The organism is Pelosinus fermentans DSM 17108, assembly GCF_000271485.2.
Lineage (GTDB): Bacteria > Bacillota > Negativicutes > DSM-13327 > DSM-13327 > Pelosinus > Pelosinus fermentans.
Genome location: NZ_AKVN02000001.1, coordinates 4,160,658 through 4,217,500 on the forward strand (window position 1 = coordinate 4,160,658; position 56,843 = coordinate 4,217,500).

Sequence of the window (56,843 nt, forward strand, 5' to 3'; positions counted from 1 at the left end):
TTTGAACGTAGATCAGTTACATAACCGAACATTTCAGCCAGTGGTACAAACGCTTTAATGGATTGAGAGCCGTTAGCGGCATCCATACCTTCAATGCGTCCACGACGTGAGTTCAAATCGCCAATTACATCACCCATATATTCTTCTGGAACAATAACTTCCACTTTCATATATGGTTCTAAAATTACAGCGCCTGCTTTCGCACAACCAGCTTTAAAGCCCATTGAACCAGCAATTTTAAACGCCATTTCCGAGGAGTCAACATCATGGTAAGAACCTTCAAGAACGGTTACTTTAATGTCTACCATAGGGTAGCCAGCTAAAACACCATTATCCATAGCTTCTTTACAACCAGCACCAATTGGAGCGATGTATTCTCTTGGAATGGAACCACCAACAACTTTACTTTCGAAAATAAAGCCTTGACCTGGCTCCAAAGGTTCAATTTCCAGCCAGCAATGACCGTATTGACCACGACCACCAGACTGACGAACAAATTTTCCTTCAGATTTCACTTTTTTGCGGATGGTTTCACGATAAGCAACCTGAGGTTTACCTACGCTGCAATCCACTTTAAATTCTCTAAGCATCCGGTCAACGATAATTTCTAAATGCAATTCACCAACACCAGCAATAATGGTTTGACCGGTTTCCTGGTCTGTATTCACGCGGAATGTTGGATCTTCTTCTGCTAACCGTTGTAGTGCAATACCCATTTTTTCTTGGTCAGCCTTGGTTTTAGGTTCCACTGCTACAGAAATAACTGGCTCAGGGAAAACCATGGATTCAAGAATAATTTGGTTTTTATCGTCACACAGAGTATCCCCAGTAGTTGTATCTTTCAATCCAACTGCAGCAGCAATATCGCCTGTGTATACTCTTTCAATTTCTTCACGATGATTTGCATGCATTTGCAGGATACGTCCGATACGTTCTTTCTTACCTTTAGTGGAATTATATACATAAGACCCGGAAGAAAGCTCCCCGGAGTATACCCGGAAAAATGCCAGTTTACCTACATAAGGATCAGCCATAATCTTGAAAGCTAAAGCTGAAAATGGCAAACTGTCATCTGCTGCGCGTTCATCTTCTGCTTCTGTATCAGGGTTGATTCCTTTAATAGCAGGGACATCAGTAGGCGCCGGCATGTATGCGATAACCGCATCCAATAATGGCTGCACGCCTTTATTTTTGTAAGAAGAACCACATAATACAGGAGTCATTTTGCAAGCAATCGTTGCTTTACGAATACCAGTATTGATTTCTTCTAATGTAAATTCTTCACCCTCAAGATATTTCATCATGAGTTCATCGTCGCTTTCTGCCACAGCATCTAAAAGACCCTGACGGTACTCAGCAACATGATCTTGCATATCTTCTGGAATCTCAGCAGCTTCACTGAATTTACCAAGGTCATCAGTGTAAACAACAGCTTTCATTTGCACCAAGTCTACATATCCTTTGAAACCATGTTCCAAACCGATAGGCAGTTGAACCGGCACAGCATTTGCACCTAAACGAGTTTTCATCATATCGACAACCCGGTAAAAATCAGCACCAAGAATATCCATTTTATTTACGTATGCCATACGAGGCACACCATATTTATCAGCTTGACGCCAAACAGTTTCTGATTGCGGTTCTACGCCACCTTTAGCGCAAAATACAGCTACAGCTCCGTCTAACACTCTGAGCGAGCGTTCTACCTCTACGGTAAAGTCCACGTGTCCTGGTGTGTCAATGATATTAATACGATGTCCAGACCATTCACAAGTTGTAGCTGCAGAAGTAATTGTAATACCCCGCTCTTGTTCTTGTACCATCCAGTCCATTGTCGCAGCGCCTTCATGCACTTCCCCAATTTTGTGTACTTTGCCAGTATAAAACAGTATACGTTCAGTCGTAGTGGTTTTGCCAGCGTCAATATGTGCCATAATACCGATATTTCTAGTATTATTAAGCGAGAATTTTCTGGCCACTATCATCACTCCTTACTGTTTAAGAAACCTTAAAATCTTACCAACGATAATGCGCAAAAGCTTTATTGGCTTCAGCCATTTTATGTGTATCTTCTTTTTTCTTAATTGTTGCACCAGTATTATTGGATGCATCAATTAATTCAGCCGCTAATCTTTCACGCATGGTTTTTTCACCGCGCAGTCTTGAGTAATTCACCAACCAGCGAATCCCAAGTGACAAACGACGATCCGCACGCACTTCGATCGGTACTTGGTAGTTTGCGCCACCAACACGGCGAGCACGCACTTCCAAAACTGGCATAACATTCTTCATTGCTGTTTCAAAAACCTCTAAAGGATCTTTGCCGGTTTTAGCCCGGATAATATCAAATGCATCATATACAATATTTTCAGCAACACTTTTCTTACCATCTAGCATTACTTTATTTACAAATCGAGTAACAATTTTAGAATTGTATACTGGATCTTGCAATACATCGCGTTTTGTAACAGGTCCTTTTCTTGGCATATTGTCCCCTCCTTTTCCAGGGTTATCTAATTAATTTTTACTTTTTCGCACGTTTGGTACCATATTTCGATCTTCCTTGGCTACGTTTTTGCACGCCAGCAGTGTCTAATGCACCACGAACAATGTGATAACGTACGCCCGGTAAATCCTTGATTCTACCACCTCTGATAAGCACAACACTATGTTCTTGCAAGTTATGACCGATACCAGGGATATAGGCAGTAACTTCAATACCATTTGTTAAACGTACCCTCGCTACTTTACGAAGTGCAGAGTTTGGTTTTTTAGGAGTAGTTGTATATACTCTTGTACATACACCACGCTTTTGCGGAGATTCCTTCAAAGCAGGCGCAGTAGATTTTTCTATAAGCGACTCTCTACCTTTACGTACTAATTGATTAATTGTTGGCATTCAATACACCCCCTTCCAAATTATCTTAGAATGATTATATAAAAATTTCACCTCAAATTTATGAGTTTAAGGCAAAACATTTAACATGGTTGCGTTTATTTCAAAACCGCTACTGCTGCCGCACCAACTTCAATGCCACAGGCACTTCCTAATTCAGCCATAGTAAGTGTCACTTCTACTGCCACATTTTTGTGTTCACACAATGTTCGCAGAGTTTCTACAAATCGTTGTTCAGCATCTTGTGCAATATATACAACTTGCACCAGCTCTTTTTCAACCGCTTTGGTGACTTGTTTAACACCGACTATTTTTTTAGCAATCTTCAGCTTCTCGAGCGACATACTGTTCACTCCCTTACTTAGCAAACCAGTCATTTCTCACTGGCCCTCTAATATATTATCATTACCCAAAGGCAATGTCAACAAACATATCTCAATAAATTCATATTTTCTCTATATTTGCAGGCTTTTTTTATGACCACGCTGCCAGGCGTATCATTTTTTCCGTATTCTGTAATTTTTTAAAGAAAAATATTAATTTTATTGCTAGCCGAAGGTAATTATATCACTTTCCAAACTTTTGTCAAAGAAATTTCATAGACTAAAATAATACTTTTAAACACGAAGATGCGAAGAATTAGAAAATAAACATATCCCTTCGTGTTCTTTGCATTTCTTCGTATCTTCGCGTTTCAGTGTTTTTACACTCTAAAATATATATTTTCTCCATAAAAAAGAGGAACTTGATTAAGTACCAAGTTCCTCTTTTCATTACATTACTCTACTTTTACACTTTTTGTATAAGTCAGCTTAATGTTTCGATAACGACTCATGCCAGTACCTGCTGGTATGAGCTTACCGATAATAACATTTTCTTTAAGACCAAGCAACGGATCAATTTTACCTTTGATCGCAGCCTCGGTAAGTACACGAGTTGTTTCCTGGAAGGATGCTGCTGATAAGAAGGAGTCTGTCGCCAATGATGCTTTTGTAATACCAAGCAGGATAGGACGTGCCACAGATGGCTCACCGCCTGCTTCAATTGCCTTGGCATTTTCTTCTTCGAAGGTATTGGTATCAATATATTCACCCGGTAAAAGCTCAGTATCACCAGATTCCTCCGTTTTCACTTTATGGAGCATCTGCCTTACAATTACTTCGATGTGTTTATCATTAATTTCAACACCCTGAGATTTGTATACTTTTTGCACTTCATATACTAAATATCGTTGCGTAGCTTGAATACCGCATACACGTAAAATATCATGTGGATTTACGGAACCTTCTGTTAGACGGTCACCTGCAATAATTTGCTGTCCATCACGAACAATAATACGTGCACCATAAGGAATAGGATATACACGTTCCTCACCTGCGGCAGGTACGACTGTAATCTTACGCATACCTTTTACTTCTTTTGTATCAACAGTAGCTACACCATCGATTTCTGTAATAATGGCTTGACGTTTTGGTTTACGAGCTTCAAACAGCTCTTCAACCCTTGGCAGACCTTGTGTAATATCATCGCCGGCAACACCGCCTGTATGGAAAGTACGCATAGTAAGCTGTGTCCCAGGTTCTCCGATGGATTGAGCTGCAATGATACCTACAGCTTCCCCTACATCTACAGCATGACCTGTTGCTAGATTACGGCCATAACATTTAATACATACACCATATTGTGATTTACAAGTAAGTACAGAACGAATTGATACTTTCTCACGTACGGCAACAATACGGTCACCTAATGCTTCATCGATAGTATCATTTGTTTTAATAATGAGCTCACCAGTTTTAGGGTCAACAATATCTTCCGCTATAAAACGTCCAACGATACGATCTTTCAGGGTTTCAATAACACCTGTACCTTCGGTAATCGCTTCCACTTCAATGCCTTTAATATTATTGTTACGCACTTTAACTTCCCGGACATCACTCACCAATACAGCCTCAATAGCTTCTTCCGTAAGCGGTGTTTCTGCAGCCACAATTTCCTGACCATGGCTATCTGTAATAGCGTTGGTAGTGTTTTTTCCTAACATTTCGCGAATCATTGCATTTTTAAGCAATTCGCGCATTTTTTCTTCTGGTGCACCTAAAACAATAGCTTCATTGGAAGCTGCAGCATTAATATCTTCTTCCGTTGTTGTTGATAAACCGCGTAAGATAATTTCTGGCACGCCATGTTCACCAATAACACGTAAGTTTTCATCGTCCAGCACAGTAGTACGAGAAATGAGTATATCTGCTGTCTTGGGATCCAAAACATCTTCTGCAAGAACTCTGCCTAATAGAGTATCCCGCAATACTTCAATAGCACCGGCACTGGATTTTGCCAATCGGGCTCTTTCACGAATCAAATTAATCCCCACGACATCGCAGTCTTCTTCGCGAACAATAACGTCTTGGGAGACGTCAACCAAACGACGTGTCAAATATCCAGAATCGGCAGTTCTAAGTGCAGTATCGGCCAAACCTTTACGAGCACCGTGAGTAGAAATAAAATACTCAAGAACCGTCAAACCTTCACGGAAGTTTGCTTTAATCGGACGGTCAATAATCCGGCCTGATGGATCAGCCATGAGCCCACGCATACCTGCCAACTGACGAATCTGTTGGATGTTACCACGAGCACCAGAGTTAGCCATCATATAAATCGGGTTAAAGCGATCCAGATTATTCATCATGGCCAAAGTAACATCATCTGTTGCTTTTGTCCATAATTCAATGGTTTTCTTATATCGTTCATCTTCCGTAATCAAACCACGGCGATATTGTTTGTCAACAGTATCAACTCGACCCTCAGTAGTCGCTAAGATTTCCTTCTTTTCAGGCGGTATATTGATATCAGCAATGGCTACAGTCATACCTGCACGACAAGCAAAGGAATAACCTAGCTTTTTAACGCTGTCAATTACCAACGCTGTTTTCGAATTACCAAATTGACGATAGGTTTCAGCAACTAATTTACCAAGCTCTTTTTTATCCATCATAATACCTAAATGCCACTCACCATTTTTCTGATGAAAATAACGAATTTCTTCAGGTAAAATTTCATTGAAAATCATACGACCTAATGTTGTCGTGACTAGGCCATAACCGCCAAGGCGTACTTTAATTACTGCATGCAATGACAATTCTTTGTGATGATAAGCTAATAGAGCTTCGTTAATATCGCACATCAGTTTACCTTCACCAATAACTCCTGGTCTTTCCATGGTTAAGTAGTAGGCCCCCAGAACCATATCTTGTGTAGGAGTTACTACAGGTTTACCATCCTTGGTGGACAATATGTTATGCGCAGACAGCATTAACATACGTGCTTCTGATTGAGCTTCCGCTGATAACGGCACATGAACAGCCATTTGGTCACCATCAAAATCTGCGTTATAAGCAGTACACACCAATGGATGAATTTTAATAGCGCGACCTTCAGACAGCACTGGTTCAAAAGCCTGAATACCTAATCTATGTAAGGTAGGAGCACGATTTAAAAGCACTGGATGCTCTTTAATAACTTCTTCCAATACATCCCAAACTTCCGGGCGGACTCGCTCAACCATACGTTTAGCACTCTTAATGTTATGGGCATGACCAGCATTCACTAGTTTTTTCATAACAAAAGGTTTAAACAATTCTAATGCCATTTCTTTTGGTAAACCGCATTGATGCAGTTTCAGTTCAGGTCCAACAACGATAACTGAACGACCAGAGTAATCGACACGCTTACCTAAGAGATTCTGACGGAAACGACCTTGTTTACCTTTGAGCATATCACTTAATGATTTAAGAGGGCGGTTACCAGGACCAGTTACCGGACGTCCACGACGGCCATTGTCAATCAGAGCATCTACAGCTTCTTGCAGCATACGTTTTTCATTACGCACAATAATATCGGGAGCACCAAGATCTAATAAACGCTTCAAACGATTATTACGGTTAATGACTCTGCGATACAAATCATTTAAATCAGAAGTAGCAAAACGACCACCATCAAGTTGTACCATTGGTCTGAGTTCAGGCGGAATCACTGGTACAACATCCATAATCATCCAGTCAGGACGATTACCTGATTTACGGAAAGCTTCTGTTACTTCTAAGCGGCGAATCGCCCTAATTTTGCGCTGACCGCTGACTTCCTTAAGTTCTTGTTTTAGTTCTTTAGATATTTTTTCTAAATCAAGCTCTTCCAAAAGTTTTTTAACAGCTTCTGCACCCATGCCGACTTTAAAGGAACTGCCATATTTATCACGATAATCCCGATACTCATTCTCCGTCAGCAATTGACGTTTCATCAGCGGTGTTTCACCAGGATCCAGTACGATATAGGAAGCAAAGTACAATACTTTTTCCAAGGAACGAGGCGATATATCTAATATCAGCCCCATACGGCTTGGAATACCTTTGAAATACCAAATATGAGATACAGGTGCGGCTAATTGTATATGCCCCATTCGATCTCGACGTACCTTCGAGCGGGTTACTTCCACGCCACAACGATCACAAACAATCCCTTTATAACGAATTCGTTTGTATTTACCGCAATGACACTCCCAGTCACGAGTTGGTCCAAATATTTTTTCACAAAATAGACCATCACGTTCAGGCTTTAGAGTACGATAATTGATTGTCTCCGGTTTTTTTACTTCACCAAATGACCATTTGCGGATTTGCTCCGGAGAAGCCAATCCAATCCTCATAGAATCAAAATTGTTTACATCTAACAAAGGGTTATCACTCCCTTACCCCATTACTCAATTTCCTCGTCGTCTAACTCTTCCAAGAAGTCACGCTGTGTTGGTTTCTTATCTTTACTTTTTACCTTCTTGACGGATTTCCGTCCAGGTATTTCGATTTCATCTGCTATATCGTCATCCATCTCGCCGATTTCCGCTATAATATCTAATTCTTCTTCTAATGGTTCTATTTCATCAGGATTATCAAAATCATCCACCAGCTCTGGCTCAATCTCACTAGCAGTGCGAGTATGAGTTTCAGGTGCAGTATTCACTGGAACACCGATATTAAGTTCAAGTTCTTTAGCCACTTGATTAATATCTTCATCCGTGTCATCAATCATAATTTCTTGCGCATCTTCATTTAAAATTTTAACATCAAGCCCAATACTTTGCAGCTCTTTAATTAAAACCTTAAAGGATTCAGGCACTCCAGGTTCAGGGATGTTTTCCCCCTTAACAATCGCTTCATAGGTTTTTACACGCCCTACTACATCATCGGATTTTACCGTTAAGAGTTCCTGTAAGGTATAAGCGGCACCATATGCCTCTAATGCCCAAACTTCCATTTCCCCAAAACGCTGACCGCCAAATTGCGCTTTACCACCCAATGGCTGTTGTGTAACCAAAGAGTAAGGACCAGTAGATCGTGCATGAATTTTGTCATCAACCAAATGGGCCAATTTCAACATGTATACCCAACCTACGGTAACGCGGTTATCAAAAGCTTCCCCTGTACGTCCATCATATAAGACAGTTTTACCATCTTCCGGCAATCCAGCTGCTTTTAATGTTTTAAAGACCTCTTCTTCATGAGCCCCATCAAATACTGGAGTTGCTAAGTTAATCCCAGCAATCCCCGGTTTGGGAAGACCATGTTTATCAGAATCATAGCCAACTTCTTTCAAACGTTCGGCAACACCAGGAGCATTGGTTCTGATTTGCATACCAAAAGCAGCAGCGGCCATTCCTAAATGGGTTTCCAGTACCTGTCCGATATTCATACGTGATGGTACACCCAATGGATTTAACACAATCTGTACTGGCGTGCCATCAGGCAAGAACGGCATATCTTCCTCACGCATAATGCGAGAAACAACACCCTTATTACCATGACGCCCTGCCATTTTATCCCCTTCGGAAATTTTCCGTTTCTGGGCAATATATACACGTACTAAGAAATTCACACCTGGCGGTAATTCATCACCATTTTCCCGGCTGAATACCTTTACATCAACAATTTTACCAGCTTCACCATGTGGCACTCTCAATGATGTATCACGAACCTCACGGGCTTTCTCACCAAAAATGGCACGAAGCAGGCGTTCTTCTGCTGTTAATTCAGTCTCGCCTTTTGGAGTTACTTTACCCACTAGAATATCCCCTGGTCGTACTTCAGCGCCAATGCGTATAATACCGCGATCATCAAGATCCTTTAGCACTTCTTCAGCCACATTCGGGATATCACGAGTAATTTCTTCCGGTCCTAACTTCGTATCTCTGGCATCGCATTCATATTCTTCAATATGTATGGAAGTGTAGATATCATCTTTTACAATTTTTTCACTTAGTAAAATAGCATCTTCATAATTGTAACCTTCCCATGGCATGAAGGCTACAAGTACATTAAAGCCTAATGCTAATTCACCTTGATCAGTAGCAGGTCCATCAACCAATACCTGCCCTTTTTCTACTTGTTCGCCTTTATAAACAATCGGCTTTTGATTAATGCACGTTCCTTGATTAGAACGCAAATATTTCAGCAGCTTATAGTTATCTAACGTACCACGTTCCGTGCGTACTTTAATTTCAGTAGCTGTAACCTTTTCAACTACACCGGCATTTCTAGCTAGAATCAAAACACCAGAATCTCTGGCAGCTTTATATTCCATTCCAGTTCCAATGAGCGGAGCCTGTGTTCTAAGTAAAGGCACGGCTTGACGTTGCATATTCGCGCCCATCAAGGCACGATTTGCATCATCGTTTTCCAAGAATGGAATCATAGCCGTAGCAATTGAAACAACCTGCTTTGGCGATACATCCATATAGTCAACTTTTTCAGCAGGAATAACTAAAATTTCATGTCTATGACGTACGGTAACTCGAGGCTCAACAAACCAGCTATTTTCATTTAACGGTTCATTCGCTTGCGCACAAACGACTTCATCCTCTTCATCAGCTGTCAAATATCGTACATCTTCTGTTACAATACGATTTTCCTTATCAATTTTACGGTAAGGGGTTTCAATAAAACCAAACTCATTAATACGTCCAAAGGTTGACAATGAACCAATAAGACCGATATTTGGACCTTCTGGTGTCTCAATTGGACACATACGACCATAGTGAGAGTGATGTACGTCACGCACTTCAAAACCAGCGCGTTCACGACTTAGTCCACCAGGCCCCAAGGCACTTAAACGGCGTTTATGCGTAAGTTCTGCCAAAGGATTCGTCTGATCCATAAACTGCGACAGCTGGCTGGAGCCAAAGAATTCTTTGATAGCAGCCACAACAGGTCGGATGTTAATCAATGCTTGGGGAGTAATGACATCAACATCTTGAATGGTCATACGTTCTTTTACTACCCGTTCCATACGAGACAAACCAATACGGAATTGGTTTTGCAGCAATTCACCGACTGAACGAAGGCGGCGATTACCTAAATGGTCAATATCATCCACATTACCAAACCCATCCATCAAATTGAGAAGATAGTTAACAGAAGCTAAAATGTCTTCTCTGGTAATTGTCCGGTGATTGTAAGGCAATTCAGGATTACATAGCATTTTAACTGGTGATCCATCTTTCAGTTTGACTTTTACTTCAATCAAAGCTGCTGTTGCAAAAACACCACTTTGATCAATCTGATCAAGAACTTTTTCGTCCACAATTGTATCTGCAGGAACAATAATTTCTCCTGTTTCTGCATTTGCAATTGCCTGATAAAGAGTCTTGCCCATCAAACGACGGCGCCAGCCTAGTTTTTTGGTTAATTTATAACGCCCTACAGTTGCTAAATCATAACGCTTAGAGTCAAAAAATAGTGATTCCAATAACTGAGTAGCATTATCTACGGTAGGAGGTTCACCCGGACGTAATCTTTTATAAATTTCGACTAGAGCTTCTTCTCTGGAATTGGTATTATCCCGTTCCAAAGTAGCGCGAACCCGCACATCATCATGAAACAATTCTGCAATAGCAGCATTTGACGCGTAGCCTAAAGCACGAATCAATACGGTCGCTGGTAATTTTCGTGTGCGATCCACCCGAACAGACATTACATCATTGGCATCCGTTTCGAGTTCCAGCCATGCACCACGATTTGGAATGACTGTAGAGTTATACAGTTTTTTACCTGTTGCATCAATTGTTTCATTGTAATACGCACCTGGAGAGCGTACCAACTGACTGACAATAACCCGCTCTGCACCATTAATGATAAAAGTACCATTTTCTGTCATGAGTGGGAAATCGCCCATAAATACTTCTTGTTCTTTAATTTCGCCAGTCTCACGATTAATCAATCGAACATTGACGCGTAAAGGAGCTGAATACGTAACATCGCGTTCTTTACATTCTTCAACGTGATACTTGGCTTCGCCTAATGTAAATTTTTCAAATGTCAGAACCAAATTGCCTGTAAAGTCCTGAATAGGCGAAATGTCATGGAAAATTTCTTGCAGCCCTTCCTTTAGAAACCAGTTATAGGAATTCTTCTGAATTTCAATCAGATTGGGCATGTCCAGTACTTCTTTGATCTTGGCATAACTATATCTGATCTTTTTGCCAACCGGAACAGGATTAAACATTAAATCCTTCACCCCTTAGCCCAAATTAAACTTTATACCTTGGCAGCACATTTTCATTAGCGATATGTATACCGATATTGCAAGTCGCTTCGCAACTCACAATATTTTGCCGCAGGTATAAAACCTTTTACATAATACAATATTGTGCAGTACATAATATAATATCATCCATTAGCACTAAATATGAAATATATAATAAAAGACAAATTACAGTGGTACTTTAGCACCTAGCAAATGAAGGGTTAGGCACTACAATACAAAAAAAGCAAGGTTTTTCCAGTCAAGTAACAGACCTTGCATTTGTCTTCATGATGAAATATGATTCCATCCTCCATATATTACTATTTCCTGCCAATCTAGATTTTATACATTGCACAATAAAAAAACATTACCCTAAAATAAACATTCTTTGCATTGAACAATAATATCACAATAAGACCCGTTAGTCAATACCCCAATAATTTAATTCAGGAAAAAATATAAAGAGCACCACATGGGTACTCTTTATATTTTTCATTCTATAATTTAGAAAGAATAGAGAGTTATAATTACTTAACTTCTACAGCTGCGCCAGCTTCTTCAAGTTTAGCTTTGATTGCGTCAGCATCAGCTTTAGCAATTTTTTCTTTAACTGCTTTAGGAGCACCATCAACTACTTCTTTAGCTTCTTTCAAGCCAAGACCAGTGATTTCGCGAACAACTTTGATAACGTTGATTTTACTAGCGCCAGCGCTAGTAAGAATAACATCAAATTCAGTTTTTTCTTCAGCGGCAGCAGCAGCAGCTGGAGCGGCAGCAGCAGCTGCTACAGGAGCAGCTGCAGAAACACCAAATTTTTCTTCTAGAGCTTTCACCAATTCAGATAATTCAAGAACACTCATGTTCTCAATTGCTTGCATAATTTCTTGTTGAGTCATTTTAAAAAACCTCCATTAATTTTAATTTTTTATGCTGATTCTTTTTGTTTGCGCACAGCATCAAGCGCATATACGAATTTGCGGATAGAACCTTGAAGTACATTGACAAATCCAACAATTGGAGTTTGCATACCAGCCAAAACTTGAGCAATAAGCACTTCGCGAGTTGGTAGGCTTGCCAAAGCTTTTACACCTTCTGCATCAATAACCTTACCATCTAACAAACCAGCTTTTACTTCCAATGTTTTTAATTTATGCTCTTTTACAAAGTCAGAAATTACACGTGCTGGAGCAACGGGGTCTGTTTCAGAAATCGCAATTGCAGTTGGACCTTCAAGATAAACGTCCAACCCTTCAATTCCGATTTCCTTAGCAGCAATCCGTGTCATCGTATTTTTTACTACACGGTATTCCACGCCAGCTTCACGTAATTTACGACGAAGTTGAGTGTCTTGTGCCACAGTAAGACCACGGTAGTTTGTCAATACCGCACCTTTTGTTACAGAAAGTTTACCTTTCAGTTCGGAAACGACTGATATTTTTTCTGATGTTACAGCCACTAAAATCCACCTCCTTTACAAGATTACAAAACAAAACGACCTCTCGGCATAATAAGCCGGAGGTCGCTAATAGCAAAAGCTATAGTATAATCCCCGACCTCGGCAGGCGAACATGAGAAAGATTCACATCTCACTTAGTTCATTACGGATACCTGCTGTCTACAGCCAAATTTATTATTCAGTTGCATTAGATCAAAGATTATACTGTCACTTCTTACTTACAATTAATTATTTCTTGCCAGAAACTTTAAGTGGATTTACTTTTACACCAGGACCCATTGTAGTACTTATAGTAACACTACGCATGTATTGTCCTTTAGCAGCAGCTGGTTTTACCTTATTCAAGATGTCAACCAACGCTTGAAAATTTTCGATAATTTTTTCATTGTCAAATGATATTTTACCGATTGGTGCATGAATATTACCAGCTTTATCAGTACGATACTCGATTTTACCTGCTTTTATTTCACTAATCGCACGAGCAACATCTAAAGTAACTGTACCAACTTTAGGATTCGGCATTAAACCTTTAGGGCCTAATACTTTACCTAAACGACCAACAGTACCCATCATATCAGGAGTAGCAACTGCTACATCAAACTCAGTCCATCCACCCTGAATTTTTGCTACGATATCTTCAGCGCCAACAAAGTCAGCACCAGCAGCTTCTGCTTCTTTTGCTTTCTCACCTTTAGCAAAAACCAAAACAGTTTTGGTTTTACCAGTACCGTGAGGCAATACTACCGCTCCACGTACTTGCTGATCAGCATGTTTAGGGTCAACCCCTAATTTAATCGCAACTTCGATTGTTTCATCAAATTTAGCGCTAGCTGTTTTTTTAGCAAGTTCTATGGCTTCTTCAGTTTCATATAACTTATTTGCTTCAATCAGTTTCGCAGCTTCTTCGTATTTCTTACCATGTTTTGGCATATTAAAAAACTCCTTTACGATTGTGGTTTAACGGAAAATCCTCCCACACTAACATCCGACTGTCTTAAACCTACCATCTGCGTCGTTGCTCCTGTGGGCGTTCCCTACGACGTACGTCAGTACGTCGTAGGTCACGTCCTCGTCGTGCCTAGCATCTGGCAGCTTTAAACCAGTCTTTGGCAATTTAGAAAAGCCAAAGACTAATCAATGATGTCAATACCCATGCTACGGGCAGTACCTTCGATCATACGCATAGCAGCTTCTACAGAAGCAGCGTTAAGATCTTTCATTTTTGCTTCAGCAATTTCGCGAACTTTGTCACGAGATACTTTAGCAACTTTTTTCTTGTTTGGTTCGCCTGATGCAGTCTCAATACCAGCAGCTTTCTTAAGAAGAATAGGAGCTGGAGGAGTTTTGGTAATGAAAGTAAAGGATCTATCTTCGAACACGGTAATTTCTACCGGAATAATCAAACCAGCTTGCGCAGCGGTTCTTTCGTTAAAGTCCTTAACAAACGCCATAATATTCACGCCAGCTTGACCGAGCGCAGGGCCGACTGGAGGCGCCGGAGTTGCTTTACCAGCAGGAACTTGCAACTTTACAAGTTTTATAACTTTCTTAGCCATTTTACTTACACCTCCTTATATGCATAATGTGGTTTTGCGGGTATAGTACCCTCCCACTTAAGTTCATAAAGTTTCAAATTAAACTTTATTTAAACTTTCTCAACTTGAGAAAAATCTAATTCCACCGGTGTCTCCCGTCCAAACATATCAACAAGCACTTTCAGTTTGCTACGGTCTTGGTAAATTTCAAGCACCTTGGCTGTCCAATTCTCGAAGGCTCCAGAAGTAATACGAATTACTTGAGCAACTTCAATATTTAACTTCGGCTTAAGCTCTTCAATGCCCATGGATTTTAAAATGTTTTTCACTTCGGCATCAGTAAGCGGGATAGGTTTAGTACCAGAGCCAACAAAACCTGTAACACCTGGCGTGTTGCGCACAACATACCATGATTTGTCATTGACAATCATTTCTACCAGAACATATCCAGGGAAAACTTTTTTCTTGGTAATTTTTTTCTTGCCATCTTTCATTTCAACTTCATCTTCCATCGGTACTACAATTCGAAAGATTTCATCTTCCATACCCATAGAATGGACTTTGCGTTCCAGATTAGCCTTTACTTTGTTTTCATAGCCAGAATATGTATGGATTACATACCAATTTTTTTCAGATTCCATTGCTTCAGGGACGCCTATACGCCCCCACCCCCTTAGCCTACTTGATAATCAAATGTAATATTTGAGCAAACACAGCATCAATTGCCCATATCAAACCCGCAATCACTAATACAGCAACAAATACCACTCCTGTATTAGAGATAAGCTCTTGTTTGGTAGGCCAAGATACTTTTTTTAATTCAGCTTTCACTTCACGAAAAAACTTTTTCCAACGAGAAGGACTCGTTTGAACTGTTGTTTCTTGGGCAACCATTTTTTCACATCCCTGTCTTGTACTGCTAATTCAAGCATTAAAGACCAACTGGCAGGGGCGGCAGGAATCGAACCCGCAACCAACGGTTTTGGAGACCGCTACTCTACCAATTGAGCTACACCCCTACTTACGAAATTACAATTATTTCGTTTCTTTGTGTAAAGTATGTTTTTTGCAAAACTTGCAATACTTATTGAATTCTAATCTATCTGGGTCATTTTTCTTGTTTTTATTGGTTTGATAATTACGTTGCTTGCAATCAGTACAAGCTAACGTTACCGCATTGCGCATCCTGTACACCTCTCTTACCTGTAAATATGACATCATCTCGTAATGCCACTAATATAATCTAGCACACTTACATCAGCCTGTCAATACCAGATACTTACCATACTCATGGAAAATATTATGATATCAAGACAATAAAATAAAACAGGGAAAGCCCCTGTCTTATAGCTATATCCATTTATAGAAATTTTATACGTTTATTTGTAATCTGTCAAGGTAAAGAATTTTTCATCTTTCAATCGCTAAGAAAAATATTTGAACCACAAAGACGCAAAGGACACAAAGGAATTTATTTATAATTTCTTTTGTGTGTTCTCCTTTGTGTGCCGCACGGCGGCATTGCGCCTTTGTGGTTCATAAAATTTTATATTTTCTCACCTAAAAAAATTTGCAATTATGCTTCAATCGCAGTTACTACGCCAGCGCCAACAGTACGGCCACCTTCGCGAATCGCGAAACGAAGTCCTTCTTCAAGTGCAATTGGAGTGATAAGCTCAATTGACATTTGAATGTTGTCACCAGGCATAACCATTTCTACACCTTCTGGCAGACTTACTACACCAGTAACGTCTGTTGTACGGAAGTAGAATTGTGGACGATAGTTGGTAAAGAACGGAGTATGACGACCGCCTTCTTCTTTAGACAGTACATATACTTCTGCTTTGTACTTCGTATGTTGAATGATAGAACCTGGTTTAGCCAATACTTGACCGCGTTCGATATCTTTACGTTCAACACCACGAAGAAGTGCACCAATGTTATCTCCTGCTACTGCAGAATCTAAGAGTTTACGGAACATTTCTACCCCAGTTACTACTACAGTTCTAGGTTTTTCAGTCATACCAACGATTTCAATGTTGTCACCAACTTTGATTTCACCACGTTCCACACGACCAGTCGCAACTGTACCACGACCAGTAATCGTGAACACGTCTTCAACAGGCATCAAGAAAGGTTTGTCTGTTGCACGTACTGGAGTTGGAATGTACTCATCTACTTTATCCATCAGATCAAATATTTTTCCGCACCATTTGCATTCGCGACTTGCACAACCGCAGTTAAGCGCCTGTACAGCGGAACCACAAACTACAGGAATATCATCACCAGGGAATTCATAGCTGGACAGAAGTTCACGAACTTCCATTTCAACCAATTCGATTAATTCATCATCATCAACCAAGTCTGCTTTGTTCAAGAACACTACCATGGAAGGTACGCCTACTTGACGAGACAATAGAATATGTTCACGAGTTTGCGGCATAGGGCCATCAGCAGCACTTACTACTAGAATCGCTCCATCCATTTGAGCAGCACCAGTGATCATGTTTTTTACATAATCAGCATGGCCCGGGCAGTCAACGTGAGCATAGTGACGTTTTTCAGTTTCATACTCTACGTGAGCTGTATTAATCGTAATACCGCGTTCTCTTTCTTCTGGAGCTTTATCAATCATGTCATATGCCATGAATTCTCCGCCACCATGTTTCGAAAGAGTCATGGTAATTGCAGCTGTTAAGGAAGTCTTACCATGATCCACGTGACCAATTGTTCCAATGTTAATATGTGGTTTATTTCTTTCAAACTTTTTCTTTGCCATTATAATTCCCCCTTAAATTATTACAGAGCTATGAAATAGGGCCTGTCTTAATTCTAAACCCAAACCACTAGTCTTTTGTCTGCGTCTTTTATGTAGTGCAAACAAAATCTCTTGTTTAAGAAACCTTACTGCATCATTTATTTTACCAAGCTACAATATTCTATTATTTTATCAAAATTCCTGCTAAATAACAAAAAAACTTCGCACTAAAGCGAAGTTTTATATTCTTTGTTTGGTGGCGGCGCAGGGATTTGAACCCCGGACCCTGCGGGTATGAACCGCATGCTCTAGCCAGCTGAGCTACACCGCCATATTTTTTTAGCCACTTTTCCATTTTGCATATCTACTATTAGACCAGCACTATAAATGGAGCTAGTGACCGGGATTGAACCGGTGGCCTTATCCTTACCAAGGATACGCTCTACCGACTGAGCTACACCAGCATATAAACGCTTTACATCTTTCAATCTAAAGCAGTAATAAACATTGGTTGCGGGGACAGGACTCGAACCTGTGACCTTCGGGTTATGAGCCCGACGAGCTACCAACTGCTCCACCCCGCGATATTCAGTAATATACATTATTTAATAATCTTGTATTTAATTTAAATGGTGGATGGGGCTGGATTCGAACCAGCGAAGGCGGAGCCGGCAGATTTACAGTCTGCTCCCTTTAGCCACTCGGGAACCCATCCATTTTGATGAAAGAAATAAAATGGAGCTGGAAACAGGACTTGAACCCGCAACATCCTCATTACAAGTGAGGTGCTCTACCAGTTGAGCTATTCCAGCATCTTTCATGTCACACAGTTTCCCTTAGCGACATTTATAATTATACAACAATCAAATTGTTATGTCAATAACTTTTTTGGTGGCGGCGCAGGGATTTGAACCCCGGACCCTGCGGGTATGAACCGCATGCTCTAGCCAGCTGAGCTACACCGCCATGTTAAAAATACTGCACTTCGAGCAAATGGAGCTAGTGACCGGGATTGAACCGGTGGCCTTATCCTTACCAAGGATACGCTCTACCGACTGAGCTACACCAGCATATAAATCTGCTTTACATCTTTCGATTTAAAGCAGTAATAAACATTGGTTGCGGGGACAGGACTCGAACCTGTGACCTTCGGGTTATGAGCCCGACGAGCTACCAACTGCTCCACCCCGCGATATAAAAACAAAGATTTTTGATGTTAGCACTGCGGTGCTAACTAAGCGACTCACACAAAGTTTTCACTCACTCTGCTCATGAACCTTTGGTTCGCTGCTTAAATTGGTTGCGGGAACAGGACTCGAACCTGTGACCTTCGGGTTATGAGCCCGACGAGCTACCAACTGCTCCATCCCGCGATATTCAATACAACGACTGTCACTAAACATTAATGATAAATTGGTGGATGGAGCTGGATTCGAACCAGCGAAGGCGGAGCCGGCAGATTTACAGTCTGCTCCCTTTAGCCACTCGGGAACCCATCCATTTTTAAGGTATCGGTTGTCGCTAAACGCCCATCTACTTCGTTGCTCCTCTGTTCACTCGTTCAACGTACTTCAGTACGCCTTCACTCGTGCCCCTCGTCGCGCCTTGCATCTGAACATCTATCAACACCCTATCTTAAATGAAGTTAAATAAAATGGAGCTGGAAACAGGACTTGAACCCGCAACATCCTCATTACAAGTGAGGTGCTCTACCAGTTGAGCTATTCCAGCATTTCCTTTGACAAGATTAAATTATATCACACTTTTTCTCTTTTGTAAATAGTGTTTTTCTTTGTTATTTCCACCTGTCAACTACTGCTTAAATAATATATTACATTTCTACTCTCTTGTCAATGTTTTTCCTTATAAGAAAGGCAATCCAATTCTCACCATTGCCACTTTACAAGAAAAAATAATAATAGGATATGGCAGCTACCACAAAGCGATAGTAAGCAAAAGAAGCCAAGGTAGACTTATTTAGAAATTTAATAAACCAAACAATTGATATGTAGGCTACAACAAAAGCAACTGCAAATCCAATGGAAAACATTTGTATATCAGCTATGTTCAACGTATCCCAAACTTTTAATAAATCATATATACAGGCTACCGCCATTAGAGGGACAGCGATAATAAAGGAAAATTCAGCAGCAGCACCACGGCTTAGCCCCAGAAGAAGTCCTCCAGAAATAGTAGAACCCGAACGAGAAAAACCAGGCCATAACGCCAGCACTTGAAACAGCCCTACAAAGAAAGCTTGCTGCATTGTTATTTTATCAACATCCGTAGTTACAGGGCGCTTTGCGACTTTCTCAGCAAATAACATAAAGATGCCTCCTACAACTAAGCCAATAATAACTGTATAAGGAGAAAATAAATATTCTTTAATTGGCTTGTGCAATAAATATGCAATGCCCATAACTGGAACAACGCCAGCCAAAACATGTTTAATGGACAATCCATTGCCATAAACGTTTAACTGCTGCGGTTTTAACATACGAGAAAATTTCTCTTGATATAAGAAAAGCACCGATAAAATAGCACCTAGCTGAATAAATACTTCAAAAACACTAGCCTTTTCTCCCTCAAACCCCAACATACTTCCTGCTAAAATCATATGTCCAGTAGAAGAAACGGGCAGATACTCTGTCACACCTTCCACAATACCAATTATCACAGCAATTAAATTTTCATTCATTCCACCACATCCTCATTTATTAAAATAACCATAAATTTTATTATATCGCATAATTAATGCAAAACACACCCTTTTTGTTAAAAAAGGTTTCTAAAAGCACAAGAAATACTTCATATCCTTTAAAAATAAGACCTTTTGAACCGCGAAGACGCGAAGAATAGGAAGAACACGAAGTAAACATATTCTCTCGACCTATTATCTTCGCGCCTTCGCGGTTCCGGGCTTTTGCTCCAAAAAACTTATTCTGATACTACAAAAAAAGAAAGGGATCTACAAATCCCTTCCCTATTTATCCTCATTCTTTACAATTAATCTAACAAATATGCAAATCGCTTCACAAAATCATCAGGATCTACATTAATTGTTAATGCCATTTTTTTCAAGTCTGCTTGAGAATATAAGTCATCCTTTTCCAAGCGAATCATATATTCTCGAGCAATTCGATATTGAACAGATTGTACATTTACCATACGAACCTGCGTTTTCTTTGTTCTCATATCCAGTATTCCCTCAAAAGGAATCGGTACAATTTCATTATTTTGAATGGTAATCAGAGCGTCTGTCCCATTATTCTTTAAGAATTCAAAGGCAGCAAATCCTAAATCACGCGTATATTCGATATCAAATGCATTAGGAGAAGCACAACGCAATTCATATCCGATTTCTTTACCAACAATAGTCATTTTCAACCCTAAATCGGCAAGATTTTTCACGACTGCCTGCTTTAGCAGTTCAGGAAAATTCAACTCCGTATAGCGAATATGTCCATGATCATCAAAACATGTACAATCCAGCTCCTTTAGATCTTCCACTGCTATTTTCTCCACCAATCCTTCAGCAATAACAGCCACACCATAATTGCGTTTCCCTGCTAGTCGTTTAATAATGGAGCCAACTAAAATATCAACCAGCATCTGTAATCGAATGGTTTTATCCCCAAATTCTTCTGGAATAATCGTCAGTGTAGCACCCGAACTCTTTCCTATGCCTAAGGATAAATGTCCGGCTGTACGCCCCATGGCTATAGCAAAATACCAGCGGTTTGTAGTTTTCGCATCTTCCATTAAATTTGTAACCAGCTGACTCCCTAACGCCCGGGCTGTTTCAAAACCAAAAGTAGGAATCCCCTCTGGCAGCGGTAAATCATTGTCAATCGTTTTTGGTACATGCACTACCAGAAGGTCAATCTCCAGCACCCTTCTGGCATATTCCGCTACCTTGCAAGCTGAATATGCAGTATCATCCCCTCCAATGGTTACTAAATGGGTAACACCCATTTCAATTAATGTATTTACTACATTTCGCAAATGAGCTTCACTCTTAGTCGGATTGACTCTGGCTGTTCCTAATATGCTGCCGCCATCAAGATGTATCCGGCTAACCATGTCGATGGTTAAGGACACTACATGTTTCTCCCCATTACACAAATGAGTGTAACCTTCATAGATTCCCATCACATTCCATCCATTTTTTATGGCTTCAATGGTGACTGCACTAATTACACTATTCATGCCAGGCGCCGGGCCACCACCACACAAAATTGCTATCGTTTTTTTTGTTTCTAACATACTGTCCCTCCGTAAATTCATAATTATTATTTTTACCTTTAGAACTTTATGTCTAGATTAAGTAAAGTATTCATCCTATTCATGCATTCATAGGATTCCTCCTATCTCTACAAAATTCACCGGTTTTTGTTTTCTTAATTTTCTCACTTTTTAGATTTCTACGTCTGTAATAAAATTCCTTTTTAAAAAGTAAAACAATTTAAATCGCAATCTTTGCAGTTCACTATATTTTTTGCACATAAAAAAGATTTGGCCTAGGCCAAATCTATCAGGTCACAATATTTCATTTTTATATGCAGAATGAAACAAGCTTAGGTATTCCATAAATAGAAAAAACAAAGCTTTAGGCTACGTTTTTCTTATAGATTTTAATCATTGTTTTTGTCCCCATAACCAGTCAATCCTTGGGTTTCTTTACCAAATCCCGCAAGACCTTTGTACATATCTTGAATATCACTGTCATCTCCACGGTTGTCCAAGTATCTCTCCAATTTACGTTTTACGCGTTGAAGAGCATTATCAATTGACTTGACATGGCGATCCAATTCTACAGCTATTTCCTGATAGGACTTTCCATCAAGATAAGCCATAAGTACCTTCCACTCAAGATCGCTTAAGATTTCTCCCATTTTCTCTTCAATATCAATAAATTCTTCTCTACTAATGACCAATTCCTCAGGATCGGATATTTTAGAACCTGATAATACATCTAACAACGTTCTATCTGAATCTTCATCGTAAATCGGTTTATTTAAAGATACATATGAATTCAAAGGTATGTGCTTTTGTCTGGTAGCTGTTTTTATCGCCGTAATGATCTGGCGCGTCACACAGAGTTCAGCAAAAGCGCGAAAAGAAGAAAGCTTATCAGTACGAAAATCACGAATAGCCTTATATAATCCAATCATTCCTTCTTGGATAATATCTTCGCGGTCAGCGCCAATCAAAAAATATGACCTAGCTTTCGCCCGAACGAAATTGCGATACTTGTTAATCAAGTAGTCGAGTGCGATTGTATTATCACTTTCTTTTGCATCAAGCACAATTTCTTCGTCACTCATATTTTCAAATGAGCCATACAAATCGCATTGAGTATTAAAACGCATCGCATCGCCCCCACTTTCAATTTGCCACACATTCACAAAAAGAAAATGCACTAAAGGATTAGTGCTCTAAGTTATGTGTACATGCCACTTCAAAGCAAATTATACCTCACAGCTCTCTATTTCGTCAAGCTTAACTTGTCCAACTACACCCGTTTACGCAGTTCATGTAAACGTTGAACCACATCACTATTTAAACGACTCTCTAATTCATGCCGTCTGTAGGTAAGCTGCGACTCACTAAAACCGTCTTTGATTAGCTTATTCACTTTCTTCACATCTTGTAAAAGTTCCCTGGCGGAAATGCGATATGCTCCAGCTCCTAATATAACCATTTGTTCCACCCAATCGGAGGTAACCACATACACCAGCTTTCGCTGCCGCACCATATCATATGCCATTCTTTCAATATGACTATCGGCAGTTTCACCCTCTTGCGTATAGATGACAGATACGTGTCCAATAAGATTCTCAAATACTGCAGCGCCGCTTACTGCATTTGCATCAAAAATAATCGTAACTGCCAAATCTTGAAAGGCACCATAACTGGCCATCATATCAATTAATTTATCCCGAGCATCTTCCAAATTATCTTTGCGAGCACTTAATTCCGGCCAAGCATGAATTACATTATACCCATCAACCAATAGAATATTTTTCATAAAAATCTCCCATAGCCTTTGCCTAAACTGCATTTTAACTGTATTTACTAGTCCATATGGCAGTGTCTTACCAAAGTTAAATCTTCTTAGTTTATCCAACGTATCTTTCTAATTCACAACTTTGGCAAGACACTAATTTGCTTCTTATCAGCTTTATCTGCGGTAGGAGGCTTCTTCTTGCCTACTTTGACTATCGTATCCTCTCCCAAATATACATCTTTTGACAATACTTCTTTGGAAATCTGCCGTCCCTTTGACCATACGACTCTGAGAGTTGTTAATGAATAACCCGGTCTTCCTTCTTGCTCTACCAGTGTTTCTCCCAAATATAAATTATCATCATCTTTCTTGACAATGATCGGCGGAATTGTTTTCTGACTCTCATGTTGAATTTCTACCTTCTCCACTAAAGGATGCGGCCCCAAAATTCCAACTACCAATTTATTATCCTCTACTTCTGCCAGAATCAGTAAGGGTTCTTTAGTATTATTCATAAACTGAAAATCCAGTGCACCATATGCAACTGTAGCATCCCGACCTAAGGGTACATAGCTAAGAGGCTTCGAATGATTGGATCTTTCAACAATTTTCAAATTTGCTAAAAGAACAGCATTATACAGCGTAGAAGAAACTTGGCATATTCCTCCGCCAATGCCTGGAACAAATTCACCATCAACAATTTCTAGCGCTTCTTTAAATCCATTCTCTTTTTCTCGTGGCCCTACTATTTCATTAAAAGAAAAAATCTTTCCAGGATATACAATGGTTCCATTGGTATTCAAAGCAGCTAATTTGATATTGTCTGTACGGTTGGCATCTCCACTATTAAAAGTTGTCGTATAACTGCTTAAGATTTCCTTCATACCTGCATTTGTAATATCTTCCATGGTTACTTTCGGTTGGATTACTTTCACAGGCAAGGTTATCTCAGAGCGATTCGCTGTTTTGAATGCATCTAGAATCAGTGGACGCAAAGCATCACAATCCAAAGCATATCCTAGTTCATGAGGAACAAGTGTCCCGGTCCATAAATTGATAACCGCATTGCGAGGCGGACGATCAATCGCATCTTTCCATTGCTGGATTAGACTCTCTAGCTTGTCTTCATTATACTTGATGGTCAGAGATATAGGATAGCCCTTTTCCCAGCCAGTCTTAATATTTTGTATTCTTTCCCACCAAGACCCACGCCGTCCATAATTCCAAACTTGATCCAATGTAGCATTCGCATCAATGCCCAAGTCAATATTTTCAGCATCCACATTTGATTTTATATCACCATACTGCACTACAATTGATTTCTTATGATACTGAGTTTGCCATGAAGACAATAATTGAACTACCTCTTCCCGACTATATCCGCCAATATCCACGCCTTCTAGTATTACACCTTTATATACCTTAGGATACCAAGAAAAAAGGATAATAACTACGACCAAAATCCCCAGCGCGGTCATTCCTAACCACGTTTTCTTCACTTATTTTTCATCTCCCGCTGTCTGACAACCTCATATAAAAGTAAGGAACAGGCAACGGAGGCGTTTAAAGAACTAATTTTACCAAGCATGGGAATTCGAACTACAAAATCACAATGTTCTTTTGTCAAACGTCCCATCCCCTTGCCCTCATTGCCAACAACTACAACAATAGGTCCTGTCAAGTCTGTTTCATAGTAATTTTTTTCTCCATCCATATCAGCCCCGACGATCCACATTCCTGCTTTTTTTAATTCTTCCAAGGTTTGCGAAACATTGCCAATTCTTGCTACTGGTACATATTCTACTGCACCAGCCGAGGTTTTAGCTACCGTACTTGATAAAGGACAGCTGCGCCTTTTCGGCATCAGTACGCCATGTACTCCCGCCGCATCCGATGTACGTAAAATAGCTCCTACATTATGAGGATCTTCTAACTCATCCAAAAGAACAAGAAAAGGAGTTTGGTCAGGTGCTGTTGCTTTGGCTAAGATATCATCCAGTTCCGCATAAGCTACAGGTGGTATACTCGCTACGATACCCTGATGCTTTTGTCCGTCTGTCATCCCGTCTAACTTATTCATTTCTACCTCTTGTATGATAAGCCGTCTCTCACGAGCCAAGGCAATCACTTCACGAATCGATCCCTGTCTTTCTCCTTTTGCCACGAATATTTTATTGATCGGACGACCACTTTTTAAGGCCTCCATCACACTATTACGTCCCATAATAAACTCTTCTAATTCGGCCATTATATATCCCCTTTCATTTATTCATTTTACGACATCTATTTTTCCCTTATTTGCTGCCAGGTATGTGTAACGATCATTTTCTCATAGACTAAATTACACCATGGAAGCAAAAAATCCTGCTTCTATACACCCACCTATATGGCAACGGTCTGGCTGGATACAAAATAAACCACAAAGACGCAAAAAGAACACAAAGGGATGTACATCTGTTAGTTCCTTTGTGTACCGCGACAGCGGTATTGTGTCTTTGTGGTTCATTTCCATTTTAAAAATTATTTTTTAGCACTACCTTTCATAGCTGCTAAGCGACCACAAGTTAGCTCACCTTCACCACAGTAATTGCTTGTTATACAAGTTGGGCCTGCTTTTTTAAAAAGCAGCGGAGCAATTTTTTTTACTTCCCTGAGCATAAGTTCTGCTAAACTTCTAATTTCCCACTGTGCTCTTGCGCAGCAGCGCAATTCAAAAAAATGCAGTAAGGTTCTAGCATTCATCGTTACTACAATTTTAGTTTCCGCAGCATTCGCTAAACAATATCTTGCATCTTCCTTATGAACACCTAATTCTACCAATTCATTATATGTACTTTGAATCGTCCCCATCAGCTCTTCAAACTTTGCTTTAGCAAGTTCATTCGCCGCTACAGCAGGAGGCATAATGTATTCAAAATCATGTTCACTAACATACCGCTGAGATTGCTGCGAATAAGAGGCAATACGATGACGAACCAGCTGATGAGTTAATACCCGGGATACGCCTTCAATTGCAAAGGTAAAACTTACATGTTCCAATGTGGATAAATGTTCCATTTCGACAATCTTACTTACCAATTTCTCTACCTGGGCACTAGACATATTTTCCACTAATTCCTCTGCCCCAACTGGTGAATAGCAAAGTCTTGCCGACATTGCTACCATTCGCTCTGGTTCAGGAGTATGAGATATCAATTTTACTTTCATTTCTTTTCCCCACTATTCTTAGCAGTCTTTGTCATTTCCCGGGCAATAACAGCAAATGCTTTTTCCACAAGTTCTGACAAACGCTCGTAATTTTTTCCTAAATATAAATAACCTAACAACGCTTCAAAGCCTGTACTATTACGATATTCGGCAACAGTAGCACTTTTGGGAACAGTTGATTTCGCATTCCGTCCTCGTTTGACAATACTCATTTCCTGCTCAGTTAGCTGATTTTCCAAGGACTGATACGCTACCGCCTGCATGGTGGCTGATACAATTTTAGAGTCGAGGGTATGTAACACCCGTACTTTATTTTGCTCATAAGCCAGCAATGTTGTACGCACATAGAGTGTAAAATATGCATCACCCACATAAGCAAGAACCAACGGATGTAAACGTTCCACAGGTACATTTTGATATTTTATAGGGGGAGGTCCCTCCCCCTCGTTTTCTTGAAATGCATTATTCAGCAAAAATTGGAACTGATCAAATTTCATCGTTTTTTCCACCTAACGCCTTGAGGAGAATCTTCTAAAACAATTCCCACTGCCCCTAGGCTATCACGAACTTTATCGGCTGTCGCCCAATCCTTATTCTGCCTAGCATGCTGCCGAATCTCGATGATAATATCCATTAATTGTTCTACCAGTTCTTGACTGTCATCCACTTTACCCGTCTGCTCCTGTACAAATATTCCTATAATATTTGCCATCATAAAATAAGTTTCGCGAAGAGCAGTATAGCCTTTAGCAGTGTGCTGTACTTTTCCAGCAATCACACCATTATAATATACATTAATTTCCTTAGCTAAACCAAACATTACACTAATGGCTAGCGCCGTATTAAAATCATCATCCATAGCTTTACAGAAATCTTCTTCTGCCTGCCTTGCCACTTTTACCAATTCATCAGCTTTATTTTCATTCGCAGCATCTGGCATTTTTCCCAATTGCAGCACATTTTCCACAGCAGTACGTAACCGCTCTAAACTACGCTGTGCTTCTGATAAACGCTCATCACTAAAATCAAGAGGGCTGCGATAATGTGTGGACAGAACAAAAAAGCGTAATACTTCCGGAGAGTAATGCTCTAAAATATCTTTTACTAAAAAGAAATTTCCTAACGACTTACTCATCTTTTCTTCATTTACGGTAATAAAACCATTATGAAGCCAATAGCGGACGAAAGGCTGGCTTTCTTCCACAAAGGCTTCTGACTGGGCAATCTCATTCTCATGGTGAGGAAAAATCAAATCACTGCCACCGCCATGAAAATCAAAACTATTTCCCAAATATTTTAGAGACATTGCCGTACATTCAATGTGCCAGCCTGGTCGTCCCTTTCCCCAAGGGCTCTCCCAGGCTGGCTCACCAGGCTTAGCACTTTTCCATAAGGCAAAGTCCATAGGATGGTGTTTGCGCTCATCTACATCCACTCTGGCACCAGCTTTCATATCTTCAATGTCTCGACCGCTCAATTTCCCATAGTCATTAAATTTTTCAACACTGTAATATACGTCACCGTCAACAATATAAGCATAGCCTTTTGCCACTAAACCTTCAACAATGTTAATAATTTCTGTCATATGATCGGATACCGTTGGATAGATATCAGCCCGTCGAATGTTTAATTTATCCATTACTTCAAAATAAGAGGCAATATAACGGTTAGCAATCACATCCCAAGTCACACCTTCGGTATTGGCTGCTTTAATGATTTTATCATCAACATCTGTAAAGTTTTGCACATGAAAGACTTCGTATCTACAGTGCTCAAGATAGCGTTTAATTACATCCCAAGTAATAAAAGGTCTGGCATTCCCAATATGCGGATGATTATAAGGCGTTACCCCACAGACGTACATCTTAACTTTGCCAGCCTCATGAGGTATGAACTCTTCTTTTTGCCTAGTCATCGTATTATATACTTTTAATGCCATTTTTCCTTAGCTCCTCTTCTAAAAGATTGATTCGTTCTTCCATTTTAAACATATGATGCTGCAAACACTGCAGCATTTCCTGCACTGGATCTGGTAAATCATCATGTTCTAAGTCAATAACCTCAACACCATTTATCTTTTTACCATTATGCCACACAATTTGCCCTGGAATACCTACCACGGTGGAATTAGGAGGTACTGTCTTTAAAACAACGGAACCTGCACCAATTTTAGAATTATCTCCTACCGTAAAGGATCCTAATACTTTTGCACCACTGGCAACTACCACATTGTTCCCAATTGTAGGATGGCGTTTGCCTTTTTCTTTCCCGGTCCCCCCCAAAGTTACTCCCTGGTATAATGTTACATTCTCCCCCACTTCTGCCGTTTCCCCAATAACAATACCCGTACCATGATCAATAAATAACCCTTCTCCAATGGTAGCGCCAGGGTGAATTTCGATCCCTGTTATAAATCGCGCTATGTTAGAGATCATGCGAGGAACAACAATCCACCCTCGTTTATAAAAATAATGCCCAATGCGATGCAGCCAAATTGCATGAAGTCCAGGATAACACAATAGTACCTCCCACACACTTCTTGCAGCCGGATCACGTTCAAATACCACCCTAATATCCTTTTGTAACCGTGCAAACATAGGATGTTTTCCCCCTCTAAATGTAAATATCAACAAAAAAAGACCACTATCTCGTACAGAGACAGTGGTCCGTGGTTCCACTCTGCTTAGGCATCAACCAATGCCTCTTAGGCGCACAATAACGGTTGCTACCGAATTGACCTACTATACATTCAGCCAACTTGTTCATGGGTGCATTTTGGGCGTCTCTTTCCTAGTACCGCTCTCAGCCGGTGGCGTTACTTCTCTGGAAGGCAGATTTACACTTACTTTTCCCAATCATTACATTTTTCTTATATATGTATGCAGTATCACCCGACTTGGTTACCCCATAAAACGATAACTACTCAAGCTGTGCTTACTCTTCATTTTATCTTATTATGAAATTATACTAAGAGAGGGTAGGTGTGTCAATTAGATTTTAGCTAATGTACTAGTTATTCTGTTCAAGATTTTGTCTCTGCCAATTAAAGCAATAATTTTATCTAAATCCGGACCATGCATTTTACCTGTTACTACAACCCGCAGAGGCATAAAGACCTTTTTACCGCCTAATTTTAATTCTTTTGTGATACTTTTTAAAATTGCCTTAACACTAGGAGCGTCTACAACGTCTAGACCTTGTAATTTTTCACAAAAGCTCTTGATAACAGCAGGAACATCTTCGTCGCGTAAAACCTCAGCAGCTTCCTCATTTTCAAATTCAACTTTTTCTGTAAAGAAAAGATCGATATGATTCACAATTTCTGCTGCATAACTAATATACTCTTGCAACAAAGCCACAACTTGCGTCAGCCATTCTCGATCTTTGGCTGACAACTCCTCACCAATATATCCAGCTTGTCTTAAATGAGGCAAAGCAAGTTCTGTAATTACTTCTGGAGTGGCTTTCTTAATATATTGAGCACTAATAAAATTTAATTTATCCACATCAAAAACTGCAGGATTTTTTGCTACTCGTTCCATAGAAAACTCTTCAATTAATTCTTCTAATGAGAAAAATTCTTTTTCGCCACCAGGAGACCAGCCTAAGAGAGCCAAAAAGTTTACAATCGCTTCTGGTAAATAACCTAAATTACGATATTTCTCAACCGAGGTCGCACCATGACGTTTACTCATTTTCGTGCGATCCGCACCTAAGATCAAGGAAATATGACCAAATGTCGGCGGTGTAAAGCCAAGTGCTTCGTATAATACGATTTGCCTAGGTGTATTCGATAAATGTTCTTCTCCACGAATTACATGAGTAATTTTCATTAACGCATCATCAATCACAACGGCATAATTATATACGGGAATGCCATCTGATTTCACAATCACAAAGTCACCCACACCATTTGAATCAAAGCTCACCGTATCCCGCACCATATCTTTAAAGATAATCTGCTTATTTTCTTGTACATGAAAACGTACTGTAGGTTTACGACCTTGAGCGATGAAATTTTCCTTCTCTTCTTGTGTAAGATGCAGGCATTTGCCGCCATAATGAGGAGTTTCTCCCTTATCTGATTGCAGCTGACGTTCCTCATCCAGCTCTGCCTCACTACAATAACAATGATACGCTCTACCCTCATTTAATAATTGTTTTGTATAAGTGCGATATATATCCAAACGTTCAGTTTGACGATAAGGTCCATATTCTCCGCCGACATCAGTGCCTTCATCCCAGGTGATTCCCAACCATTGCAGTGCATCTTTAATATTTTCTTCTGATTCTTTTGTAGAACGCTCTAAATCCGTATCTTCAATCCGCATAATAAATTTGCCATTATACTTTTTTGCCAATAACCAATTAAATAACGCCGAACGAGCCCCTCCGATATGAAAAGGACCCGTTGGGCTTGGTGCAAACCGCACTCGAATATCCTGCTGTAACATGCAAATTCCCCTCCAAAACGTCTTTCTAGCCATCATGTATATAGTTAGTTCCATATAATTCTAGCAGATTCTCTATATTTATGCAAAAAAAGCTTTTGGCACTCGTGGTTTTATACCCCAAGTGCCAACACTGCTGTTACTCCACTTTTATCACAAATAATCCATCGATCAAATCCGGGGCTATAAATGTTGTCCTTGCATTAGGAAATGCCGATACCGGCTTAGCACCATCACCTAAAATAGCCAGCCGCCAGACAATCTGGTTGTTATACCAGAGTTCACCGCAGGTAGTGCCATCTTCTTGACGTACAACATTTATATTCACCATATAATCTGCAGCCAGTGCTGCACTCGGCCAGACTAATGCTGTTATCATAAGCAACATACATATTCTTCTGCGCATATATACTCCTCCTAGATTTATACCCTCGCTACATAAAATCCAGATTATTTATAATATGTATCAATTCACAAATTTTATACAATTACCCCTTATTTCTACTTTATTTTTGAAAAAATACAGGAAAATAAAAATGAATCATGAATTATTTATATTTAGGGAAACTTTAGCATTTTAAGAGCATTAATTAGGAGGTAGTAACATGAAAACTTATGTCCGATGTAAAGCCTGCGGATTTATTATGGACGAAAACCATGTAGAAGACCTATGTCCAGCTTGTGGCTTGCCAAAGACGGTCTTTGAACCGTATACGAAGAAAATTTCTCCTCGCCGCACATTTATTATTGATCAGCATCTTCATCCAATCAGTGTGCATTTTCCTCAAGTCTTTATTGCCGTCATTCTTTTCATGCTAAGTCTTTCCTTCTGGATAGAAGATCCATTGCGGGGAGAATTTCTGATCGCTGCTAAACTTTCCATTATCGCTTTCCCCTTCTCTGTACTACTAGGCTTTATTACAGGCTTAATTGATGGAAAAATTCGCTTTAAAAAATTAAAAACACCGCTTCTAGTTCGTAAAGCAATTGTCGGTGCACTCCTCCAGGTCTTATCCATTGCGATCCTGGTTTTATATCTCGCTAATGGCTTTACTACCAACAGCATGTTGATCATTATTGTGTTGAGCATTGCATCTACTATTTGTGGTATTTACCTAGGCCGAGCAGGTTCTACCATGTTTAACTCCATGATGCCCGGTTAAATGACAATACGTAAGTGGAAAAAAGCACAACGCGTCTAAAAAGATTTTGAACCGCGAAGACGCGAAGACTACAAAGACTATGAAGAATAAGACTCCTTCGTGTTCTTTGCATTTCTTCGCGAACTTCGCGGTTGATTACTTTTTTTTACATAGCTCCATACATTTTAGGTATCAATAAAACTTATACATTCTCTACCTGAACTAAAACTGCCAGCCTTTTCATCAGGCTGGCAGTTATTTGTTTATTACACCTGCAGGATCGATGCTACAGCATAAGCAGCGATGCCTTCTCCCTTACCTGCAAACCCTAATCCTTCTGTTGTAGTGGCTTTTACATTGATTTGCCCGATCTTAAGCCCAAGAGCAGCAGCAATATTACAATTCATTTCTGGAATATACATTGCCACTTTAGGTCTTTGGGCCACAATGGTCGCATCCAAATTATGCACCAGATAACCATGTTCAGCAATAATTTCTCCCACCCTCTTTAGCAAGAAGAGACTAGATACTCCCTTATATTGCATATCTGTATCCGGGAAATGCCTGCCAATGTCACCTAATGCTGCCGCTCCTAAAAGAGCATCTTTTATCGCATGCAGCAATACATCTGCATCAGAATGTCCATCTAATCCTAATTCATAGGGCACCTCTACACCACCGAGTATTAGCTTGCGGTTCTCTACCAATTTGTGAACATCATATCCCATACCAACGCGCATCATTTCGTTGTTGTCACAACCTTTACTATCCAGAATACTCTTTCTTTCCTTTAGCAATGCCTCAGCTATTGTTAAATCCTCGGGAGTTGTAACCTTGAGATTATCGTAACAGCCGCATACAATCTTAACCCTTACGCCCAGTCTCTCAACAAGAGAAGCATCATCTGTACCAACAAAGTTATCCTGCTCAGCTTGCTCATATGCTTTACGTAATAAACGAGCATCAAACCCCTGTGGTGTTTGTACTGACCACAACTTGTGACGCTCTAGCGTACCCGTAACCCAGCCATCTTCATCTACCGTTTTAATTGTATTTTTTACAGCTACAGCAACTACAGCCGCCTTATGAACAACAGAAGCTTGAATGACGTTAGTAATACATTCTTCTGTTATAAGAGGTCTGGCACCATCATGCACTAGAATTGTTTTTGTTGTGTTAGGAACTACCTTAATTGCATTTGCAATAGAATGCTGCCGTTCTCTACCACCTGCCACGACTTTCCAAGGCTTAATCCCGATTAAATTACATAGCATCTTTTGCACTTGATCCACTTCATCAGGGGCAACGACTATTACTAAATTATCCACCTCAGAACAGGCTGAAAAAGTTAGCACACTATGTAATAATACAGGCATATCAACGAGCGGCAAAAATACTTTATTGCCTCCCCTCATCATCCTTTTTCCCTGCCCTGCAGCTGGTATAATCACTGTAACCACTATATTATCCTGCCTTTCCCATAAATACATCATCACTTATTATATCTTATTGTTCGATTATTGTTGCCAAATAACCTCTTTATAAAGCAATAAATTACTTCTCCTTATTCTATTAGAAATTCCCCATCTTGCCAAGTCATAATACTTCCATTAGCCTAGCAATAAGAAAAATGCTGCGAATTCTTTTAAAAATATAAAACGAATTGAACCACAAAGACGCGAAGGACACAAAGGGGGTTGTTCATATTTTTTTGTGCATTCCTTTGTGTGCCGCGTCAGCGGCATTGTGCCTTTGTGGTTCATAATTTTTTTATCATTAAAGAAAGTCAGAGAACCTTGTTTTACAAAAAAATGTCTTCGAGACTGTTCATCAACAGATCTCGAAGACATTTTTCCCGTTATTATACATGATTGCTTTAAGCGCCTTTTTCAATGCCTTTAGGCTTTGCGAAAATCATTCGTCCAGCAGCTGTTTGCAATACAGACGTTACTAATACTCCAATGGTATCTCCCATATGTTTCTTACCACTATCAACGACAATCATTGTGCCATCATCAAGATAGCCAACTCCTTGCCCAAGTTCCTTACCGTCTTTTACAACATGTACAACCATTTCTTCTCCTGGCAATACTACTGGCTTAACCGAATTGGATAATTCGTTAATATTCAAAACAGTTACACCTTGCAATTCAGCAACCTTATTTAAATTATAATCGTTAGTAACCAGCTTACCTTTCATCAATTGAGCCAACTTAACAAGTTTTGCGTCCACTTCCGCAGTATCTTCAAAATCTTGTTCACTGATTTCTACATGCAACCCTAGCTCTTTTTGCATACGATTTAGAATGTCTAAACCTCGGCGCCCGCGATTCCGTTTTAACGAATCAGAGGAATCAGATATATGCTGCAATTCTTCTAATACAAACATAGGAACCACAAGAACACCTTCAACAAAACCACTTTTACAAATATCAGCAATTCGCCCATCAATAATAACACTAGTATCTAAGATTTTGTAGCTTGGCTTCGTAATAATCTTTTCTTTCTGCCGCTCTTTTGTCCTCCAAGGAAAAACTGCCATTAACCCAATCATTTCTTCTCTTTTATGAATAGCAATATTCACTCCCAGATATCCCAAGATAATACTAATAATTCCAGGAACATAGCTACCAATAAGCGGAATATGCATAAATGCAGAACCAATTAAATTCGAAATGATCAAACCAACAGCCAGTCCTATAGAACCGGCAATGACATCAGATACTGGCATTTTATTAAGCCTGGCTTCTACCCAATAGGTAAACTGCCATAAATATTTAATAAAAAAGGGTGCCAATACATAACCAATAATCCCACCTGCTACTCCACCAAAAACAGCTACCAAGATGGTAACGATTGTATCATCACTGCTAACAAATCCTACTTTTAAAAATTCGCCACTCACCATAGATGATAAAAAGGAACTGGTGCCTAGCCATTTTGCTGTCATCAAACCTGAAACAGCTGCTAATAACGTAATGACAAATCGCAAAATTTTGTCCAACAAACTTACACCTCCCTTACTATTTATTTATTATATAAGACTTTCTCCATTCCCACAAGTCTAGCATCACAACTAAGATCTCCTGGAAACATTATCTATTATATCCTAACATTAACAAAAAAATACGTCAGTTGCCTGGCGTATTTTCTTGCATTAACTCATCTATCCATTCTTCTATACTGCCCAAATCCTTACCACAAGCTAATACCAACTCACTTACCATGATTTTCCTAGCAGTTTCCAGCAGCCTTCGTTCACCTGCTGAAAGCTTTTTTGCATTGTCCTGAAGAATAAGATTCCGCACTACTTCAGCCACTTCATAGATGCTGCCAGTTTTTATCTTTGTTAAATTTAAATTAAATCTTTTATTCCAACTAGCCGTTTCTTGTACCGAAGTAGCCCTTAATATATCCACAACTTTGCTAATTCCGACTTCGTCAATTACTTCTCTAAGTCCAATATTTTCTACATTCTTCATAGGAATCATCACTCTCATGCCACCGTAAGGCATAGTGAGAATATAATAATCTTGCAGTTGCCCAAACACTTCATGCTTTTCAATTGCTTCAATGACACCTGCACCATGCATGGGATACACGACTTTGTCCCCTATAGCTAACATAGCATCAACTCCTATAGTAGGTAGTATATCACAAATAAAAGATATTGTCAAAATTGTATATTTTAGCATAGCATATTAATTATTGTCAAATAAAATTTTGACCTCATAATCGATTTATTGAGGTTTACATCCCTATACCTCTGATTATATACTTACTTTTACCTGTTAAGAATATTTTGAAAATATTTATTATGTAATGATCACAAAATCATATCTCCTAAAATTCAAATTCATGCCTGTACAAATATTGACAATCATAGAGTTAAGTTTATATAATAAACATCAAAGTGAGGTGTTTATTAATGGATGAGAAATGCTCTGATTTTCAAACCGCTGTAGATGACTATTTAATTCGTCATCGCAGTATTCTTGATATTATGACAAAATACCAAGAAGCAAGTGCCCGAGTAAATCGTGCTTTTGCCAAAACAGTTACTGAATGCGGCTGTGTCGCCGTAAATGCCACCCGCCAACAAGCACCTGCTGATATTGAATATAGCGACTTAAAGCAATTTATGTCTTCCCATTTATCAGGTGAACCTTGCGAACAATGTAAAGAAGTACTTACCAAAGAACTCGGGCATAGTTTATTTTATCTAGCTGCACTTTGCAATTTATCTGGAATTAGTCTCAATGAAGTGATGCGCAGGGAATGCAACACCGTTACTACTTTAGGATTTTTTCATCTATCCTAGCCGTAATTTACAAACACTTCCTTCGAAGATAAAACCTTTAATTTTACAATGAACACGACTATTATAGTCGTGTCTTTTTTATTCCCTGAATCGGAGTCTTCTTTATTACATAAAGGACTTACCATGAGGACATGATACAACTATGATGAGGTTAATTATTACAGATAATGAGGTGGTATCATGCATTTTTTCCCAACATTAGTTTTTCTATTTTTACTTTTTTCGACTTATTCTCCTTGTACACAGGCAGCTTCTTCTCCTGCTATTGATGAGCTGGAATCAGGATATAATACAATTGTCGATGAGAATGATCAAATCATTTTGCAGTCAGGATTGGTCCTTCATGTGGGTGATCGCTACATTAATGAGGATAATAAATTGTATGAAATTGTCTCAATAGAGGGCTCATTAGCAAAAGCTCGTTCTATAGAATCCGAACCCACCCTTTCGTTAGAAATGGAGCTAATGACTGTGCAAGGTGCAGCTAACGGCAACCAGCCAATCATTGCCATTTATCATACTCATACCGATGAATCTTATATTCCTACTGATGGTAACTCAACGACTCCTGGCAAAGGTAGTATTATGAAAGTCGGTGATCGTTTTAGCAGTCGTCTCAAAGAACTAGGCTATCAGCCCCTTCACAGTAAAACACTGCATGAACCTCATGATGCCAATGCTTATCAGCGCTCTAGACGTACCTTTATGAAACTGCTCGAACGCCAGCCTGCTGCCCTTTTTGATCTCCATCGTGACAGTGGACCTCTTGCATCTTATAAGACAACCATTAACGGACAAGATGCTGCTAAAATTTTATTAGTTGTGGGTCGGCAAAATCAAAATCAAGCCACTACCCTCCAATATGCCAAAAAAATAAAAGCAACTGCAGATAAAACATACAAGGGCTTAATACGAGGTATCTTTATGGCTCGTGGTAATTATAATCAAGATTTAAATCCTCGTTCTATGCTGCTGGAAATGGGAACCCAATATAATACGCGAGAAGCTGCAGAATACAGCGCTGCATTATTTGCTGATATACTTCCTTCTATTATTACTCCAAAGCCACTTCCTGCTTCTCCCGCCCCAAAAGCAACGGATACACCAATGCCTGGTACTACTTCTTCAAATGATACAAACACGAATACTAAGGCTCTTGCCGGAAATGTCTCAGATATTCAAGAATCAGGCGTTACTGTTACTAATATTTTATCGATCATCGGAGCTGTGATGCTTGGCATTATTGCGTATCTCTATCTTAGTACCGGCAATTGGCAGGAAGCAAAAAATAAACTATATAAATTCTATAAATATGAATTTACTAACTTTCTTGGACCACGTAAAAAAAGAAAAGATTAATTATATATCATCGAGGAGTTGTCATCATGATACACAAGCATCGATTTACGGTGTTAGCAGGAATTGTAATATTCTCGGGTCTGCTTATCTTTAGTCTTTTACATTTATTACCGTTGAACATCTTTTCAATTCAGCAAAAACCGGAACCTGCGCCTCAGAAAATCTATGATTATTATTTGATTTTAGATGAAACAGATGGGCATAGTTTAATGTACGTACCTTTAGTAGTAAGCGTTGGGGATGAAATCTTAACGGAAGAAAATAAACTGTATCAAGTAGTAAAAATCGAAGAAAACCGAGCCTATGCTCGGTTTGTAAAAGATATAAGTTTAGATAAGTATAAGAAAAAATAGATAATAGCATTACTATGTCCTGAGTATTTACATATTACGATCTAATAATGCTTGCTCTCGCACTCGTTTTAAACCATCCTTTATTGTTTTTGCTCTAACTTCGCCAATTCCTTCTACATCATCTAGTTCAGCAATCGTAGCACTATAAATACAAGGTAATGTTTTAAAGTGAGTTACTACATTTTCCACAATGGACATTGGCAAGCGAGGAATTCTCCTTAGTACGCGAAATCCATGAGGCACCACTGGAACATCTAATATATTCGGCGTAGCTCCATAACCTAAAATGCGGCAAATGGTATACGGCTCTAAACTTTCCTCCGGCAATAGAGCCAATTGTTCTCGTACCTCTTGTACTTGGCATCCATTAAAACAATAGTCTTTAAGCAATAGCTCCATATCATCCTGCTCCGCCATCAACTCTTCTAATTGCATGCTTACCAGGCGACCTTCACTGCCTAATTCAATGACATGACGCTCAATCTCCATTGCAATACGACTCACTTGCTCCACACGAATAATAATTTCCGCCACATCTAATAATGTTACAAAATCTTCAAACTCTAAGGCACTTAAATTGGTCAAACTCCGTACTAATACTTTGCAATATTTCTCCAATGTCTGCAACGCTTGATTGGCACGGCTTAAACTTACTGTAATATCTTTTAGGGTATACCGTAAATCACCTAGATACATGGTAATTAAATTCCGTCTTTGTGAAATAGCAATCACCAAACCTCCGGTTTGTTTGGCAACTCTTTCCGCCGTGCGGTGCCTTGTACCTGTTTCTGTCGTAGGAATCCTCGAATCTGGCACCAATTGTGCATTGGCATATATAATATGTTTAAGATCAGAAGATAAAATCAACGCCCCATCCATTTTTCCTAATTCATAAAAACCAGCAGGAGTATACTCACAATTTAGTGAAAATCCACCATCTACTACATCCAATAAAGGCTGATTATTACCTACTAATACCAAGACCCCCATCTTGGCCCTTAAAATATTCTCTAAACCTTCTCGCAGCGGCGTGCCAGGAACTAATTTCTTAATCGTTTTTATAAATTTTGGATCCCATAATTTATCTTGCCGCTTTTTCGTCATAGAAATACCGCCTCCATTGCTTCAATTACATTACTAACCCCAACTATTTTCAATCCTTGCTGACGTATTTTAAGTCCTGTTAAATTACCCGCTGGGATCACAAATCGTTTAAATCCCATGGTAGCGGCTTCACTAATGCGTACATCTACTCTTGACACCATACGCACTTCACCTGTTAGGCCAACCTCTCCCATCACCACCGTATGAGCATCCAATGATATGCTGCGAAAGCTGGATGCTACCGCAAGAATCACTGCTAAATCCGCAGCCGGTTCCGTTACTTTAATACCACCTACGGCGTTCACATAAGCATCCTGATTTCCTAGCATCAAACCGACTCTCTTCTCTAGCACTGCCATTAATAGAATCAGTCGATTATAGTCAAAGCCAACGGCCATACGCCTAGGCATACCAAAGCAAGTGGTGCTCACCAAAGCTTGAATCTCGATCAACAAGGGTCTAACGCCTTCCATACAGGCTAGTACTACAGATCCTGGGGCGCTTTCTGGCCTCTCTGATAGCAACAGCCCGGAAGGATTTTTGACTTCCATAAGTCCGTCTTCCTCCATGGAAAAAATTCCGCTCTCATGGGTTGAGCCAAAACGATTTTTTATGGCGCGAAGTACACGAAAAGCATAGGTTTTCTCACCCTCAAAGTACAATACAACATCTACCATATGTTCTAAAATACGGGGACCGGCAATATTCCCCTCCTTTGTTACATGACCAATAATAGCAATCGGAATACCAGTTTCTTTTGCTAAGCGCAATAATTTTCCTGTAGATTCCCGCACTTGTCCCACGCTTCCTGGAGCTGAAGGAATTTCTGGACTATACATCGTTTGAATCGAGTCAATAATCATCAAGGCAGGTTTTAACTGATTGGCAGAAAGTGCGATTTCATCTAAATTCGTTTCTGTCATGATCAACAACTTATCACTTAATTTATTCAAACGCTCAGCTCGCATTTTGGTTTGAGCAGCCGACTCTTCACCAGAGACATATAAGACACTGCCATAAGTCCGACTTACACTACAAGCTACCTGCAGCAGCATTGTAGATTTTCCAATACCAGGATCACCACCAATCAGTATAAGGGCTCCTGGAACAATCCCTCCACCTAGTACACGATCAAATTCTCCTACCCCCGTTGTGAGTCTAGGAACAGCAAAGTTGTCCACCTCCGTAATTGGACGCGGTTTAGCGCCATTGCTGGTACTATGACGTTTTTTCCCATCTTGCCTACTAAGTGTTTCCTCCACCATACTATTCCACGACTCGCACCCCGGACAACGTCCTAACCATTTCGGTGAATCCGCACCGCACTCTTGACAAACAAAATGAATTTTAGCTTTAGACAAATTATGCTTACCCCTTCCAAATATCTACAAAATCACGACAGATAAGGAACTATTCTTTCCTTGCTCTCTAACTACACATAAGAGCATTTTATAACATGCACTATATCGTTGCTATTATAAAATGCTCTTCGTGCTATTTCTTTTATTTTCCTGCAATAACTTACAAGATTTGTTATTTTTTCATCAATTTTACTTTTCCATCTGCGTCAACATCAATTAAAACTGTGTCACCTTTAATTACTTGATGACGAAGCATTAATTCGGCGATTTCATCTTCGACTAATTTTTGAATGGCTCTTCTTAGAGGTCTTGCACCATATGCATAGTCCCGCCCCTCTTTTACCAATTCCGCCTTGGCCTTGTCGCTGCATTCTAAGTAAAGCGTATTATCCTCTAGACGCTTACCTACATCCTTTAACATAATATCCACAATACTGGTAAGTTCTGTATCAGTCAGACTGCCAAATACAATCATTTCATCAACCCGATTGATAAATTCAGGACGGAAAGTACGTTTTACTTCCTCCATCACTCTGTTCTTGGCATTCTCGGCTTCATTATTCATTTTATCATCCGCTAAGAATCCTAACATAGTATTATCTCTACGCAAATGCTTTGCCCCTACGTTAGAAGTCATAATAATGACCGTATTCTTAAAATCTACCTTACGACCCTGACTGTCAGTTAATCTGCCGTCTTCTAAAACCTGCAGCAAAATATTAAATACATCATAATGGGCTTTTTCAATTTCATCTAATAAAATAACTGCATAGGGTTTACGTCTAACTGCATCTGTTAACTGTCCGCCCTCATCATATCCAACATAACCAGGGGGAGCACCAATCAAACGAGAAACAGTATGCTTTTCCATGTACTCTGACATATCTAATCGAATCATAGAACTTTCATCATTAAACAAGGTAGCAGCCAGTGCCTTCGCTAACTCGGTCTTACCAACACCTGTTGGTCCTAAGAAGATAAAGGAACCAATGGGCCGTTTCGGATCTTTAAGACCAGCTCTAGCCCGGCGTACTGCCCTAGCTACCGACTTAACCGCCTCATTCTGTCCAATCACTCTTTTATGCAGTTCTTCTTCCAAATTCAGCAGCCGTACTGCTTCTTCTTGGGCTAATTTTTCAACAGGAATGCCCGTCCAAACAGCTACTATATGAGCAATCTCTTCACCTGTAACCACAAGCTGTTCATTCCCCTGCTGTTTCCACTCTTTTTGCTTACTTTCCAGTTCATTTTTCAACCTTTTTTCTTCATCTCTAAGATGAGCAGCTTGCTCATACTCTTGTGCCGCTATAGCAGCTTCTTTTTCCGTCTGCAATTGTTTTAATGTCTTTTCTAATTCTTTCACATTGGAAGGTGATGAAAACGTTTTAAGACGGACACGGGCTGCTGCCTCATCCATGAGATCAATTGCCTTATCTGGTAAAAATCGATCAGATATGTAGCGGTGAGATAAGGTAACTGCCGCTTCAATTGCTTCATCCGTAATGCTGATCCGATGAAAGGCTTCGTATTTATCCCGAACCCCTTGCAAAATAGTAATAGCATCCTCTACCGATGGCTCACTTACCGTAATTGGCTGAAAACGCCGTTCAAGAGCAGCATCTTTTTCAATGTATTTTTTATATTCATTGAGTGTTGTGGCACCAATCACTTGTATCTCACCACGGGCTAAAGCAGGTTTTAAAATATTTGCAGCATCAATCGCTCCTTCTGCAGCACCTGCTCCAATTAGAGTATGTAGTTCATCAATGAACAAAATGACATTGCCATCCTGACGAACTTCTTCTAAAACCTTTTTCAAACGTTCTTCAAAATCCCCACGATATTTCGATCCAGCTACTAACGACGCCATATTCAAAGAGATAATTCGCTTTACTCCAAGTATATCAGGAACATTATTCTGTACAATGCGCTGTGCTAGTCCTTCCGCAATTGCAGTCTTACCTACACCAGGTTCACCAATGAGTACAGGATTATTCTTTGTACGGCGACTGAGGATTTGCAGCACACGCTCAATCTCAGCTCCCCGGCCAATCACAGGATCGATCTTGCCTTCGCGAGCTAATTTATTCAGATCACGACCAAATTCTTCTAATGTGGGCGTGTTGGAACTTACTTGCTTTCCTCCCGATTGCTGCTGCTGAGCGCCTTGTCCGGATGCAGAAAATCCACTTAATAATTCTGATACTTTCTGGCTTAGTACTTGTACATCTACATCAAGGCCGTCTAGTAACTGAGCCGCCACGCCTTCTCCTTCCTGGAGGAGACCTAATAATAAATGCTCTGTACCAACATAGTTATGCCCTAAATCAGCAGCGACATTAATTGCCAATTCAATGCACCTTTTCGCCCGAGGAGTATAGGAAATTTGAGTATTAGTAGCTTCGCCACGGCCAACTAATTTTTCCACCTCCATCCGTACTGTCTCAATGCTAATATTTACGGACAGCAGCCCTTTGGCTGCTATCCCCTCACTTTCATGCAATAGACCTAATAATAAATGTTCTGTACCTATATAGTCATGTCCTAAGCCTATAGCTTCTTGATGGGCAAAATGCAGTGCTTTTTGTGCTCTTTCAGTAAATCGTCCTAACATTTAAATTCCCCTCCTAGTCCTTATTTGTTAATTTTTCTCGAATAATCTGTGCTCTTAATTTCTTTCGTTCATTACCACTTAATTCAGGGCAATCACTCATTTTCTGCAAAAAATTTGGCCTTGTAATTACCATCAGTTCATTGAAATTACAATGTGAACCTTCGTTGATAATTCCTAACTCATATCCCATTCGCACATCACTCAATAAAGCTAAAGCTTCCTGACCTGAGATACTGCGAGCATATTTTAAAGTACCATAAGCGCGCCATACGCGATCAACCAGCATATCCGTAGTATCAGCATACAATCCGCCTCGTGCTGTACGTTCATGATCGACTACCTGCTTTACTACACTGTATAAATTATCAATGATCTCTTGCTCTGTAAAACCTAAGGTCAATTGATTGGAAATCTGAAAAATATTACCAACAGCCTCTGTACCTTCGCCATATAGTCCTCTTACGGTTAAACCAAGCTGAATTACAGCATTTACAATGCGATTGATTTGCCCAGTTAAAACCAGAGCAGGTAAATGTACCATAACAGAAGCCCTAAGACCTGTACCTAAATTAGTAGGGCAAGAAGTTAAATACCCTAGTTCTTCATTAAAAGCAAGAGCATGTTTATTTTCAATAATATCATCTACCTGATTGGCACTTGTAAAGGCTTTCACTAAATTGAGCCCAGGCATTAAGCATTGAATGCGCAAATGATCCTCTTCGTTAACCATAATACTTACCGTTGTATCCTGTTTTACAAGAATTGCCCGATTGCTTGCTTCCCGGGCATGATCAGGACTAATAATATGCTTTTCGACTAATACTAATCTTTCTAACAATGGCAGCTTCTCTAAATCAATAAACATGTAATCCGATTGCTCATTACTATTTAAATCACATAAAGAACTCTTTAACTGAGACACCACTTGAGACAGTTGCTCTCCGTTGGCCCTTTGAGGGAAGGGTATGCCTTCCAGATTACGTGCCAAACGAATGCGACTGGCAAGTACAATATCACCATCTTGCGCACCGCTACTCATCCAATGCACAAACGGTTGATCAAGCAAATTTTCCATTGACATTTGCTATTCCCCCTTGCCGTTTAACCCTATTTCTTTTTCTAAATTTTTAATTTCATCCCGCAGTAATACGGCTTTCTCATATTCTTCATTGATAACATATTGCTCCAGCTGCTGACGTATCTTCTTAATTTGCTGCCGGATTTTAAGTGTGCCGCCGTTACGCTTAGGTATTTTTCCCGTATGAGAGCTAGAGCCATGAATTCGCTTTAACAAAGGCTCAAACTGCCCACCAAAAACAGTATAACAAGCACTGCACCCAACTTTTCCTTTGCGGTTAAAATCGGTATATGTCATCCCGCACTCAGAACAGCTTTCCTGCCCTCTTAGCATCTGAGGATCAACAAAGAGTCCATGATTAAAAATGCCTTTCAAAAAATCGTGAACATAGGACTGAGTATCAAAGGATAAACTAATTTCACCTGCAGCTTTTGCACATTCTGCACACAGGTTTTTTTCTGTCTTTTGATTATTAACGATTTTGATTATATGCATACAAGCTGTACGGCTCTTACATTCATCACACAACATCATGCAATCCTCCTCATGTTAACTCAGATAATTTTAATAGCAAAGAACGTAACATTGCTGATCGTTCCTGAGGCGCTATATGCTCATAAATGATGTCAAAGAAGTGCAGCATCAAAGCGGCCTCTCGTCCTGTTAACATTCCCTGAGCCGTAAGACTCTTAACAATCTTTACAGCTTCAGAGAACATCGTATCCTCAGCAACTTGTTCTGCTGCATCTTCATAAATCAAAGTATGGACAGGAATACGTTCAATGCGTACAAATCCGCCTGAACCACGCCTTGACTCTACAATAAAACCTCTTTCTATCGTAAAGCGAGTACTTAATACATAACTAATCTGAGACGGGGCGCACTCAATTTCTTCAGCCATTTCATTACGTTTTAATACAACAATATCCTCACACTGATTTGCTAGTTTATGAAGAATCAGCTTTTCAATATCATCAGCTAAATTGCCCATGGTCTCACCTGCCTGTTTCAATCATTATTTGACCTTTACTCTATTCTATTTGACTATTTGACTTTTTGCAACTATTTTTTAATTATAATTTATAGTTTTTTTTAAATAATAATCATGCGCCCTACAACTGAAGTAAATCATGCCTATTCTTTCTTCTTTATAGTATTGCGCTAAAAAAGACTGATCTATGCCACCCGCGTAAAAAAAGAGAGCGATATCTCGCCCTCTTTTTACTCTAGAATAGTGATTCTTATTTCTTATTTGCCTGCATTTTCTTTGCAAATTCCAATCCAAATTGAAAGCATGCATCCTGCTCTTCTTTGCTCGCCAGCCATTTTACTGCTAATCCCGGATTTTCAATAGCTATACCCGCGCGTTTTAAGGACTCTTCCATCGCCTTTAGTGCTCCTCCTGCCCAACCATGTGCGCTAAAAGCAGCACCTATTTTATTCACAGGTTTTAGTCCCTCTATATAGGTTAAGAATCCTCCCATAGTCGCCAGCACCGTATTGTGTTGAGTAGAGGACCCCAGAATGACCCCTCCCGCTTCAAGTACATCATTAATAATATCACTCATTGCTGAAGTTTTTAAGCGGTGCAGCTTTCCTTTCGCCCCTGATGCAGCAACACCCTCTAAGATACGGCGAGCCATATCTTCTGTAGCTCCCCACATCGTATCGTATATGATGACTACGGTATCATCATGATATCCGCTGCCCCATTGTTCATATTTCTTTAGGATATCTTCAATATGAGAACGCCAAATCACACCATGACTCGGCGCAATCATTTTTATTTTCACCGTTTCGGCCTTCGTTAACGCCGTACCAACTAAGCGACTATAAGGCATTAAGATATTTGCATAATATTTAGCTGCTTCTTGCATAACATCATGAATCTCATTTTCATCATCAAACCGTTTGGTAGTAGAAATATGCTGACCAAAAGCATCATTTGAAAACAAAATTTCTTCACCAGTTAAATAGGTTGCCATAGAATCCGGCCAATGCAGCATTGGCATGGTAATAAATTTTAGCTGCTTTGCACCAAGATCTAAAGAATCTCCTTCTTTTACAACTTGAAAATCATACTCTTTGTTATAGTGCTTAACAATAGAATCTTTCCCTTGGCTTGTCAATACCACCTTGGCCTGAGGCGTTTTTTCCATAATAATCGGTAAAGCGCTGGCATGGTCAGGCTCTGTGTGATTACAAACAATATAATCGATCTTTGCCGGATCAACAATCTGACTGATACGCTCTAATAATTCTGAAGCAAAAGGGGCTTTTACCGTATCAATTAAACATATTTTTTCATCTACAATTAAGTAGGCATTATAGGTAATGCCCCTTGGTGTACCATATCCATGAAAATCCCTCATGGTCCAGTCAACTGCACCTACAGAGTATACTCCCTTTGCGATTTCAATATTATTCATCATACTGCTTTCTCTTCCTCCTAGGTCTCCCCACCTAATTTTTTATATTATAACACATTAGGGGTTTTTGCTAATGCTGCCACAACTAACCGGGCTTCTTCAATGATATGCTCGATAATGACCTTAGCCGGTTCGATCTTCGTTAATGGCAGCAAACTCTGCCCAGCTTGTACCATACCATTTTCTACATCTCCGTCAATCGCAGCCAGACGATTGGTACCCGTTGCCAAAGCCGCAAGTTCTGCTTCCGGAGCATGTTGACGCTCTAACTCTAAGAAGCGCTCTGTAAACTTATTTTTTACCCCGCGTACAGCATGCCCAGAAAGTAACCCTGTTACAACGCTGTCAGTGTCACTAGCGGAAATTAATTTTTGTTTCACATTAGCATGAACGGCACATTCCTCTGCTACCAAGAACCTTGTGCCCATTTGGATGCCTGACGCTCCCATGGAAAGGGCTGCCACTAAACCTCGTCCATCAGCAAAGCCGCCAGCTGCAATCACAGGAATATCAATCTCTGGAATCACTTGTGTCATTAAGGCCATCGTCGTTAATACACCAATATGACCTCCTGCTTCCATTCCCTCGATTACAATTGCATCAGCACCTTTTTCCTGTACTCGTTTTGCCAGTTTCACATTTGGTACTACTGGGATTTTTTTAATGCCTGCTTGATCAAGTTGAGAAAAGAACGGAATCGGATTCCCTGCACCAAGAGTAACAAACGCTACCTTTTCCTGGCAGACTACATTCATTATTTCTTCCTTATCCACAGCCATAAGCTGCACATTTACACCAAAAGGTTTCTTAGTTAAGGTTTTAGCTAAACGTATTTGTTCACCAACCCACTGAGCATTACGTCCCCCTGCGGCAATGATACCAGCTCCGCCAGCTTCTGACACGGCTGCTGCCAGCTTTCCGTCAGACACCCATGCCATACCGCCTTGTATAATTGGATACTTTATATTTAGCATTGTTGTTAATTTTGTACTCATCATTATCCACCCCTTTTACTAATGTATTGTCTTTTGAGAAAATTCACTATTGAAAATAGATTCTCCTGCAAAAAACCGCTGTTAATTTAATTAAAACCAATATCCAGTATTTTCTGTCTTTTTATAGCAAAATATTCTTTACAATCTTATGTATTCAATTTATAATGAAAAGCTACAATACATATAATACAGGCGTAATTATATTTTAAACCAAAATATATATTTTTAATTATTAATAAAAGTGCATACGCCTAAATCATTACTTAAATAAAAAGGAGCAATCGAATATGATTATGGGAATTATAAGCAGGCACCTCACCATTGATATGTACGGATGCAGTTTTGAAAGTCTTACTACTATGGAAATTCTTAAACAGGCAATGCTGACAGCAATTGCTGAATCAAATATGACACTACTTGAATTCACTGAATACCAATTTCAGCCACAAGGCTTAACAGGTCTGGCAGCTCTGGCATTACTAGCAGAAGGTCATATGAGCATACATACGTTTCCCGACAAGGGTTATGCTGCCATAGATTTATTCAACTATAGTGATGCAAGTCAACCTGATAACGCCTCTAAAGTATTAAAGAAATTTTTAAAACCAGAAAAAATTAAAATTACTAATATTAAACGTGGGGACTTTGGTTCAATCAGTGATATGAAACCCAAAATTAGAGTTAGCAGCACTCCCATACGTCGTGTACGGGATACAGGAGCTAAAGTGTTTAAGTTCTTATCCCGTTCCAAATAATGGACAAGATGTGAGAAAACCGCTAGAATATTCATCTATGAATACGCTAGCGGTCTTTTTATTTATTGCGGCCTATATATACTTACTATTACTCTTCTCCAAAGTTGCTCTTAATCATGTCTTCAAGAGCCTTACTGCATTCTTTTTCATCTTCGCCTTCAGTAGTAATTGTAATCTGAGTATGTTGTTTTAAACCCATACTCATAACTGCCAAAATACTCTTTCCATCTGCTACTTTATTATTAGCTGCAATTTTGACTTTGCTTTTAAAGGTGGCTGCCTTCTGTACAAACTGAGCTGCTGGCCTTGCATGCAAACCGCTGGTGTTTGTAATTGTTACCTGTATTTCTGTCATATTTATCCCTCACCTAAAAAATATTTGAACCACAAAGGCACAATGCCGCTACTGCGGCACACAAAGGAATACACGAAAAATATAAAGAAGACTTGATTCAGATGGAGTTTTAACTCCACCTGAATCTTAGTCGCCCTTATCCAGGGGCTTAGCCGCTCTTAACTCCCACTTGTAGAAGATGGGAGTCTTAGAGCGGTTTAGTCATCGGATAAATAACCCCCTTTGTGTCCTTTGCGTCTTTGTGGTTCATTTTTAAACAACTTAAGTTATTTCACAACTTAGCATTTCTTTAATGCCCGTGCACCTTCTGCCGTTGCTATAACAGCAGCTAAAGCACTCCCTAAGGATGCTTCTACAACAGCACTAATCGCTCCCTCTAAAATAGGAGCATCAGCAATTTGAACGTTAGCACGCAATTCTTCATCTAAAAATTCAAAAGCAGTTTCAGTGCTCAGTACTGCACTGCCTAAATCCACCATAACCGCGACACCGTCACCGGTATTAGCTGCGATAATGGCCTCACTCACTTGAAATGCATCTGTCCCAATGCCACCATCTGCCATTCCCCCAGCCGCAATTATTTTTTGTTCAGGAGCTGACATTTGCAATGCCATTTCTCGTATCCCTTCTGCGACCTTTTGGCTATGTGAAACAATAACAACTCCAACCATGTCCTTGAGACCTCCTGTTTATTGACGACGAAGATGTTCTAATAATGCCTTTAACATAATATACGAAGATGTTGCACCAGGATCTTGATGCCCACGACTTCTCTCTCCGAGATAACTTGCTCTCCCTTTGGTAGCAATGATCGTTTTGGTAAATTCCACACCCTGCTGCGCAGCCTCGCACGCTAATTCCAAACATTCGATCACCGATTTTCCTGTCTTAGCACCATCCTGAAATGCTTCATGAGCAGGTACTAAAGCATCAAGCATGGTTTTTTCTCCTGTTGTCGCTTTCCCTCTTTCCTTAATACCAGCAATAGCCGCCTCTAACATCAAGCCAATCGTCTCTACATCAAGTTCCGTTTTCCCCTGACTAGGAACAGCAGCCCGCAAGAAAGCGGTGCCATACAATGGTCCTGCGGCTCCGCCTACACTCGATATCAAGGTCATCCCTACTGTTTTAAGGACTTTTCCTATATCACTTTCTGTTTCTAGTGTCTGCAGCTTTGCCTTTACTGCCTCAAATCCTCGTGCCATATTGATACCATGATCTCCATCACCAATCGCAGCATCTAAATCCGTTAACATTTGTCTATTACCAATGATCGTTTCACCCACAGCAGATATCACTTCATATAACTCTCCACTCATAAAACCAAATCCTCCTTTTAAAACTGTACCAAAGCTGGTGTATCTGCAGGAGCTAATAATAACTCTTTTAGCTCACTATCAAGCTTCAAAATACTAATGGAAAAACCCGCCATTTCTAGTGATGTCATATAATTCCCGACATATGTTTTAGCAATATGTAAACCTTTCTCTTTTAAGAGTGCCGCCACTTTTCGATTTACGATGTAAAGCTCCATCAACGGTGTAGCTCCCAGTCCATTAATCAGTACTGCAACTTCTTGTCCTGCAGCCAAAGGCATGTCTGCTAGAATCTTATCCACCAAATGATCCGTAATTTCATCTGCAGTACGCAAAACTTCCCGATGCGTACCCGGTTCACCATGAATTCCCATACCGATTTCTATTTCATTTTCTTCTAATATAAAGCTAGGTTTACCAGCAGCTGGTACTGTACAAGAATCAAGCGCCATTCCCATTGATCTCACATTATGAATAACTTTATCCGCGATTCGCTTTACTTCTTCTAATTCAGCTCCCGCTTCTGCTTTTGCACCGGCAATCTTATGTACCAATACAGTGCCTGCAATACCTCGCCTGCCAATGGTCCAAGTACTATTCTCCACAGCTACATCATCATTTACTATAACTTTATCCACCGTAATGCCATCAGCATTTGCCATCTCAATAGCCATTTCAAAATTCATAACGTCACCACTATAATTTTTTATGATCAACAGTACGCCCTTACCATTATCAACTGCTTTTACGGCTTCGTATACCTGATCTGGCGTTGGTGAAGTAAATACAGCCCCTGCAACAGCACCATCAAGCATTCCACGGCCAACAAAACCAGCATGAGAAGGCTCATGTCCGCTGCCACCGCCGCTTACCAAAGCTACTTTGCCAGCCCCTGGCTTATTAGCTCTTACTAGTACTTCAAAACCATCCACCCTTTTTACATATTGAGAATGTGCCAACACCATACCCTGCAGCATTTCCTCTACTACCTGTTCTGGTACATTAATAACTTTTTTCATGTCTTTTCTCTCCTTCGTTATTTATATTCCATTCGTGGCAGGCTTCCGATGATTTTCAGCATAATATGCTATAAGAAACATACATATCATTGCTTTACATAGTAAAATACACGCAATAATCATGCCAAGCCAGAAATCCCCTGATAAAAAGCATCCACAATTCACTAAAGGCTCTAAACCTCAACATTCATATGGAAGATTTAATCTGCCATAAAACTTACTAAATAACGTAAAGAAAGCCAACTTGGTAAAAAGTATCAGCTTTTTCTTCTTTGTTGATACTTTTTACCATAAACAATCTTTTTTACCAGCTTATTGTTTTTTCTATACCATATTTCTTAGCCTTGGCCGCTATTGTTTTATGTGTTAACCCTAAGGCTTTGCCAGCTCGGTTATAACTATTGTAGGTACCTAGCGCTAATTTGATAATCCTCTTTTCATATTCTTCCCAAGGTAAAATAATTTCACTATTTACTATACTGCTTCCTTCTTTATTTCTTGTTATTAATTTTTCTTTTAAGTATGTTGGCAAATGTTCAATGCCGATAAAATCACCTTCTGTTAACGTTACAAGCCTCTCAATCATATTTTCCAGCTCACGAACATTTCCCGGCCATTTATACTGCAACAGTATATCCAGGGCATCATTTTTTATACCTTTTGCTTTCCTTGTTAATTCAAGGCTGACTTTATTCAGAAAATGTTCTGCCAATATCGGAATGTCCTCTTTGCGCTCTCTTAAAGGAGGCAATAATAAGGGGATTACGTTTAAGCGATAATATAAGTCTTCTCGAAACTCTCCATTTAAAACCATCTTCTCTAAATCCTGATTCGTAGCAGCAATAATTCGTACATTTACTTTAATTGTGCTCTCGCCGCCAACCCTCTCAAATTCTTTTTTTTGTAATACCCGCAGCAATTTCACTTGCATGCTTTTTTCCATCTCACCTATTTCATCTAAAAAAATGGTTCCATGATCAGCTAATTCAAATTTTCCTAACTTTCTACGAATGGCGCCTGTGAATGCTCCCTTTTCATGACCGAAGAGCTCACTTTCCAATAAATTAGCGGGAATCGCACCACAATTTACTCGAATAAAAGGTCCTGCTCCCTGTCTGCTGGCATAATGAATCCCTTCTGCCACTAATTCCTTACCAGTACCACTTTCACCACGAATTAATACGTTAGAAGAGCCTTCAGCAGCTTTTGCTGCCATTGCTAATACATCGAAAACTTTACCACTGCGCCCAATAAAGTGCTCAAAAGCTCGATTGGGCTTCTTAGTACGCCATAACTCTTGCTCTAAATATTCAGCTTTTGCTGAAATATGATTCAAATTTTCCATCAGTCCCTGCACTTCTGTAATATCCTTCACCACGGATACCACTCCTGTTACTTCATCATCTACAATAATTGGGTTCACATTAGCAACTACTGCCACTCCATTTTTCTTCTTACTGATGGTTCCCAATACTTGTTTCCCAGACGAGAGTACACTGCATCGTGCTCCACTAGGAGAAATTTCCTGTATATTCTGCCCTACCAGCTGTGCATACTGTTGATTAAGAATGCGCAAATAGGCTGGATTTACATAGGTAATACATCCTTCTTTATTCACTACACAAATTCCATCTTGTACAGATTCCAAAATTAACTGAAGTTGCCCTTTTAACTCTTTAACCTCTTGCAATTCTCCTGTAATTTTCTCTAATGCGGAAATATCTTCAAAAATAGCCACTGCTCCCTTAATTTGCCCATCAATGATAATAGGAGTACGGTTAGTAATTGTACTCGAAGAACCAATAACCTGCCGATAAGCAAGCTCAGGAATTCCTGTTTTATTCACAAAATGTAGCCTGGAATTCGGAATTACATCATACACTTTTTTCCCAATAACAGCATTAGCAGGAATACCTAATATCTCCTCTGCTGCTGGATTGAATATTGTCACTACATCATGCTCGTCACTTACCATTAGACCATTAGCCATACTATTAAAAATTTGTTCAGCCGTAAAGGCATTATCCTGGAGCAATTTATCCACTTCACTGATAATCTGAGCATTATCGAATTGAAAGTCACTCTCTAAAAACTCCACCATCTGGTTAACCACATAATCAGCATGCTTCCCATGGCCTACAACCCAGACTTCATCCCCGGCTTTTATTTTTAAAGAACAAAGTACTATCAAACTATTTGATGCTATATTTTCTTGCTCTTTATATCTAAAAAATAGAGTAGTTTGATAGGTCGTACTCAGTGCATGGGATTTTTGCACTACCATTGCTGCCACCCGTGTGTGTAATCCTTTCTGGTGTTGAATTACGGCTCTTTTCTCATAATGCAAATTTTCACCCTCTTTATGCATGGTTATAATCTATTTATGTAATATATAGCATATTATTAATAAAGATGGCAATTTTTACTTGACAAATTGTCTATAATGGATAATAATAATTAATAGATAATCAATAAATATTTTTATGGAGGTTTTATACAAATGAAAACAGAAAAAAACTTAGCTGATGGCTTCGCTGGTGAATCTCAAGCAAATATAAAATACTTAGCTTTTGCTAAAAAAGCAGAGGCTGATGGTTTTCCGCAAGCAGCTAAATTATTCCGTGCAACTGCTGAAGCAGAAATCATTCATGCTCATGCTCATTTAAAAGCACTAGGTAAAATCAAAACAACTGCTGATAATTTACAAGCTGCTATCGCTGGTGAAACCTATGAATTTAGCGAAATGTATCCTCAATTCATTAAAGAAGCGAAAGAAGAAGAAAATACAGCAGCAGCATTACGTTCTTTTACATTAGCAAACGAAGCTGAAAAAGTACATGCTGTTTTATACAAGAAAGCTCTTGATACTTTAGAAAATAAAGAATCCTTTCCTTACTATCTCTGTACTGTTTGTGGTCACATCCATGAAGGCAGCGCACCTGATTCCTGTCCAATTTGTGGTGCGAAAGCACAAGCATACAAAAAATTCGATTAAATATATTTTTTACTATAATAGAAAGACCACTTCATTTATGAGGTGGTCTTTCTTTATATTCTATAATCATTCACCATAACTTTAACTTTTCCTGTCTGGAAATCAAATAATTAACTATGTGTATTGGTATGTCATTCGGAATTAGAGTTTTTTTCTAATAAATGCACAGAATTATCCCCAATTGTTTATAATCTCATATAACTCTCTTTTACACCTCTAGTTTATCCACAGCAACTATCTATCTTCCCAGGCCGTATCCAACCAAGTACTTTCGGCGTATGGCTTAACTACTGTGTTCGGTACTTCGACTGGCGATAATACCCCATCTGCGTCGTTACTCCTGCGCGCGCTCACTTCACGTACTGATGTACTAGGTAAAGGATGTTATCGTTTCACTCTAACTAAGCGAATCACTCAAATTTTCTTGCTCACTATCGTTCACGAAGATTTGGTTCCCTGCTTATTGTCGTGCCTAGCATCTGAAGCATTCTCACCAATCTCAGGAACGAAAAAACAAAAAACACTCACTCAAGATCAATATGATAAAAAGCACTCACATAAATGAGTGCTTTTTAATTAACCAGCAACTACCTATCCTCCCAGGACGTTTCCATCCAAGTACTTTCGGCGTATAAGGGCTTAACTGCTGTGTTCGGTATGGGAACAGGTGGAACCCCTTAGCTATCGCCACTGGATTAAAGTTTTTAGAAAGTACATATAAATATGTTCTCTCAAAACTTCACAGAAGAAAGATTCATGTTAGGTACGTATCAGTCACTTGAAAAGTAAAGATACATATTTGATACTTCCTAGTTCTGCTCACGCTTCACTACGGAAGTAAGCGACTTACTCAAAAGCTTTTGCTCGCTATCGCTCACAAGCTTTTGGTGCGCTGCTTAAGTCAAGCCCTCGTCCTATTAGTACCAGTCAGCTGAATCCATTGCTGGACTTACACACCTGGCCTATCAACCTTGTCATCTACAAGGGGACTTACTAGCTTACGCTATGAGAGATCTCATCTTAAGGCTGGTTTCACGCTTAGATGCTTTCAGCGTTTATCCTTTCCGAACGTAGCTACCCAGCTGTACTCCTGGCGGAATAACTGGTACACCATTGGTTCGTCCACTCCGGTCCTCTCGTACTAGGAGCAGCTCCCTTCAAATCTCTTGCGCCCGCGATGGATAGGGACCGAACTGTCTCACGACGTTCTGAACCCAGCTCACGTACCACTTTAATGGGCGAACAGCCCAACCCTTGGGACCTACTACAGCCCCAGGATGTGATGAGCCGACATCGAGGTGCCAAACCTCCCCGTCGATATGGACTCTTGGGAGAGATTAGCCTGTTATCCCCAGGGTAGCTTTTATCCGTTGAGCGATGGCCCTTCCACGCGGTACCACCGGATCACTAAGTCCGACTTTCGTCCCTGCTCGACCTGTACGTCTCGCAGTCAAGCTCCCTTCTGCCTTTGCACTCTACGCGCGATTTCCAACCGCGCTGAGGGAACCTTTGAGCGCCTCCGTTACATTTTCGGAGGCGACCGCCCCAGTCAAACTGCCCACCTGACACTGTCCTTAGTTTCGTTACTACTAAAGTTAGAATTCCAGTAAATAAAGGGTGGTATCCCAACAACGACTCCACACATACTAGCGTACATGTCTCGCAGTCTCCCACCTATCCTGTACATCATTTACCAAAATTCAATGTCAGGCTACAGTAAAGCTCCATGGGGTCTTTCTGTCCAGTCGCGGGTAACCTGCATCTTCACAGGTATTTCAATTTCACCGGGTCCCTCGTTGAGACAGTGCCCAAGTCGTTACACCTTTCGTGCGGGTCGGAACTTACCCGACAAGGAATTTCGCTACCTTAGGACCGTTATAGTTACGGCCGCCGTTTACTGGGGCTTCAGTTCACACCTTCGACTTACGTCTAAGCACTCCCCTTAACCTTCCAGCACCGGGCAGGTGTCAGCACCTATACGTCAGCTTTCGCTTTAGCAGGCACCTGTGTTTGTGGTAAACAGTCGCTTGGGCCTCTTTTCTGCGACCTTCTTTAGCTCATACCGCAAGGGTAATCACCTAAAAAGGCTCCCCTTCTCCCGAAGTTACGGGGACATTTTGCCGAGTTCCTTAACGAGGGTTTTCCCGCGCACCTTAGGATTCTCTCCCCGCCTACCTGTGTCGGTTTGCGGTACGGGCACCCACAGCCTCGCTAGAAGCTTTTCTTGACAGCATGGGATCAGTAAGTTCATCAACCTTGCGGTCAACTCCCCGTCACTCCTCAGGCTTAACGTTTAGCGGATTTGCCTACTAAACACCCTACAAGCTTAGACGCGTTTCTTCCATTCACGCGATTACTTACCCTTCTGTGTCACTCCATCACTCAAACGGATGTGGGTGGTACTGGAATGTTTGCCAGTTGTCCATCGCCTACGCATTTACGCCTCGGCTTAGGCCCCGACTTACCCTGAGACGACGAGCGTTGCTCAGGAAACCTTAGGCTTTCGGTGGACAAGATTCTCACTTGTCTTTTCGCTACTCATACCGGCATTCTCACTTCTATATACTCCACAGCTCCTTACGGTACTGCTTCGATGCGTATAGAACGCTCCCCTACCACTTGTATCTTACGATACAAATCCATAGCTTCGGTTCCGTACTTTAGCCCCGGACATCTTCGGCGCAAAACCTCTCGACCAGTGAGCTATTACGCACTCTTTAAATGGTGGCTGCTTCTAAGCCAACATCCTGGTTGTTTCTGAAG

Annotated in this window: 48 protein-coding genes, 12 tRNA genes, 2 rRNA genes, 1 pseudogene and 2 other annotated features (2 of these 65 cut by a window edge); of the genes and pseudogenes, 6 read left to right on the forward strand and 57 right to left on the reverse strand. The window is 40.0% G+C overall.

The window, feature by feature from the left end:
• From fusA to FR7_RS19380, 38 genes are all read right to left on the reverse strand, one after another.
• Window positions 1-1,979, reverse strand: partial view of an elongation factor G gene (gene fusA, locus FR7_RS19200; protein ID WP_007937792.1) — the 5' portion only. Its footprint begins 100 nt before the window's first position; 1,979 of the gene's 2,079 nt are visible here — the first part of the coding sequence; it begins with the start codon at window positions 1,977-1,979; the stop codon falls past the left edge of the window.
• Window positions 1,980-2,016: 37 nt separating this feature from the next.
• The gene (gene rpsG, locus FR7_RS19205) at window positions 2,017-2,487 is read right to left on the reverse strand and encodes a 30S ribosomal protein S7 (RefSeq protein ID WP_007937795.1); all 471 of its coding nucleotides are present in this window, start codon (window positions 2,485-2,487) and stop codon (window positions 2,017-2,019) included.
• Window positions 2,488-2,524: 37 nt separating this feature from the next.
• Window positions 2,525-2,899 carry a 30S ribosomal protein S12 gene (rpsL, locus tag FR7_RS19210; RefSeq protein WP_007937796.1) on the reverse strand — a complete coding sequence of 125 codons (375 nt, stop codon included), beginning with the start codon at window positions 2,897-2,899 and terminating at the stop codon, window positions 2,525-2,527.
• A gap of 95 nt (window positions 2,900-2,994) precedes the next feature.
• Window positions 2,995-3,273 carry a L7Ae/L30e/S12e/Gadd45 family ribosomal protein gene (locus tag FR7_RS19215; protein WP_007937797.1) on the reverse strand — a complete coding sequence of 93 codons (279 nt, stop codon included), beginning with the start codon at window positions 3,271-3,273 and terminating at the stop codon, window positions 2,995-2,997.
• 401 nt (window positions 3,274-3,674) lie between these two features.
• A complete protein-coding gene (gene rpoC, locus FR7_RS19220) occupies window positions 3,675-7,625 on the reverse strand; it encodes a DNA-directed RNA polymerase subunit beta' (RefSeq protein ID WP_007937798.1) in 3,951 nt (1,316 codons plus the stop codon).
• 23 nt (window positions 7,626-7,648) lie between these two features.
• The gene (gene rpoB / locus FR7_RS19225; protein WP_007937808.1) at window positions 7,649-11,446 is read right to left on the reverse strand and encodes a DNA-directed RNA polymerase subunit beta; all 3,798 of its coding nucleotides are present in this window, start codon (window positions 11,444-11,446) and stop codon (window positions 7,649-7,651) included.
• Window positions 11,447-11,994: 548 nt separating this feature from the next.
• A complete protein-coding gene (gene rplL, locus FR7_RS19230; protein ID WP_007937810.1) occupies window positions 11,995-12,363 on the reverse strand; it encodes a 50S ribosomal protein L7/L12 in 369 nt (122 codons plus the stop codon).
• 29 nt (window positions 12,364-12,392) lie between these two features.
• Window positions 12,393-12,923: a 50S ribosomal protein L10 gene (rplJ, locus tag FR7_RS19235; RefSeq protein WP_007937812.1), complete on the reverse strand. Its 531-nt coding sequence runs from the start codon at window positions 12,921-12,923 to the stop codon at window positions 12,393-12,395.
• A 21-nt stretch (window positions 12,924-12,944) separates the two neighbouring features.
• Window positions 12,945-13,106 (reverse strand) — a sequence feature (ribosomal protein L10 leader region).
• 45 nt (window positions 13,107-13,151) lie between these two features.
• Entirely contained in the window at window positions 13,152-13,853 is a 702-nt protein-coding gene (rplA, locus tag FR7_RS19240; protein WP_007937814.1) for a 50S ribosomal protein L1, read from the reverse strand.
• A 200-nt stretch (window positions 13,854-14,053) separates the two neighbouring features.
• Window positions 14,054-14,479, reverse strand: a complete 426-nt coding sequence (rplK, locus tag FR7_RS19245) for a 50S ribosomal protein L11 (RefSeq protein WP_007937816.1) — start codon at window positions 14,477-14,479, stop codon at window positions 14,054-14,056.
• 89 nt (window positions 14,480-14,568) lie between these two features.
• On the reverse strand, window positions 14,569-15,099 hold the full coding sequence (gene nusG / locus FR7_RS19250) for a transcription termination/antitermination protein NusG (RefSeq protein ID WP_007937818.1): 531 nt from the start codon (window positions 15,097-15,099) through the stop codon (window positions 14,569-14,571).
• A gap of 37 nt (window positions 15,100-15,136) precedes the next feature.
• Window positions 15,137-15,352: a preprotein translocase subunit SecE gene (gene secE / locus FR7_RS19255; protein ID WP_007937820.1), complete on the reverse strand. Its 216-nt coding sequence runs from the start codon at window positions 15,350-15,352 to the stop codon at window positions 15,137-15,139.
• A 49-nt stretch (window positions 15,353-15,401) separates the two neighbouring features.
• Window positions 15,402-15,477: transfer RNA gene (locus tag FR7_RS19260), tRNA-Trp, on the reverse strand.
• Window positions 15,478-15,493: 16 nt separating this feature from the next.
• Window positions 15,494-15,643 (reverse strand): 50S ribosomal protein L33, encoded by a 150-nt coding sequence (gene rpmG, locus FR7_RS23365; RefSeq protein WP_007937822.1) that lies wholly within the window; start codon window positions 15,641-15,643, stop codon window positions 15,494-15,496.
• 391 nt (window positions 15,644-16,034) lie between these two features.
• Window positions 16,035-17,237 carry an elongation factor Tu gene (tuf, locus tag FR7_RS19265; protein ID WP_064448915.1) on the reverse strand — a complete coding sequence of 401 codons (1,203 nt, stop codon included), beginning with the start codon at window positions 17,235-17,237 and terminating at the stop codon, window positions 16,035-16,037.
• Window positions 17,238-17,470: 233 nt separating this feature from the next.
• Window positions 17,471-17,547 (reverse strand) — tRNA-Met (locus tag FR7_RS19270).
• A 57-nt stretch (window positions 17,548-17,604) separates the two neighbouring features.
• Window positions 17,605-17,680 (reverse strand) — tRNA-Thr (locus tag FR7_RS19275).
• A 44-nt stretch (window positions 17,681-17,724) separates the two neighbouring features.
• Window positions 17,725-17,800: transfer RNA gene (locus FR7_RS19280), tRNA-Met, on the reverse strand.
• Window positions 17,801-17,846: 46 nt separating this feature from the next.
• Window positions 17,847-17,931: transfer RNA gene (locus FR7_RS19285), tRNA-Tyr, on the reverse strand.
• A gap of 21 nt (window positions 17,932-17,952) precedes the next feature.
• Window positions 17,953-18,028 (reverse strand) — tRNA-Thr (locus FR7_RS19290).
• Window positions 18,029-18,105: 77 nt separating this feature from the next.
• A tRNA-Met gene (locus tag FR7_RS19295) sits at window positions 18,106-18,182 on the reverse strand.
• Between the two features lie 28 nt (window positions 18,183-18,210).
• Window positions 18,211-18,286 (reverse strand) — tRNA-Thr (locus FR7_RS19300).
• A 46-nt stretch (window positions 18,287-18,332) separates the two neighbouring features.
• Window positions 18,333-18,408, reverse strand: a tRNA-Met gene (locus FR7_RS19305).
• Window positions 18,409-18,513: 105 nt separating this feature from the next.
• Window positions 18,514-18,589 (reverse strand) — tRNA-Met (locus FR7_RS19310).
• A 41-nt stretch (window positions 18,590-18,630) separates the two neighbouring features.
• Window positions 18,631-18,715, reverse strand: a tRNA-Tyr gene (locus tag FR7_RS19315).
• Window positions 18,716-18,871: 156 nt separating this feature from the next.
• Window positions 18,872-18,947, reverse strand: a tRNA-Thr gene (locus tag FR7_RS19320).
• Window positions 18,948-19,116: 169 nt separating this feature from the next.
• Window positions 19,117-19,914 (reverse strand): undecaprenyl-diphosphate phosphatase, encoded by a 798-nt coding sequence (locus FR7_RS19325; protein WP_007937830.1) that lies wholly within the window; start codon window positions 19,912-19,914, stop codon window positions 19,117-19,119.
• 308 nt (window positions 19,915-20,222) lie between these two features.
• Window positions 20,223-21,482 carry a diphosphate--fructose-6-phosphate 1-phosphotransferase gene (gene pfp / locus FR7_RS19330; protein ID WP_007937832.1) on the reverse strand — a complete coding sequence of 420 codons (1,260 nt, stop codon included), beginning with the start codon at window positions 21,480-21,482 and terminating at the stop codon, window positions 20,223-20,225.
• Between the two features lie 368 nt (window positions 21,483-21,850).
• Entirely contained in the window at window positions 21,851-22,588 is a 738-nt protein-coding gene (gene sigH / locus FR7_RS19335) for an RNA polymerase sporulation sigma factor SigH (RefSeq protein ID WP_007937834.1), read from the reverse strand.
• Between the two features lie 143 nt (window positions 22,589-22,731).
• Window positions 22,732-23,247 carry an NYN domain-containing protein gene (locus FR7_RS19340; protein WP_007937835.1) on the reverse strand — a complete coding sequence of 172 codons (516 nt, stop codon included), beginning with the start codon at window positions 23,245-23,247 and terminating at the stop codon, window positions 22,732-22,734.
• A 113-nt stretch (window positions 23,248-23,360) separates the two neighbouring features.
• Window positions 23,361-24,725, reverse strand: coding sequence for a VanW family protein (locus FR7_RS19345; protein WP_007937836.1), 1,365 nt, complete (start codon window positions 24,723-24,725; stop codon window positions 23,361-23,363).
• The gene (gene rlmB / locus FR7_RS19350) at window positions 24,722-25,474 is read right to left on the reverse strand and encodes a 23S rRNA (guanosine(2251)-2'-O)-methyltransferase RlmB (protein ID WP_007937837.1); all 753 of its coding nucleotides are present in this window, start codon (window positions 25,472-25,474) and stop codon (window positions 24,722-24,724) included. The genes FR7_RS19345 and rlmB overlap by 4 nt, the downstream gene beginning before the upstream one ends.
• Window positions 25,475-25,746: 272 nt before the next feature.
• Window positions 25,747-26,433, reverse strand: coding sequence for an FAD-dependent thymidylate synthase (gene thyX, locus FR7_RS19355; RefSeq protein WP_007937838.1), 687 nt, complete (start codon window positions 26,431-26,433; stop codon window positions 25,747-25,749).
• A complete protein-coding gene (locus FR7_RS19360; protein ID WP_007937846.1) occupies window positions 26,430-26,930 on the reverse strand; it encodes a Mini-ribonuclease 3 in 501 nt (166 codons plus the stop codon). Before FR7_RS19360 ends, thyX begins: the two co-directional genes overlap by 4 nt.
• Window positions 26,927-28,372, reverse strand: a complete 1,446-nt coding sequence (cysS, locus tag FR7_RS19365) for a cysteine--tRNA ligase (RefSeq protein ID WP_007937848.1) — start codon at window positions 28,370-28,372, stop codon at window positions 26,927-26,929. The genes FR7_RS19360 and cysS overlap by 4 nt, the downstream gene beginning before the upstream one ends.
• Window positions 28,353-29,030 (reverse strand): serine O-acetyltransferase, encoded by a 678-nt coding sequence (gene cysE / locus FR7_RS19370; RefSeq protein ID WP_007937850.1) that lies wholly within the window; start codon window positions 29,028-29,030, stop codon window positions 28,353-28,355. Before cysE ends, cysS begins: the two co-directional genes overlap by 20 nt.
• 54 nt (window positions 29,031-29,084) lie before the next feature.
• Window positions 29,085-29,301: a binding site (T-box leader), on the reverse strand.
• A 122-nt stretch (window positions 29,302-29,423) separates the two neighbouring features.
• A complete protein-coding gene (gene gltX, locus FR7_RS19375; RefSeq protein WP_007937852.1) occupies window positions 29,424-30,887 on the reverse strand; it encodes a glutamate--tRNA ligase in 1,464 nt (487 codons plus the stop codon).
• A 136-nt stretch (window positions 30,888-31,023) separates the two neighbouring features.
• Window positions 31,024-31,290 carry a hypothetical protein gene (locus FR7_RS19380; RefSeq protein WP_007937855.1) on the reverse strand — a complete coding sequence of 89 codons (267 nt, stop codon included), beginning with the start codon at window positions 31,288-31,290 and terminating at the stop codon, window positions 31,024-31,026.
• Window positions 31,291-31,489: 199 nt separating this feature from the next.
• Between FR7_RS19380 and FR7_RS19385 the strand changes: the two genes are divergently transcribed.
• Window positions 31,490-32,047, forward strand: a complete 558-nt coding sequence (locus FR7_RS19385; protein ID WP_007937857.1) for a rubredoxin-like domain-containing protein — start codon at window positions 31,490-31,492, stop codon at window positions 32,045-32,047.
• 245 nt (window positions 32,048-32,292) lie between these two features.
• Here the strand turns inward: FR7_RS19385 and ispF are convergent, their stop codons facing one another.
• From ispF to FR7_RS19400, 4 genes and pseudogenes are all read right to left on the reverse strand, one after another.
• Complete coding sequence (gene ispF / locus FR7_RS24670) at window positions 32,293-32,769, reverse strand: 2-C-methyl-D-erythritol 2,4-cyclodiphosphate synthase (RefSeq protein WP_229536913.1); 477 nt, start codon at window positions 32,767-32,769, stop codon at window positions 32,293-32,295.
• A 57-nt stretch (window positions 32,770-32,826) separates the two neighbouring features.
• Window positions 32,827-33,519: pseudogene (ispD, locus tag FR7_RS24675) on the reverse strand (2-C-methyl-D-erythritol 4-phosphate cytidylyltransferase); the annotation flags it as partial.
• A gap of 383 nt (window positions 33,520-33,902) precedes the next feature.
• Window positions 33,903-35,030 (reverse strand): PIN/TRAM domain-containing protein, encoded by a 1,128-nt coding sequence (locus FR7_RS19395; protein WP_007937860.1) that lies wholly within the window; start codon window positions 35,028-35,030, stop codon window positions 33,903-33,905.
• A 127-nt stretch (window positions 35,031-35,157) separates the two neighbouring features.
• The gene (locus FR7_RS19400) at window positions 35,158-35,652 is read right to left on the reverse strand and encodes a CarD family transcriptional regulator (protein WP_007937862.1); all 495 of its coding nucleotides are present in this window, start codon (window positions 35,650-35,652) and stop codon (window positions 35,158-35,160) included.
• 302 nt (window positions 35,653-35,954) lie between these two features.
• Here FR7_RS19400 and FR7_RS19405 point away from each other — a divergent pair, with 302 nt between their 5' ends.
• The 3 genes from FR7_RS19405 to FR7_RS19415 all read left to right on the forward strand — a co-directional run bounded on the left by FR7_RS19405 (window position 35,955) and on the right by FR7_RS19415 (window position 38,059).
• Window positions 35,955-36,347, forward strand: coding sequence for a nucleoside triphosphate pyrophosphohydrolase family protein (locus FR7_RS19405; RefSeq protein ID WP_007937864.1), 393 nt, complete (start codon window positions 35,955-35,957; stop codon window positions 36,345-36,347).
• A gap of 180 nt (window positions 36,348-36,527) precedes the next feature.
• On the forward strand, window positions 36,528-37,706 hold the full coding sequence (gene spoIIP, locus FR7_RS19410; RefSeq protein ID WP_007937867.1) for a stage II sporulation protein P: 1,179 nt from the start codon (window positions 36,528-36,530) through the stop codon (window positions 37,704-37,706).
• A 26-nt stretch (window positions 37,707-37,732) separates the two neighbouring features.
• The gene (locus FR7_RS19415; RefSeq protein WP_007937869.1) at window positions 37,733-38,059 is read left to right on the forward strand and encodes a hypothetical protein; all 327 of its coding nucleotides are present in this window, start codon (window positions 37,733-37,735) and stop codon (window positions 38,057-38,059) included.
• A 27-nt stretch (window positions 38,060-38,086) separates the two neighbouring features.
• On the opposite strand, the gene disA is transcribed toward FR7_RS19415, so the two are convergent.
• The 8 genes from disA to FR7_RS19455 all read right to left on the reverse strand — a co-directional run bounded on the left by disA (window position 38,087) and on the right by FR7_RS19455 (window position 47,640).
• Window positions 38,087-39,163, reverse strand: coding sequence for a DNA integrity scanning diadenylate cyclase DisA (gene disA, locus FR7_RS19420; protein WP_007937871.1), 1,077 nt, complete (start codon window positions 39,161-39,163; stop codon window positions 38,087-38,089).
• Window positions 39,160-40,524 (reverse strand): DNA repair protein RadA, encoded by a 1,365-nt coding sequence (radA, locus tag FR7_RS19425; protein WP_007937873.1) that lies wholly within the window; start codon window positions 40,522-40,524, stop codon window positions 39,160-39,162. Before radA ends, disA begins: the two co-directional genes overlap by 4 nt.
• A 172-nt stretch (window positions 40,525-40,696) precedes the next feature.
• Window positions 40,697-43,138 carry an ATP-dependent Clp protease ATP-binding subunit gene (locus tag FR7_RS19430; protein WP_007937875.1) on the reverse strand — a complete coding sequence of 814 codons (2,442 nt, stop codon included), beginning with the start codon at window positions 43,136-43,138 and terminating at the stop codon, window positions 40,697-40,699.
• A gap of 13 nt (window positions 43,139-43,151) precedes the next feature.
• On the reverse strand, window positions 43,152-44,219 hold the full coding sequence (locus FR7_RS19435; protein WP_007937877.1) for a protein arginine kinase: 1,068 nt from the start codon (window positions 44,217-44,219) through the stop codon (window positions 43,152-43,154).
• Window positions 44,220-44,222: 3 nt separating this feature from the next.
• A complete protein-coding gene (locus tag FR7_RS19440) occupies window positions 44,223-44,747 on the reverse strand; it encodes a UvrB/UvrC motif-containing protein (protein ID WP_007937879.1) in 525 nt (174 codons plus the stop codon).
• A gap of 13 nt (window positions 44,748-44,760) precedes the next feature.
• The gene (locus FR7_RS19445; protein WP_007937881.1) at window positions 44,761-45,207 is read right to left on the reverse strand and encodes a CtsR family transcriptional regulator; all 447 of its coding nucleotides are present in this window, start codon (window positions 45,205-45,207) and stop codon (window positions 44,761-44,763) included.
• 250 nt (window positions 45,208-45,457) lie between these two features.
• Window positions 45,458-46,648: an FprA family A-type flavoprotein gene (locus FR7_RS19450; RefSeq protein WP_007937882.1), complete on the reverse strand. Its 1,191-nt coding sequence runs from the start codon at window positions 46,646-46,648 to the stop codon at window positions 45,458-45,460.
• Between the two features lie 44 nt (window positions 46,649-46,692).
• Window positions 46,693-47,640 (reverse strand): nitronate monooxygenase, encoded by a 948-nt coding sequence (locus FR7_RS19455; protein WP_007937883.1) that lies wholly within the window; start codon window positions 47,638-47,640, stop codon window positions 46,693-46,695.
• Between the two features lie 287 nt (window positions 47,641-47,927).
• On the opposite strand from FR7_RS19455, the gene speD reads away from it, so the two are divergent.
• Window positions 47,928-48,395 carry an adenosylmethionine decarboxylase gene (speD, locus tag FR7_RS19460; RefSeq protein WP_007937884.1) on the forward strand — a complete coding sequence of 156 codons (468 nt, stop codon included), beginning with the start codon at window positions 47,928-47,930 and terminating at the stop codon, window positions 48,393-48,395.
• Window positions 48,396-48,483: 88 nt separating this feature from the next.
• Here speD and FR7_RS19465 read toward each other — a convergent pair whose 3' ends face one another.
• The 5 genes from FR7_RS19465 to FR7_RS19485 form a co-directional block, all read right to left on the reverse strand.
• A complete protein-coding gene (locus FR7_RS19465) occupies window positions 48,484-48,750 on the reverse strand; it encodes an HPr family phosphocarrier protein (RefSeq protein ID WP_007937885.1) in 267 nt (88 codons plus the stop codon).
• Between the two features lie 278 nt (window positions 48,751-49,028).
• A complete protein-coding gene (dhaM, locus tag FR7_RS19470; protein ID WP_007937886.1) occupies window positions 49,029-49,421 on the reverse strand; it encodes a dihydroxyacetone kinase phosphoryl donor subunit DhaM in 393 nt (130 codons plus the stop codon).
• Window positions 49,422-49,439: 18 nt separating this feature from the next.
• A complete protein-coding gene (gene dhaL / locus FR7_RS19475; RefSeq protein ID WP_007937887.1) occupies window positions 49,440-50,069 on the reverse strand; it encodes a dihydroxyacetone kinase subunit DhaL in 630 nt (209 codons plus the stop codon).
• A gap of 17 nt (window positions 50,070-50,086) precedes the next feature.
• Window positions 50,087-51,085 carry a dihydroxyacetone kinase subunit DhaK gene (gene dhaK / locus FR7_RS19480; protein WP_007937888.1) on the reverse strand — a complete coding sequence of 333 codons (999 nt, stop codon included), beginning with the start codon at window positions 51,083-51,085 and terminating at the stop codon, window positions 50,087-50,089.
• A 304-nt stretch (window positions 51,086-51,389) separates the two neighbouring features.
• Entirely contained in the window at window positions 51,390-53,453 is a 2,064-nt protein-coding gene (locus FR7_RS19485; RefSeq protein WP_007939675.1) for a sigma 54-interacting transcriptional regulator, read from the reverse strand.
• Between the two features lie 132 nt (window positions 53,454-53,585).
• On the opposite strand from FR7_RS19485, the gene FR7_RS19490 reads away from it, so the two are divergent.
• Window positions 53,586-54,080, forward strand: a complete 495-nt coding sequence (locus tag FR7_RS19490; protein ID WP_007937890.1) for a rubrerythrin family protein — start codon at window positions 53,586-53,588, stop codon at window positions 54,078-54,080.
• Window positions 54,081-54,658: 578 nt separating this feature from the next.
• Here FR7_RS19490 and rrf read toward each other — a convergent pair.
• Window positions 54,659-54,775 (reverse strand): 5S ribosomal RNA (gene rrf / locus FR7_RS19495).
• Between the two features lie 202 nt (window positions 54,776-54,977).
• Window positions 54,978-56,843 (reverse strand): 23S ribosomal RNA (locus FR7_RS19500) (it continues 1,067 nt past the right edge of the window).

Coding starts and splice junctions, on each gene's coding strand:
- FR7_RS19415 (WP_007937869.1), top strand. CDS start 37,733: ATGATACACAAGCATCGATTTACGGTGTTAGCAGGAATTGTAATATTC.
- dhaL (WP_007937887.1), bottom strand. CDS start 50,069: ATGAGTGGAGAGTTATATGAAGTGATATCTGCTGTGGGTGAAACGATC.
- FR7_RS19325 (WP_007937830.1), bottom strand. CDS start 19,914: ATGAATGAAAATTTAATTGCTGTGATAATTGGTATTGTGGAAGGTGTG.
- dhaK (WP_007937888.1), bottom strand. CDS start 51,085: ATGAAAAAAGTTATTAATGTACCAGAACAGGTAGTAGAGGAAATGCTG.
- nusG (WP_007937818.1), bottom strand. CDS start 15,099: ATGGAATCTGAAAAAAATTGGTATGTAATCCATACATATTCTGGCTAT.
- tuf (WP_064448915.1), bottom strand. CDS start 17,237: ATGGCAAAGAAAAAGTTTGAAAGAAATAAACCACATATTAACATTGGA.
- ispF (WP_229536913.1), bottom strand. CDS start 32,769: ATGATGCGCGTTGGTATGGGATATGATGTTCACAAATTGGTAGAGAAC.
- gltX (WP_007937852.1), bottom strand. CDS start 30,887: ATGTTACAGCAGGATATTCGAGTGCGGTTTGCACCAAGCCCAACGGGT.
- rplA (WP_007937814.1), bottom strand. CDS start 13,853: ATGCCAAAACATGGTAAGAAATACGAAGAAGCTGCGAAACTGATTGAA.
- FR7_RS19440 (WP_007937879.1), bottom strand. CDS start 44,747: ATGTTGTGTGATGAATGTAAGAGCCGTACAGCTTGTATGCATATAATC.
- rpsG (WP_007937795.1), bottom strand. CDS start 2,487: ATGCCAAGAAAAGGACCTGTTACAAAACGCGATGTATTGCAAGATCCA.
- FR7_RS19435 (WP_007937877.1), bottom strand. CDS start 44,219: ATGTCAATGGAAAATTTGCTTGATCAACCGTTTGTGCATTGGATGAGT.
- cysS (WP_007937848.1), bottom strand. CDS start 28,372: ATGGCATTAAAAGTATATAATACGATGACTAGGCAAAAAGAAGAGTTC.
- FR7_RS19455 (WP_007937883.1), bottom strand. CDS start 47,640: ATGAGTACAAAATTAACAACAATGCTAAATATAAAGTATCCAATTATA.
- FR7_RS19360 (WP_007937846.1), bottom strand. CDS start 26,930: ATGAAATTTGATCAGTTCCAATTTTTGCTGAATAATGCATTTCAAGAA.
- rpmG (WP_007937822.1), bottom strand. CDS start 15,643: ATGCGCAATGCGGTAACGTTAGCTTGTACTGATTGCAAGCAACGTAAT.
- FR7_RS19385 (WP_007937857.1), top strand. CDS start 31,490: ATGAAAACTTATGTCCGATGTAAAGCCTGCGGATTTATTATGGACGAA.
- pfp (WP_007937832.1), bottom strand. CDS start 21,482: ATGTTAGAAACAAAAAAAACGATAGCAATTTTGTGTGGTGGTGGCCCG.
- rlmB (WP_007937837.1), bottom strand. CDS start 25,474: ATGGCCGAATTAGAAGAGTTTATTATGGGACGTAATAGTGTGATGGAG.
- FR7_RS19215 (WP_007937797.1), bottom strand. CDS start 3,273: ATGACTGGTTTGCTAAGTAAGGGAGTGAACAGTATGTCGCTCGAGAAG.
- rpsL (WP_007937796.1), bottom strand. CDS start 2,899: ATGCCAACAATTAATCAATTAGTACGTAAAGGTAGAGAGTCGCTTATA.
- disA (WP_007937871.1), bottom strand. CDS start 39,163: ATGACGAAAAAGCGGCAAGATAAATTATGGGATCCAAAATTTATAAAA.
- rpoB (WP_007937808.1), bottom strand. CDS start 11,446: ATGTTTAATCCTGTTCCGGTTGGCAAAAAGATCAGATATAGTTATGCC.
- FR7_RS19445 (WP_007937881.1), bottom strand. CDS start 45,207: ATGGGCAATTTAGCTGATGATATTGAAAAGCTGATTCTTCATAAACTA.
- FR7_RS19450 (WP_007937882.1), bottom strand. CDS start 46,648: ATGATGAATAATATTGAAATCGCAAAGGGAGTATACTCTGTAGGTGCA.
- dhaM (WP_007937886.1), bottom strand. CDS start 49,421: ATGGTTGGAGTTGTTATTGTTTCACATAGCCAAAAGGTCGCAGAAGGG.
- FR7_RS19485 (WP_007939675.1), bottom strand. CDS start 53,453: ATGCATAAAGAGGGTGAAAATTTGCATTATGAGAAAAGAGCCGTAATT.
- rplL (WP_007937810.1), bottom strand. CDS start 12,363: ATGACTCAACAAGAAATTATGCAAGCAATTGAGAACATGAGTGTTCTT.
- FR7_RS19465 (WP_007937885.1), bottom strand. CDS start 48,750: ATGACAGAAATACAGGTAACAATTACAAACACCAGCGGTTTGCATGCA.
- FR7_RS19430 (WP_007937875.1), bottom strand. CDS start 43,138: ATGTTAGGACGATTTACTGAAAGAGCACAAAAAGCACTGCATTTTGCC.
- thyX (WP_007937838.1), bottom strand. CDS start 26,433: ATGAAAGTAAAATTGATATCTCATACTCCTGAACCAGAGCGAATGGTA.
- FR7_RS19490 (WP_007937890.1), top strand. CDS start 53,586: ATGAAAACAGAAAAAAACTTAGCTGATGGCTTCGCTGGTGAATCTCAA.
- FR7_RS19405 (WP_007937864.1), top strand. CDS start 35,955: ATGGATGAGAAATGCTCTGATTTTCAAACCGCTGTAGATGACTATTTA.
- FR7_RS19340 (WP_007937835.1), bottom strand. CDS start 23,247: ATGAAAAATATTCTATTGGTTGATGGGTATAATGTAATTCATGCTTGG.
- spoIIP (WP_007937867.1), top strand. CDS start 36,528: ATGCATTTTTTCCCAACATTAGTTTTTCTATTTTTACTTTTTTCGACT.
- cysE (WP_007937850.1), bottom strand. CDS start 29,030: ATGTTTGCACGGTTACAAAAGGATATTAGGGTGGTATTTGAACGTGAT.
- secE (WP_007937820.1), bottom strand. CDS start 15,352: ATGGTTGCCCAAGAAACAACAGTTCAAACGAGTCCTTCTCGTTGGAAA.
- FR7_RS19380 (WP_007937855.1), bottom strand. CDS start 31,290: ATGCGCAGAAGAATATGTATGTTGCTTATGATAACAGCATTAGTCTGG.
- sigH (WP_007937834.1), bottom strand. CDS start 22,588: ATGCGTTTTAATACTCAATGCGATTTGTATGGCTCATTTGAAAATATG.
- speD (WP_007937884.1), top strand. CDS start 47,928: ATGATTATGGGAATTATAAGCAGGCACCTCACCATTGATATGTACGGA.
- rplK (WP_007937816.1), bottom strand. CDS start 14,479: ATGGCTAAGAAAGTTATAAAACTTGTAAAGTTGCAAGTTCCTGCTGGT.
- FR7_RS19400 (WP_007937862.1), bottom strand. CDS start 35,652: ATGTTAGCTATAGGGGACAAAGTCGTGTATCCCATGCATGGTGCAGGT.